Source organism: Streptomyces sp. NPDC060028 (assembly GCF_042736725.1).
Lineage (GTDB): Bacteria > Actinomycetota > Actinomycetes > Streptomycetales > Streptomycetaceae > Streptomyces.
In genome coordinates, this window is sequence record NZ_JBHWVJ010000064.1 from 1 (window position 1) to 43,087 (window position 43,087).

Annotated in this window: 44 protein-coding genes and 1 pseudogene; 22 read left to right on the plus strand and 23 right to left on the minus strand. The window is 72.2% G+C overall.

What is annotated here, in order from left to right; translation table 11 throughout:
• Positions 1–51: 51 nt before the first annotated feature.
• The 9 genes from ACFWBF_RS26765 to ACFWBF_RS26805 form a co-directional block, all read right to left on the minus strand.
• Positions 52–201 (minus strand): hypothetical protein, encoded by a 150-nt coding sequence (locus tag ACFWBF_RS26765; RefSeq protein ID WP_385606356.1) that lies wholly within the window; start codon positions 199–201, stop codon positions 52–54.
• 233 nt (positions 202–434) lie between these two features.
• A complete protein-coding gene (locus ACFWBF_RS26770; protein WP_385606358.1) occupies positions 435–929 on the minus strand; it encodes a CorA family divalent cation transporter in 495 nt (164 codons plus the stop codon).
• 632 nt (positions 930–1,561) lie between these two features.
• Entirely contained in the window at positions 1,562–2,695 is a 1,134-nt protein-coding gene (locus ACFWBF_RS26775; protein WP_385606360.1) for a glutamate--cysteine ligase, read from the minus strand.
• A gap of 196 nt (positions 2,696–2,891) precedes the next feature.
• The gene (locus ACFWBF_RS26780; protein ID WP_385606361.1) at positions 2,892–3,725 is read right to left on the minus strand and encodes a class II glutamine amidotransferase; all 834 of its coding nucleotides are present in this window, start codon (positions 3,723–3,725) and stop codon (positions 2,892–2,894) included.
• 130 nt (positions 3,726–3,855) lie between these two features.
• Positions 3,856–4,203, minus strand: a complete 348-nt coding sequence (locus ACFWBF_RS26785) for a DUF3040 domain-containing protein (RefSeq protein WP_385606363.1) — start codon at positions 4,201–4,203, stop codon at positions 3,856–3,858.
• A gap of 41 nt (positions 4,204–4,244) precedes the next feature.
• Positions 4,245–4,991, minus strand: coding sequence for a VOC family protein (locus ACFWBF_RS26790; protein ID WP_385606365.1), 747 nt, complete (start codon positions 4,989–4,991; stop codon positions 4,245–4,247).
• Between the two features lie 192 nt (positions 4,992–5,183).
• Positions 5,184–5,339 (minus strand): DUF6131 family protein, encoded by a 156-nt coding sequence (locus ACFWBF_RS26795; RefSeq protein ID WP_385606366.1) that lies wholly within the window; start codon positions 5,337–5,339, stop codon positions 5,184–5,186.
• A 112-nt stretch (positions 5,340–5,451) separates the two neighbouring features.
• Entirely contained in the window at positions 5,452–5,658 is a 207-nt protein-coding gene (locus ACFWBF_RS26800; protein ID WP_385606368.1) for a hypothetical protein, read from the minus strand.
• A gap of 135 nt (positions 5,659–5,793) precedes the next feature.
• A complete protein-coding gene (locus tag ACFWBF_RS26805; RefSeq protein ID WP_385606370.1) occupies positions 5,794–6,261 on the minus strand; it encodes an STAS domain-containing protein in 468 nt (155 codons plus the stop codon).
• 229 nt (positions 6,262–6,490) lie between these two features.
• On the opposite strand from ACFWBF_RS26805, the gene ACFWBF_RS26810 reads away from it, so the two are divergent.
• A complete protein-coding gene (locus ACFWBF_RS26810) occupies positions 6,491–7,186 on the plus strand; it encodes a phosphoribosyltransferase (RefSeq protein ID WP_385606372.1) in 696 nt (231 codons plus the stop codon).
• Between the two features lie 93 nt (positions 7,187–7,279).
• A pseudogene (locus tag ACFWBF_RS26815) lies at positions 7,280–7,681 on the plus strand (ATP-dependent DNA ligase); the annotation flags it as partial.
• Between the two features lie 50 nt (positions 7,682–7,731).
• Here ACFWBF_RS26815 and ACFWBF_RS26820 read toward each other — a convergent pair.
• The gene (locus tag ACFWBF_RS26820; RefSeq protein ID WP_385606374.1) at positions 7,732–8,340 is read right to left on the minus strand and encodes a DUF6000 family protein; all 609 of its coding nucleotides are present in this window, start codon (positions 8,338–8,340) and stop codon (positions 7,732–7,734) included.
• A gap of 250 nt (positions 8,341–8,590) precedes the next feature.
• On the opposite strand from ACFWBF_RS26820, the gene ACFWBF_RS26825 reads away from it, so the two are divergent.
• Entirely contained in the window at positions 8,591–8,902 is a 312-nt protein-coding gene (locus tag ACFWBF_RS26825) for a hypothetical protein (protein ID WP_385606375.1), read from the plus strand.
• A 167-nt stretch (positions 8,903–9,069) separates the two neighbouring features.
• Positions 9,070–10,938, plus strand: coding sequence for a cellulase family glycosylhydrolase (locus ACFWBF_RS26830; protein WP_385606377.1), 1,869 nt, complete (start codon positions 9,070–9,072; stop codon positions 10,936–10,938).
• Positions 10,939–11,009: 71 nt separating this feature from the next.
• On the opposite strand, the gene ACFWBF_RS26835 is transcribed toward ACFWBF_RS26830, so the two are convergent.
• Entirely contained in the window at positions 11,010–12,716 is a 1,707-nt protein-coding gene (locus ACFWBF_RS26835; protein ID WP_385606379.1) for a SpoIIE family protein phosphatase, read from the minus strand.
• Positions 12,717–12,903: 187 nt separating this feature from the next.
• Between ACFWBF_RS26835 and ACFWBF_RS26840 the strand changes: the two genes are divergently transcribed.
• Positions 12,904–13,704 carry a class I SAM-dependent methyltransferase gene (locus ACFWBF_RS26840; RefSeq protein ID WP_385606380.1) on the plus strand — a complete coding sequence of 267 codons (801 nt, stop codon included), beginning with the start codon at positions 12,904–12,906 and terminating at the stop codon, positions 13,702–13,704.
• A gap of 8 nt (positions 13,705–13,712) precedes the next feature.
• Here the strand turns inward: ACFWBF_RS26840 and ACFWBF_RS26845 are convergent, their stop codons facing one another.
• The 4 genes from ACFWBF_RS26845 to ACFWBF_RS26860 form a co-directional block, all read right to left on the minus strand.
• Positions 13,713–14,606: a hypothetical protein gene (locus ACFWBF_RS26845; RefSeq protein ID WP_385606382.1), complete on the minus strand. Its 894-nt coding sequence runs from the start codon at positions 14,604–14,606 to the stop codon at positions 13,713–13,715.
• Positions 14,603–14,941 (minus strand): PadR family transcriptional regulator, encoded by a 339-nt coding sequence (locus ACFWBF_RS26850; protein WP_385606383.1) that lies wholly within the window; start codon positions 14,939–14,941, stop codon positions 14,603–14,605. Before ACFWBF_RS26850 ends, ACFWBF_RS26845 begins: the two co-directional genes overlap by 4 nt.
• A 14-nt stretch (positions 14,942–14,955) precedes the next feature.
• A complete protein-coding gene (locus tag ACFWBF_RS26855; protein WP_385606385.1) occupies positions 14,956–16,296 on the minus strand; it encodes a cytochrome P450 in 1,341 nt (446 codons plus the stop codon).
• Between the two features lie 77 nt (positions 16,297–16,373).
• A complete protein-coding gene (locus ACFWBF_RS26860) occupies positions 16,374–17,258 on the minus strand; it encodes an MBL fold metallo-hydrolase (protein WP_385606387.1) in 885 nt (294 codons plus the stop codon).
• A gap of 131 nt (positions 17,259–17,389) precedes the next feature.
• On the opposite strand from ACFWBF_RS26860, the gene ACFWBF_RS26865 reads away from it, so the two are divergent.
• Positions 17,390–17,818 carry a MarR family winged helix-turn-helix transcriptional regulator gene (locus ACFWBF_RS26865; protein WP_385606390.1) on the plus strand — a complete coding sequence of 143 codons (429 nt, stop codon included), beginning with the start codon at positions 17,390–17,392 and terminating at the stop codon, positions 17,816–17,818.
• A 27-nt stretch (positions 17,819–17,845) separates the two neighbouring features.
• Here ACFWBF_RS26865 and ACFWBF_RS26870 read toward each other — a convergent pair whose 3' ends face one another.
• Positions 17,846–18,112 (minus strand): DUF4235 domain-containing protein, encoded by a 267-nt coding sequence (locus ACFWBF_RS26870; RefSeq protein WP_385606391.1) that lies wholly within the window; start codon positions 18,110–18,112, stop codon positions 17,846–17,848.
• A 343-nt stretch (positions 18,113–18,455) separates the two neighbouring features.
• On the opposite strand from ACFWBF_RS26870, the gene ACFWBF_RS26875 reads away from it, so the two are divergent.
• From ACFWBF_RS26875 to ACFWBF_RS26885, 3 genes are all read left to right on the plus strand, one after another.
• Complete coding sequence (locus ACFWBF_RS26875) at positions 18,456–18,989, plus strand: DUF5133 domain-containing protein (RefSeq protein WP_385606393.1); 534 nt, start codon at positions 18,456–18,458, stop codon at positions 18,987–18,989.
• A gap of 110 nt (positions 18,990–19,099) precedes the next feature.
• A complete protein-coding gene (locus ACFWBF_RS26880; RefSeq protein WP_385606395.1) occupies positions 19,100–19,342 on the plus strand; it encodes a DUF6480 family protein in 243 nt (80 codons plus the stop codon).
• A gap of 20 nt (positions 19,343–19,362) precedes the next feature.
• The gene (locus tag ACFWBF_RS26885; protein WP_385606397.1) at positions 19,363–19,860 is read left to right on the plus strand and encodes a DUF5709 domain-containing protein; all 498 of its coding nucleotides are present in this window, start codon (positions 19,363–19,365) and stop codon (positions 19,858–19,860) included.
• Positions 19,861–19,951: 91 nt separating this feature from the next.
• Here ACFWBF_RS26885 and ACFWBF_RS26890 read toward each other — a convergent pair whose 3' ends face one another.
• Positions 19,952–20,152: a hypothetical protein gene (locus ACFWBF_RS26890; RefSeq protein ID WP_385606399.1), complete on the minus strand. Its 201-nt coding sequence runs from the start codon at positions 20,150–20,152 to the stop codon at positions 19,952–19,954.
• Between the two features lie 137 nt (positions 20,153–20,289).
• Positions 20,290–20,481 (minus strand): hypothetical protein, encoded by a 192-nt coding sequence (locus tag ACFWBF_RS26895; RefSeq protein WP_385606400.1) that lies wholly within the window; start codon positions 20,479–20,481, stop codon positions 20,290–20,292.
• Between the two features lie 216 nt (positions 20,482–20,697).
• Here ACFWBF_RS26895 and ACFWBF_RS26900 point away from each other — a divergent pair, with 216 nt between their 5' ends.
• The 5 genes from ACFWBF_RS26900 to ACFWBF_RS26920 all read left to right on the plus strand — a co-directional run bounded on the left by ACFWBF_RS26900 (position 20,698) and on the right by ACFWBF_RS26920 (position 25,940).
• Entirely contained in the window at positions 20,698–21,216 is a 519-nt protein-coding gene (locus tag ACFWBF_RS26900) for a SixA phosphatase family protein (protein ID WP_385606429.1), read from the plus strand.
• A 68-nt stretch (positions 21,217–21,284) separates the two neighbouring features.
• Positions 21,285–21,971, plus strand: a complete 687-nt coding sequence (locus ACFWBF_RS26905) for a 2Fe-2S iron-sulfur cluster-binding protein (protein ID WP_385606402.1) — start codon at positions 21,285–21,287, stop codon at positions 21,969–21,971.
• Positions 21,968–22,981, plus strand: coding sequence for an FAD binding domain-containing protein (locus tag ACFWBF_RS26910; RefSeq protein ID WP_385606404.1), 1,014 nt, complete (start codon positions 21,968–21,970; stop codon positions 22,979–22,981). The genes ACFWBF_RS26905 and ACFWBF_RS26910 overlap by 4 nt, the downstream gene beginning before the upstream one ends.
• A 52-nt stretch (positions 22,982–23,033) precedes the next feature.
• Positions 23,034–25,121, plus strand: coding sequence for a xanthine dehydrogenase family protein molybdopterin-binding subunit (locus ACFWBF_RS26915; protein ID WP_385606406.1), 2,088 nt, complete (start codon positions 23,034–23,036; stop codon positions 25,119–25,121).
• Between the two features lie 243 nt (positions 25,122–25,364).
• Positions 25,365–25,940 (plus strand): HPP family protein, encoded by a 576-nt coding sequence (locus ACFWBF_RS26920; protein ID WP_385606408.1) that lies wholly within the window; start codon positions 25,365–25,367, stop codon positions 25,938–25,940.
• Positions 25,941–26,040: 100 nt separating this feature from the next.
• Here the strand turns inward: ACFWBF_RS26920 and ACFWBF_RS26925 are convergent, their stop codons facing one another.
• Positions 26,041–27,228, minus strand: coding sequence for a serine hydrolase domain-containing protein (locus tag ACFWBF_RS26925; RefSeq protein ID WP_385606410.1), 1,188 nt, complete (start codon positions 27,226–27,228; stop codon positions 26,041–26,043).
• Positions 27,229–27,521: 293 nt separating this feature from the next.
• On the opposite strand from ACFWBF_RS26925, the gene ACFWBF_RS26930 reads away from it, so the two are divergent.
• From ACFWBF_RS26930 to ACFWBF_RS26945, 4 genes are read left to right on the plus strand one after another with little or no spacing between them, the layout of a single operon-like run.
• Positions 27,522–28,421 carry an ATP-binding cassette domain-containing protein gene (locus ACFWBF_RS26930; RefSeq protein ID WP_385606431.1) on the plus strand — a complete coding sequence of 300 codons (900 nt, stop codon included), beginning with the start codon at positions 27,522–27,524 and terminating at the stop codon, positions 28,419–28,421.
• Entirely contained in the window at positions 28,418–29,143 is a 726-nt protein-coding gene (locus ACFWBF_RS26935; protein WP_385606412.1) for an ABC transporter permease, read from the plus strand. Before ACFWBF_RS26930 ends, ACFWBF_RS26935 begins: the two co-directional genes overlap by 4 nt.
• Positions 29,144–29,203: 60 nt before the next feature.
• Positions 29,204–30,397, plus strand: coding sequence for a sensor histidine kinase (locus tag ACFWBF_RS26940; protein ID WP_385606413.1), 1,194 nt, complete (start codon positions 29,204–29,206; stop codon positions 30,395–30,397).
• The gene (locus ACFWBF_RS26945) at positions 30,394–30,999 is read left to right on the plus strand and encodes a response regulator (protein ID WP_385225515.1); all 606 of its coding nucleotides are present in this window, start codon (positions 30,394–30,396) and stop codon (positions 30,997–30,999) included. The genes ACFWBF_RS26940 and ACFWBF_RS26945 overlap by 4 nt, the downstream gene beginning before the upstream one ends.
• Before the next feature lie 18 nt (positions 31,000–31,017).
• Here the strand turns inward: ACFWBF_RS26945 and ACFWBF_RS26950 are convergent, their stop codons facing one another.
• Together ACFWBF_RS26950 and ACFWBF_RS26955 are read right to left on the minus strand one after the other, a co-directional pair.
• Entirely contained in the window at positions 31,018–32,937 is a 1,920-nt protein-coding gene (locus ACFWBF_RS26950) for a choice-of-anchor R domain-containing protein (protein WP_385606415.1), read from the minus strand.
• A gap of 206 nt (positions 32,938–33,143) precedes the next feature.
• Complete coding sequence (locus tag ACFWBF_RS26955; protein ID WP_385606417.1) at positions 33,144–34,691, minus strand: DUF6056 family protein; 1,548 nt, start codon at positions 34,689–34,691, stop codon at positions 33,144–33,146.
• Positions 34,692–34,956: 265 nt separating this feature from the next.
• Here ACFWBF_RS26955 and ACFWBF_RS26960 point away from each other — a divergent pair, with 265 nt between their 5' ends.
• Positions 34,957–36,435: a hypothetical protein gene (locus ACFWBF_RS26960; protein WP_385606419.1), complete on the plus strand. Its 1,479-nt coding sequence runs from the start codon at positions 34,957–34,959 to the stop codon at positions 36,433–36,435.
• A gap of 12 nt (positions 36,436–36,447) precedes the next feature.
• Here ACFWBF_RS26960 and ACFWBF_RS26965 read toward each other — a convergent pair whose 3' ends face one another.
• Positions 36,448–36,936, minus strand: coding sequence for a hypothetical protein (locus tag ACFWBF_RS26965; RefSeq protein WP_385606421.1), 489 nt, complete (start codon positions 36,934–36,936; stop codon positions 36,448–36,450).
• A 96-nt stretch (positions 36,937–37,032) separates the two neighbouring features.
• Complete coding sequence (locus ACFWBF_RS26970; RefSeq protein ID WP_385606423.1) at positions 37,033–39,159, minus strand: PIG-L family deacetylase; 2,127 nt, start codon at positions 39,157–39,159, stop codon at positions 37,033–37,035.
• 452 nt (positions 39,160–39,611) lie between these two features.
• On the opposite strand from ACFWBF_RS26970, the gene ACFWBF_RS26975 reads away from it, so the two are divergent.
• From ACFWBF_RS26975 to ACFWBF_RS26985, 3 genes are all read left to right on the plus strand, one after another.
• A complete protein-coding gene (locus ACFWBF_RS26975; RefSeq protein ID WP_385606433.1) occupies positions 39,612–40,706 on the plus strand; it encodes a sugar ABC transporter substrate-binding protein in 1,095 nt (364 codons plus the stop codon).
• Between the two features lie 93 nt (positions 40,707–40,799).
• Positions 40,800–42,032 carry an FAD-dependent oxidoreductase gene (locus ACFWBF_RS26980; RefSeq protein ID WP_385606425.1) on the plus strand — a complete coding sequence of 411 codons (1,233 nt, stop codon included), beginning with the start codon at positions 40,800–40,802 and terminating at the stop codon, positions 42,030–42,032.
• Between the two features lie 263 nt (positions 42,033–42,295).
• Positions 42,296–43,051 carry a dienelactone hydrolase family protein gene (locus ACFWBF_RS26985; RefSeq protein ID WP_385606427.1) on the plus strand — a complete coding sequence of 252 codons (756 nt, stop codon included), beginning with the start codon at positions 42,296–42,298 and terminating at the stop codon, positions 43,049–43,051.
• Positions 43,052–43,087: the final 36 nt, after the last annotated feature.

Genomic DNA, 43,087 nt, shown 5'->3' on the forward strand with positions numbered 1-43,087 from the left:
CGAGGTGCCGTGCCGGGCGCCGCGACGCGGTGAACCTTTCCGGTCACAGCACTAGATGCAGCCCCTGCGCCGTAGGTGGGTGAACATCGCGACGCCCGAACCCGCCACCAGGACGAGGAAGGCCGGCCAGGCCCAAACGAATTTGGTTTCCGGCTGGTAGAAGTTCGCGGCGTAGATCCCGCCCAGCAGTGTGGGAATCATGAACACCACGAGCCACGAAGTCACCCTCCGGGCGACCCTGGTCCCATGGTAAAGCTCCACTGACTTCCCGTGGAGCAGTACCATTTCCTTCCGGTACCGGCGGACTCCCTGGAGAAAGGTGTGCAGTTCTTCATTCGAGCACGCGTCAAGGTCTTTCGGGGTGAGCCCGGCCAAACTGGAGTGCGTGGCATTGTTCGACATGTAAATCGCCCTTCCTCTGCTCGATGGCAGGCCTACAGCCAGCCCTTGCGCTTGACCGCGAAGTAGGTGGCCAGGGCGGTGGATGCCAGCGCGGCGAGGAATATCGGCCAGCCGTACTTGAACTGGAGCTCGGGCATGTGCTCGAAGTTGGAACCGTAGAGCGATGCGAGAGCGCCGGGCACCACGGCGATTGCCGTCCAGGCGCTCACCCTCCGGGTCTCCACGGTGACCTTCAGCTGGTCTTCGGTGATTTCCCGGATATCCTCCATTTCCTTGTTCAGCCCGCGGATCTCCGTGTTGATCTCGCGGAGCAGCTCCACCTTCTGGGTGTGCTCGGCAACCGTTTCGACCGGCATGAGCGTGCTGTCGTGGTTCGTGGGCATCGTGTTGGTCATGGCATTCCTCCTGTCAAGGCACGTCCTGGGCGGCACTCGGTGTGCACCCGTCGCCGCTCGGCGGATCTCGGACGTGCTTCGGCGGTAAACATGTGGTGAATGTGTTCGCTGAGAAAGTTGGGGACGCGGCACGTATCCACAGCCGCGCGGCCCGGTCGCCGGTCGACGTGCCGGGGCACGCCGATACGGCGTCGGGTTCGCATAAGAAAGCGCGCGGAAAACCGGAGACGCGCCGCGGAGGCATGCTGTGGTGCCGTGGCGCGGCGTGGGCCGCTACTGCAGTGCGTCAAGCGGGATCGGCGGCGTATACGCCTTGGGACTACTGCCACTAGGCACGCTGATCACCTCCCGCACATCCAGACGCGGTTTGTCCCGCGCCTCAGACAAGGTAAACGACAAGCAATGTGATTACAAAGTCGGAAAATGGCGCATCGGTCCGATCCGCCCCGGAAAGAGCTGAAACCTGCAGGTGGGACCGCCGGCCCGCCCCCCATGAAGATCTCCACGGTTCGGGCGGTCAATGCCCACACCGCGCGCGGGGCCGGACACGCGGCGACCGACGGCACGGGCACGGTGTTCACGGCCGCGGGACGGACGAAGGCCCCTGGTCCGAAAGGCCGTTGCTCGGCCCGAGCCGCAGTACGGCCCTCCCGTACCGGGTCCGGGCCTGCGCACCGGGCGGGCGCCCTCGACGGGCCGTCAGGGCTGGCTGCACATCCGGACGTGGCCTTCGCGCAGCCGAACCCGTGGGGCCGTACGTCGTCTCAGGCGGCGGCGACGGTTTCCGCGAGGGTGTCCACCACGTCGCTGAGCCGTCCGCGGCGGTGGTGGGCGGCTCTTTGCAGAGCTGCCCCGGTGCCTTCGGCGCGGACGCGGTCGAGCAGCGTGTCGACCAGGGGGAGGTCGCCCGAGGCGGCGAGTCCCGGGGCCGCACGGGCGCGCAGCCGGGCGACGAGGGCCCACGCCGGCACCGGGACCCCGCTGACCGGATCGAGACCGTCGCCCTCCATGCCGTACGCGGCCGCGCGCCGGTGGGCCTCGCGCAGCCTTGCGGACTCCAGGACCGGGGCCGGAAGCCCGTCGGCCGCCTCCGGGCCCAGGGTGGCGGCGAGACCTCGTATGAGCAGCGCGAGGAGTACGACGGTGTCGATCCCGGCGTTCACGTCGGCGACGCGGATCTCCAGGGTCGGAACGTGTTCGGACGGGCGGGCGTACCAGTAGATCATCCGCCGGTCCAGGACCGTTCCGCTCCGGACGAGCGCGTCGGCGACCCGTTTGTACCCCGCTTCGTCGAGGACCGGAGCGGGCCCCACGGTGGGCCAGCGGGCATGCTCCACCGCTCGCCAGCTGGCATGTCCGGTGTCTTCGCCCCGGCTGAAGGGGGAGTTGGCGGCGAGTGCCTGGAGGGAGGGCAGCCACGGGCGCATCCGGTTGGCGATCTCGAGGGCCTCGGCGCGGCAGCTCATCCCGATGTGCACGTGGCATCCGCACACCGCCTGGTCGTAGTCGCCGAGGACCGACGCGAAGCGTGAAGCCATCCTTCGGTAGCGGTCGTCGCGCGTGACCGTCAGGGGAAGCTCCGGCGGTATGACTGGGGTTCCGGCCGCGAGCAGCAGACATTCCTCGGCGGCCGCGGCGCGGATCACCTCGGCCCGTAGCCCGGCCAGTTGGGCTCTGAGCGCGGCGGGGCTCGCCGTGGGGCTGGTGCACACCTCCACCTGGGCGGTGAAGAACTCCTGCTGCACCAGCGGGCCGAGCGTGCGCGAGGCGGCTTCTATGACCCGGGGTCCGCGACCCACCGGGGCCCGGCTGTGACGGTCGACGAGCAGGAACTCCTCCTCGACGCCCATCGTCAGTGCCGCGACCCGGCTCGGGCTGCTCTCAGCCTCAGGTGCCACGGCGGCCGGGCGGGCTGTGCCTGTGCCTGCGCCTGTGCCTCCTGCCTGTCCGGCAGAAGGCTTGGACACGGTCAGTGACATCGGAGCGCCCTCCGTCGGTCGATCGCGCGTGCTCGGCTGCTGGCTGGGCTGCCGGCTGGGCTGCTGATGAAGGGCCCATACCCCTCGAACCGTCACTCAAGCAGGGGCGCGGCCGTCAGCGTTCAGGGATGAAGGGGAGATAGTCCTCCGGCCCGGAAGGGATCACCGCGTAACTGGCCTCGGGAAGCTCGTTCCACACGCCGGGCAGGTCTCCCAGCGGCTCGGAGACGACGATGCGGGTTTCGTCGGAGATCTCGCTGAGGTAGTGCAGTTCCGGGTGGAGGTGGCGGACGGTCTCGGCGCGGCTGCTGTAGAACAGCGACCGCGACGAGCCCCCGCTGGAATAGCGGAAGGCCCAGACCCGTTCCCCGTCGCTGACCGCCACCGTCATCTGGAGCGGTTCCGGCACGCCGTGCTCCTTGCCGAGCCGCTCCACCAACCCCGCCATCCTGGCGACCGCGTCCGGGACGTTCTGGTCGAGGCCGTAGGTGACCGCCAGGTAGAACATCACCTCGGAGTCGGTGGATCCCTCGATGGACGGGAAGAGCGCCGGGTCCACGGCCATGCAAAGGTCCCGCTGCAGCCGCTGGAAGTCCGCGATGGCCCCGTTGTGCATCCACAGCCATCGGCCGTGACGGAACGGGTGGCAATTGGTCTGCTGGACGGCCGAGCCCGTCGAGGCCCGCACGTGCGCGAAGAACAGCGGCGAGCGGACGTGCGCCGCGAGCTCGCGCAGGTTGCGGTTGTTCCAGGCCGGTGCGGTGTCCCGGAAGACAGCCGGTGTGCCGTCACCGTCCGTGCTGTACCAGCCGATGCCGAAGCCGTCGCCGTTGGTCGCTTCGACACCCATACGCGCACGGAGGCTCTGGTTGATCAGCGAGTGCTCCGGACGGTAGAGCACGGCGTCCAGCAGCATGGGCGAACCCGAGTAGGCGAGCCAGCGGCACATGCGCACCATTCCTTTCGCGGCCTGCTCCGAGCGTAACTCCGCGACCGCCGCCCCTCGCGCCGTGACGGGGCGACGCGACGCCGCGGGCAGGCGCCGGCACCCACATGCGTGCACGAGTCGTACGCGGCTCTCACCGCCGCCCGCGCATCGCGTCACGTGCCGCCGTCCTGCGGCACCAGCGGATCACGAGCCGGAGCAGGACGGTGAGGGTCAGGGCCCAGACGGCGGCGAAGGCCCAGATCAGCGCCGCAGCGGAGGTCGAGACGGCGCATACGAGCAGGGCCGCGCACGCTGCGCCGAGCAGGCAGGTGCACAGTCCGGCCCCGTGGCGGCGGGCCCAGTTCCCGGGGGACGCCCAAGGCCTGATGCCGCGGCGCAGCGTACGCAGCCTGCGGTCCAGGAGCTGATCGGCGCACAGGTCCTGCTCGATGTCGTTGAGGATCATCCGCTCATGCCGAGAGAGCTCAGGACCGTCCATACGTAGCCCCTCTCCTTCTGCGTCTGCCCTTGCCTTGTTCCTCAGGACGGGCCGGGGCCGGCCGGGCCCGCGATGCCGAACAGGGCGCCGTCGGGGTCCCGCAGGGTGATCTCGCGGGTGAGGGGTTCGGGCTCCGGGCCGGGGAGGTGGCTTCCGCCCAGGGTGGTGGCCGTCTTCACCGCGGTTTCGAGGTCGGGGACCCGGAAGTGGACGTTCCAGCTCGGCCGGACCTGCGGGTCGGGGGCCTCGGCCAAGGCCCCGCCGCGCAGGCGGGCCACCGTCCGGCGGCCGTGGCGCAGCAGGATGCGGTCGTCCTCCTCGTCGTACGCGACTTCGCAGCAGCCGGCGTGGTCACAGGCCCACTCCAGCACTTCCGCGTAGAAGATGGCGGCGTCGAAGGCGTTCCTGGTGCGGAGCTCCAGCCAGGCAGGGGCGGCCTCGCCGCCGATACCCCAGTCGGGGATGGCGCCTCCCTGCCAGATCCCGAACGCCGCCCCGTCGCGGTCGGCGGCGAGCGCCGCCCGGCCGGTGCCGAAGGACAGGGGGCCGACGGCGACGGTCCCGCTGCGCTCGAGAATCCGTGCGGCCGTGACGTCGGCGTCGTCCACGGCGAAGTACGGCGTCCAGGCCACGGGGATCGAGAGCGCCCGGGCGAGGGTGCCGAGGCCGGCCACCGGGACCCCGTCGAGGAAGCCGACGGAGAAGCCTTCGCCGAGGCGGCCGGGCCGGAAATCCCAGCCGAGAACCGCGCCGTAGAACTCTTGAGCCGCGCCGAGGTCGCGGGTCATGAGGGTGACCCAGCAGGGTGCACCGAATGTCTCGTGACTTGATGTCGACACGCCACCAACCCCATCCGCCTCATGGGACCCGGACCCCTCCCACATTACTCGCAGGCCGACCACGATGAGTGACGGAGCGATAGCGGGAGGGTGCGGCCGAGGCGGTCGTCCGGGCGCTCGGCGAGTCGCGGGGCGGTGCGCCTACCAGTAATGCCGGCGTCCTCCGACCGCGTGTCCGACGGAGCCGAGGATCCACAAGACGGCGCCGATGACGAGCAGGATGATCCCGATGGTCCACAGGATCGAAATTCCGAAGATGAAGCCGAGGATCAACAGGATGATGCCAAGTACGATCATGACGTTCTCCGATCTCGCAAATCCCTTATGCCCTATTTCGGCGGCGGAATGCGCAACCGGCGATCCTGCTTGCCGGAGCCGTAGGGCGAGGGTGAGAGGTGAGGGTGCCCGTCTACGAGGAGCGGTCGGCCGACGCCGACGCCGTCGCGCCCGCGTTGCCCGCCGGATACGGAACGGCGGTCTCGGGCCCGCCGCCGACGGAGTCCGCGGAAAGCTCCAGCAGACGGTCCATCGCTCGCAGGACCTGCTGGAAGTGCTGCCAGGGGTCTTCTGGTTCCCCGGACCCCCTGCGGCTCGTCGGCTGCCCGGTACGGTTCATGGTCTGCTCCGATCCGACCTCGGACGTGTGGGAAGGCGTCTGCCCACCGGAGGCGCCGGTACGCCTGCGGGCCGGTACGGAAAACGCGGGGTTCCCCGCTGTCACCGCGAAGGCGCGCAGTCCCCGAACACGTCGTCACCGTGCCGCTGGTGGGGGACCCGGGTCGTGGCGGCGCTCGGCGCCCACGAACGGGGACGTGTCGTCGTGGGCGGCGTCGATTCCGGGCGTGAGCCGGGCTTCGGGCTTTTCGCGCAGGAGGTCGAGCAGGGCCCGCAGCCCGGTCTCGTCGCAGGGTTCGAGGCCGTCCAGGAGGTGGAGCAGCCGCAGGGGCTGTGGCTGCCAGTTGTACGCGAGCACGGTGATGCCGTACTCGCGGGCCTGTTCTTGCAGACCGAGGAGGCAACGCAGGCCGGAGACGTCCATGAAGCGCACGTGGTGGAGGTCGCAGGCGACGACGTCGACCCCGTCGCGGAAAGCGGCGGCGCGCACACGCGCGAGCGCGGCGTCGGCTTCGTGGTCGAGTTCCCCGGCCAGGGTCAGGTGCACGGTCGGTCCGTAGCGCCGGAGGGTGATCTGGAGGGCGCCGCTGTCGATGGTGTCCATGGCGTCTTTTTCGCCTCGCCAGGAAGGGGATCCGTTCATGAAGGCCTACCCCGGATCCACCCGGGGTACCGGGCGTGGCCCCCGCGGATCCAGTGGGCGTGATCATGCTCGTCCGGGGCAGCCGCCACGTGACCCCCGGGGGACCCGGAGTGGAATGTGCGCGGAGGAGGCGAGCAGCCGGCGTACCGGAACGTGACGAGCCGCAGGCGAAGGGTGAGGAGGGATCGCGATGCGCTTCCAGAACCGCCAACAGGCCGGCCGGCAGCTCGCGGCCACGCTGGAGGAACTGTGGGCGACCCGGAGCTGGCCCGAACCGGTCGTGTTGGGCCTTCCGCGCGGGGGAGTCCCCGTCGCGGCCGAAGTCGCCCGGACACTCGACGCTCCGCTGGACGTCCTCGTCGCCCGCAAGATCGGTGTCCCCGGCCGGCCGGAGGTGGGAATCGGCGCCATCGTGGGCGACGACCCGCCCCTGTTCGACCGGCGCGCTCTGCGCATGCTCGGCCTCACCCCCCGGGAACTCACCCCCGACGTGGCCCGGGAACGGGCCGAACTGCACCGTCGCGACGCCCTCTACCGCCACGGTCGCCCCGCCCCTGCCCTGCGCGGTCGCCCGGTGATCCTGGTCGACGACGGGCTGGCCACGGGGGTCACCGCCCGCGCGGCTCTGCGCAGGATCCGCGCCGAGGGCCCGGCCGTCCTCGTCCTCGCCGTACCGGTGTGCGCCGCGGGGGCCGCGGAGGAGCTGAGCCGGGACGCCGACCGGGTCGTCTGCCTCCGGCCCCACCGCGACCTGGTGGCCGTCGGGGCCTGGTACGACGACTTCCGCCAAGTCACCGACCAGGAGGTGATCGACATCCTGGAGCACCAGGAAACGACGAGGCGCCGCGCGAGACCCACCGCACCTCGGCACCGAACAGGAGCGTGAGAGCTGCGCTGGGGGCCGCACGGGGCCCGTCGAGACCGTCGAGCCGAGCCCGCGAGCCCCTCAGGAGGGCGCGATGACCACCGCCAAAGCCATCCGGGTGAGCGTCCCGACTGGACCCACCGGGCGGAGCTGCCCAAGGAGGGCGGCACCGTCACGTACGCCGTCTGTGACGACACCGCCACCCTGCTCTACCTCGCCGGTCAGGCATGCGTCACCCCGCTGCCGTCCCTCGTGATGACCACCGGTTCGCGCGGGCTGCACGTACTCGTGGCCCTGGAGCGTGGGGCGCCCTTCGAGGACGTACGGGGCTTCGCGCGCGCCGTCGCCGAACTGCTCGCCTCCCGCCGCCCCGACGAGCTCACCACCGAGCCGAGGAAGAAGGCCCGCCGGGGCCGGCTCTACCTCGACATGCAGCGCAACGCCTACGCCCAGACCACCGTCGCGCCCTACGCCGTCCGCGCCCGCCGCTGGACCATCCTCTCCGGTCCGTCTTCTGTGACGGCGCGGGCCCTGGGCGAGTTCGTTGAGGATGACGTTTCGCTCGGTCATGACTGCCGGCGCCCGTGGTTCAACGGGGCGAGGGTCTCAACGGTCTCGTCGACGAAAGCACAGAGTCGCTGTATGCCCTGCCGGCAGCCGTGTGGGTCGAGGGCCGCTGCGACCCGGGATTCGAGCCACCGGTCCCAGGGGCCTCCCGGGGCAATGAACCCCGATGCGGAGTCGGAGCCGAGCACCCCGTCCAGGTACAGGAGTGTCCCGAGGACGGTTGGCTGGTCGTAGTCGAGGTCGGGACGCGACAAGTAGTGATCAAGGTAGGCGTCGAGCAGTTCGGCATCCGCCGCAGTGCCGAACTTCGCGAGGGCGACGCAGTACGCCGTACCCGCGTACGGCCCCCCGCTGGCGAGCAGGAGCCGACCGATGAGGTCGCGGAACTCGGTCCTGTGGGCCACAGCGACCAGCCAGGCTGCAGTTTTGCACTCGCGCCAACCACCCTCGAAGAGGACGCCGAGCTCCGCGGGAGTGATCTCGTAGGCAGCCTGAGCAAGATCCCGCACAAATGCGGAGCGCTCGACCGCGCTCAGCCGGTGGAGGCTCCCGCCCAACCGAAGGTATCGCCGATCAGGCGTGACGAACCGCCGAACCAGCTCCTGCAACCTCGCGCGGGGTTGCCGAGGAGTGGAGATTCGTGTGGATCGGAGCGGGCAGGCGGACCCCCGCAGCCGGGGCCGCTGCCGGGACCGTGCCGGCCCCGGAGACGGTCACCTGAGGCTGGTTCTCGTGCTTCATTGAACACGTTCAAACTCTCTGACAGTATTGCGGTGGGGAGCCCGCCGGAATTGCGGGGGGTGTGGATCCGCATGCCTTCGGGGCGGGTTGCCGTGAGATCTGGGGAGTCGGCGCGACATGATCTTGATCATTCTTTTCTTCCTGCTTCTGGGCCTGGCGGTGGGTATCACACCGGGCGCGATCCTCGGGTACTTCTTCGTCGCGGTCAGCAGCAGGCTGCCGCGCGGGGTCAGGATCCTGTCGCTGCTGGTCCTGGCGGCGGTTTCGGCAACGACGTGGCTGTTCGTGCCGGGAGTTGACCACATCTGGCGGGCGCCCCTCGTCGTGCTGTCGTTCGCCGCGACACTCGCCTCCGGAGCTACGTTCCTCGGCCGCGAAGCCAGTCGGCGCCGTGCCTCCCGGCTCTCGGCCGTGGGGTGGCCTGGCTGATGTCCCCCCAGCTGACCCGAGGTGATGGGGGGATCAGGCGCCCTCCGGCTCGGCGACCTCGATGACATCAGGAAGCCGCGGCGTGCCGTACTCGACCATGGCCGGTTGTGTACGGCGTGCCTGCTCCAGTTGTTGACGATTCATCAGATGAGGATGACAGTACGGCCATGACGACCCAGGTGATGCGTGAGCCGCATGGTTCCGGCCGATGCGCGTGGGGTGCGGTACTCGTTGTCCTCGCCGCGTCCTCCTTGTACGCCGGAGCGCCGGCGAGCGCCGCCGCCGGGACCGTCCCGTACGACGCGCGGGCAGCCGAAGTGACCGTCAGCGGCACGCACTTCGTCGACGGTTACGGGCGCGAGGTCGTCCTGCGCGGCTTCAACGTCTCGGGCGAGACCAAGCTGGCCGAGTACGGCGGCCTGCCCTTCGCCGGCGTCGAGGACGCGCGGAAGTCGGCGCGGGCCCTGCGCGAGTTGGGCGGAGCGAACTCCGTGCGGTTCCTCCTGTCGTGGGCGGCTGCCGAGCCCGTGCGCGGGCAGGTCGACGAGGTCTACCTGAGCCGGGCGACCGCGCAGATGCGGGAGTTCCTGGCCGTCGGACTGCGCGTGTACCCCGATTTCCACCAGGACCTCTTCTCGCGTCACGTCTTCGACAAGGACAGCTGGTACTCGGGCGACGGCGCACCGCGCTGGGTGGTCCAGGCGGGCGGCTACCCGCGCGAGTCCTGCGGGATCTGCGTCCACTGGGGCCAGAACATCACCCAGAACCAGACGGTCAAGAGCGCCATGCGCGATTTCTGGGTCAACCGGAACGGCGTCCAGGACGCCTTCCTCGACACCGCCCAGGCGACGATGACGTACCTCGCGGGTCACCTGGACGCGACGGAGTTCGCGGGGATCGCCGGGTTCGACCCGTACAACGAGCCCTATGCGGGCCAGTACGCGAGCGGCGAGGACGGCGCCGGCTGGGAGCAGGGCCGGCTCTGGCCGTTCTACGAGAAGTTCCGGGCGCGCATGGACGCGGCGGGCTGGCAGGGCAAGCCCGCCCTCGTCGAGCCGAACATGTTCTGGAACTCCAACCTCTCCTTCATGAAGCAGCCCGGCGGCCTCGGCGGCGTGGGAACCCTGGGGCCGCGGTACGTGTTCAACACCCACTTCTACGACCAGGCGCGGATGTCCGGCTTCTTCAACTTGTCCAAGGCGAAGGACGGCGAGTACGCCGCGGACTTCAACTCCGTACGCAACCGGTCCACCGCGCTGGGCGCCCCCGCGCTCGTCAGCGAGTTCGGCCACCCGCTGACCGGCACGTCGTCCGACAAGGCCCCGTCCGTGGTCAAGGGCCAGTACCAGGCGCTCGACAGTGGACTCGGCGGCCGTGCCTGGTGGCAGACCCCGGCCGCCGCCGGACCCGTGCTGTCCGCGACCCAGTGGCAGTGGGACATCTACAGCGGCCGCCATCACGAGGCGATGAACGACAACCCGGGCAAGATCCGCACCGTGGGCGATGCCTGGAACGACGAGGACCTGTCCGCCGTGCGCCTCGACGACGGCGGCACCCCGGTCCTGCGCCAGGACGCGCGGCTCCTGGACCGGCTGTACCCGAGTGCGGTCGCCGGGCATACGCTCGCGTTCCTCTACGAGGACCGCTCGCGCGACGCGGGCTCGATGTCGACCTGGAGTCAGATCCCCAGTGGCATGCCGGAGTTGAGCGGTCTGGTCGGCACGGAACTGCCGTACGGAGTGCTGGTCTGGCGTGGCGCCGCCGGCGCGAGCGCGCCGACCGAACTGCACCTGCCCGCCGGCTTCGACGCCGCCCGGACCACGGTCGTCTCGGACCTCGGCGCGGTCACCGGACCCGGCACCACGGGGGCGATCGCCCTCGTCCCCGAGCCCGGCGGCACGAACGCCCGCCGGATCCTCCTGTCCGGCGCCCCGGAAGGACTGCACTTCGCGCTGGTCAGCGCCGCCCCGGCGACGGCCGAGCAGCGCGCGGCCGTACAGCGGGAACTGGCCCGATGGGCGGCGGGCGCGTTCTGAGGCACCGCGGCACCGGCGGCCAGCGGTCCGGCGCCAGCGGTCCGGCGGCCAGCCGCTCGGCGGTTTGGCGGTCAGGTGCGACGGACACGGGCGACGAGGACGGCGGTGTCGTCCTCGACGGGGCCCGTCGCGAGCCGGAGCAGCACGGTGTCGAGTACTTCCTCGAGCGGTGCTCCGGTCGGCAGGGCGAGGTCGGCGAGGCGCCGGAGCGAGGTGTTGATGTCCTCGTCGCGGCGCTCCAGGAGCCCGTCGGTGTACAGCAGCAGCACCGCGCCGGGCTGGAGGGTCCGGGACACGGACCGGTAGCCGCTGAAGCCGGTGCCCAGCGGAGGGCCGGGGGGAACCGGGAGCAACAGGGTGCCGCCGGTGGTCCGGATCAGGGCGGGAGGGAGATGGCCGGCGCTGGCGTACGTGCACGTGTTCTGTGACGTGTCCACGAGGGCGAGCAGGCAGGTGGCGACGCGTTCGAACCCGAACATCGTGATCATGTGGTCGGCCTGGTCCAGGATCTCCTCGGGAGCCAGCCCGGTGGTGGCCAGGGTGCGCAGCATGGACCGGTAGTGGCTCATGGCGACGGCCGCCTCGACCCCGTGGCCCATCACGTCGCCCATGACCAGCAGGGTGCGGCCGCCCGGCAGGGCGATGGTGTCGAACCAGTCGCCGCCGACCAGCGCGCCGGTGCCCGAGGGCAGATAGCGGGAGGCGACCTCCAGGTCCCGATGCGGCAGCGTCGGCTCGGAGAGGAGCGCGCGCTGCAGCTCCAGGGCCATGGTGTGCTCTCGGGTGTAGTGCCGGGCGTTGGCCAGGCTCACGGCGGCCCGTTCGGCCAGGGCCTGGGCCGCCTTGATGTCCTCGTGCGTGAACGTGGGCGAGTCGCCGGCCCGCGCCAGGGAGACGGTGCCGATGGCCTGACCCGAGGCGAGGAGGGGGACGACGAGGGCGGAGTGGATGCCGAGCTCCCGGTATGCGGCGACCCGCTCGGGCTGGGGTGCGGCGGCACGGAAGGCCTCGTCGGAGGCGAGGTTGTCGTAGATCGGCTGCCCGGTCTCCAGGCAGCGGGGGATCGCCGAGCCGGGCTGGTAGTCGATGTACGCGCCGGGCCTGCCGAAGGCCCGCACCCGTTCCAGCAGCTCGGGCGCGGCCGCCATCGCCGCCCGGCGCAGCCTCAGTACCCCCTTGAGCGGCCTGGCGCGACCCGCCCCTTCCTCGGCGAGCACCTCGATGGTGACCACGTCGGCGAGGCCGGGCACCAGGAAGTCGGCCAGCTCGGCGCAGGTGGTGTCGAGGTCCGGGGTGCTCCCGATCCGGGCCGCTGCCGCGTCCACCAGCGTGAGCCGGCGGTGTGCGCTCTCCAGGGTGCGCAGGTAGTGGCGGGGGGCGCTGACCTCCAGGCCGACACCGATCAGCCCGAACACCCGGCCGTCCTCCTCCCAGCGGTGGTACGTGCTGCGCCACTCCCGTCTCTCGAAGGCGGACGCGGCACGGGTACGGCCGCTGAGGACCAGCTCCCGGGGTTGTCCGTCGAGCAGCACCTGGCGTAGTACGCCCTCGGACCGGTGGACGTGGGGGGAGAGCTCGGCGAGCGTGTGGCCGATGAGGTCCTCGGCGGGGATCCCGTTCCAGCGCGCCATGCGCGGGTTGACATAGAGGTACCGCAGCCGGGTGTCGAGGACGGCCACGCCGGCGTTCGTGCCGTTCACGATGTGCCGCAGCATCCGGTACTCGCGGGCTGCCGCGGAGTCCAGGACGTCCACCGCTCCATCGTGATCCGTGCTCACGGCGCCCGCATCCCGGGGCGCGCGGGCCGGGCCCGCGCAGGCGGACGAGGGAGGTCATCCGCCCACAGTCAAGTGGTTTGTATATGTCGGCGACCGACGTATGGTGAGACCTGAAGATCCTTCCCGTCGGCGGCGCCCCTGCCCGTCGTCGGGAAGCTCGCCCTGCGACGACGAAGACGGAGTGCTCGTGGCCACCACGAAGAACCTGACCGCCAACCGGGAGTCCCTCGCCCACAAGGTCCGCCATGCCGCGAGCCACCCGAACCGCATAGCCCCCTATCTGAAGCGGGCCGCCCGCGACCGGTGGCTGGCCTTCAAACACCCCGACCACGTGAGCTACTACCGGGCCGTGATGGCCTCGGACACGCGACGCGGCTCCGAGGCCGCCGTCGGCAGCCAGACCCACGAACGCTGGCTCGCGCTGGGGCGGATGCAGTTCGACTACCTTCTCGGGCACGGGCTGATGCCGGGGGCGCGGATGCTGGACATCGGCTGCGGCAACCTCCGCGCCGGCTGGCGTTTCATCGACTACCTCTACGAGGGCCACTACTACGGCGTCGACATCTCACCCGACATCCTCATGGAAGCGAAGCGCACCCTGACCGGCCGAGGGCTTCAGGCCAAGGTCCCGCACCTGACCATCACCAAGAACCTGACGCTGGACTTCCTCCCCGACGGCCACTTCGACGTGGTCCACGCCCACAGCGTGTTCTCGCACTCACCGATCGACGTCATCGACGAGTGCCTCGCCCACGTGGGCCGCGTCCTGGCGCCCGGGGGCTACTTCGACTTCACCTTCGACCGCACCACCGGCACCGAACACCAGGTGCTGCGCGAGGACTTCTACTACCGCACCCAGACCCTCGTCGACCTCGCCGCCGGGCACGGGCTGGCGGCACGCTTCATGGAGGACTGGGAGGAGCTCGGCCACGGCCAGTCCAAGATCCGCGTCAGTGCCGACCCGGCCGGCCCGACGGGTCCCGCCTGAGACGCGGCTCAGGCGCGGCCCGCCGTGCCGGAACGCTTGCGGCGCCACAGGCGCACGGCCAGGGCGGTGCATGCGAGCATCCCGAGGCACGGAAGCGCGGTGTCCTCGCCCACCGCCCCGGCGAAGTAGCCCGTGACGAGCAAGGGTGCGGCGGCCAAGGCGAATTGGCCGACGGTGCGCACGCCGGACAGGGCCGTCCGGCCGAGCAGGACCAGCGCGGCGGCCAAGGGCACGGCGAAGCGCCACAGCCGGGCCGTGCCGAACCCGTCGACATCGAGCAGGGCGAGGAACGCCACGGACAGCAGCGCCCAGATCATCAGCGCCACGAGCCCTGCGCGGCTCATGACCCGGCAGGGCGGGCGCAGGTCCGGCGGGCAGACCAGCGGGATGGCCGCGATCGCCAGGGGCGGCACCAGGTAGGCGGCGTGCACGAGCGGCATGTCGAGGGCCCCGGGCAGTACCGCGGCGAGGAGGCAGGCCGCGGTACCCGCCGCGCCGGCGAACGCACACCGCGAGCCGGCCGCGAAGCGACCGCTCAGCGCCAAGACGGTGCCGATGAAGATCAGCAGGGAGCAGCCGTTGACCGCGTAGCCGAGCGGGCCGACGGAGTCGGGGTGGCCGGTGACGTAGACGTAGTCGAGGCTCGACGTGAGGAGGGAAGCGGCGTACGCGCCCGTCGCGGCCAGCGCGAAGGGCGTGGCGGCGGCGAAGAGGCGGCCGCCACGGTGTGCGGACCCCACCCTCATACGGAGGCGCAGCGCGTGCGCCACGATGTCGCCGGCCTCCCGCAGGCGGGTGAGCCGGCCCGCGCCCTCGGTCGCTTCGCGGTAGGCCTCGGCGATCTCGTCGCCGAAGGCGCGGCGGAAACCGGCGGGGTACAGGCGCAGCAGGCGACGGCTCATGCCGTGGCCGTTCCTCCGGCGACGCCCAGTCGGCGGGCGGCTTCGCGGGCGGTGGCGGCGATCCTCTGCGCTTCGGCGGCCAGGCTCTGCCGGCCGGAGGCGGTGAGGCTGTAGGTGCGGCGCAGCCGACTGTCGACGATCTGCTCCTCGTGGACTTCGATCAGCCCCTGACCCAGGAGGCGTTCCAAGGCCCCGTACAGGGTGCCGGTCCGCATCTTGACGCGCCCGCCCGAGATGAGCTCGACCTCGCGCGCGATGGCGTAACCGTGGCGGGGCTCGTCGGCGAGCGCGGTCAGGAGGAGGAGGGTCGGTTCCTGCATCGCGCGATCACTCATGGCTGCATGGTAGGTCACCCACCGGCATATATCGGCCGGCCTCCGGCGCCATCCGTTCCACCTGTTCCGCCCGCACCGGCCGCGTCCGCCGACTGCTGTCCGGTCTCGATGACGAAGCCGCTGCGTGGCCGGGTCGGGATCCGGTTCAGCGGGATGGACAGGTCCTGCTGCGGTACGGCGAAGTCCAGGCCGGCCAGCGCGGGACCCAGCGCGGCGAGCAGGGAGAGCGTGATGTCCTCGCCGGGGCAGCGATGGCCGGTGCGTGCGTCGCCTCCGCCCTGCGGGATCAGCTCGTTGCGGCCCGGCTCGCGGCCGAGGAAGCGCCCGGGGTCGAAGTGGTACGGCCTCTCCCACAGCTCGGGGTCGTGGTGGTGCCCGTACACGTCGAGGAGCAGCAGGGTCCCGGCCGGGACCTGGTCCCCGGCGAAGGTGAAGTCGTCGGCGGCGCGAGCTCCGAGGAAAGGCACGAACGGGTAGAAGCGGCGGACCTCGTGGGCGAACGCGCGGGCCTGGGCGGGGCCGCCGGCACGGAGCTGGTCACGCCGGCCGGGATGGCGGTGGAGGGCGTGGGCGGCGAAGACGGCGAACCAGGCGATGGCGACGGTCGGGCGGATGAGGTTCAGCAGCTCGACGGCCGCTGTGTGCGGATCGAGCAGTGTGCCGTCCGGCTCACGGTGCAGGGCGACCGTCTCCAGCGGGCTCCCGGCCACGGACGCGTGCCGGGACGCGGAGAAGATGCCGTCCGGGTGCGGTCCGTGCCCGCGGAGGTCGGTGACCGCGGCCGCGAGGGCCTGCTCTTGGCGGTGCCGGGCGCGCCGGGCCCGTACGTGCCGGGGCCCGGCGGTGGCGAAGCCGTCCACCATGGCGACGCAGTCCTCGGCGATCTCCCGGGCCGCGTCGTCCGGGACCGGCAGGCCGACCCAGTCGCAGACGGCCCGGGTGAGCAGTGTGGCCACCTCGTCGAAGAGCACCACCCTGCGGCCTTCCCAGGCGGGCACGGCATCGCGCCAGCCGGCTCCGACGCTTTCGGTCAGGGCCTTCACGGCGTCCGGCGCCATCAGCAGGGAGACGAACAGCTCCTTGCGCACCCGGTGGGGTTCCCCGTCCAGGGTGTGCACCGCGCCCCGGCCGAAAAGGGCGTCGAGCACCGGAGCCGGGAGGGCCCCGTGGCGCCGGACGTGGCCCTCGTCGTAGAAGAGGGCCACGGCCTCGGGGCCGTGCAGCAGCACTGCGGGACGGCCCAGCAGCCGGGTGTGGACCAGGGCTGCGCCGTCATGGGCCCGGCGCAGGTCCGGGGCCCACCCGTAGCCGTGGGCCACCAGGGACAAGGTGGCGTCGGTCAGCAGAGCGGACATGATCTGCGGCTACCCGGATCGGGGGGCCGCAATCACGTGGGCTTCACGGCGCCCGGATGCGACCCGGCCCCGGAGGGTCAGGCGTCCAGGGTGTGCCAGGCCGGGCCGTGGCCATCCTGCCGGACGTGGCCGAACACCACGTCGGCGAAGTGGACGCCGAAGCCGATCGTGCCGGGCTCCGCCAGCTCGGCGACGAGGCGGCGGCGGTGGTCGGCGGTCTGGGCGCGGTCGTGGTCGAAGGCCGCGGACCAGTCGGGGTGGTCCACCTGGATCGGCGAGTGCATGGCGTCGCCGAAGGCGATCAGGCGCCGCCCGCCCCCGGTGATGACGTACTCGGCGTGCCCCACGGTGTGGCCGGGGGTGATCCGTACGCGCACGCCGGGGAAGATCTCCTGCCCGTCCGTGACCGTACGCACCCGCGGTGCCAGGGCCGCGACCTGCTCGGTCATGCCCTGGGCTTCCAGGAGGTCGCGCCGGTCCCACTCCGGCTCGGAGATCAGGTACTCGGCGTGGGCGAACACGGGCCGGTCGCCGCCGGGGGCGGGGTGGCAGGCCCAGCCGAGGTGGTCGGCGTGGAGGTGGGTGAAGGCCACCGCTTCGATGCCCTCGGGGGCGTGACCGAGTTCGGCCAGGTTCTGCACGAGCGCACCCCCGTGGATCGCGTGGACGGGGCCGTCCGGCGACTCGTGCGTCTGCGGGCCGAAGCCCGCGTCGATCAGCAGCGCGCGGTCCCCGTGCTCCACCAGCAGGGCGCCGACGCTGCCCATGAGGTGGCCCGCGGCGTCCAGGTACTCCGGGTGCGCGGCCCACACCTCGTCGGTGGTGTCCTGGAGCAGCTGCAGCGGCCGGAGCCGCACATCGCCGTCCGGAACGTACGACACCTTGGTGTCGCCCAGCCATATCGAGCGGATTCCCGCCGGCCGGCGCAGTCGTACGTCCTGGTCCACCGTCAAGTCGGGCATGAGTTCTCTCCTGTGCGTTGTCATCAGGTCGTCGCGGCATTTCCCGCGGCGACGACGCTCACCATAAGCATCAAGTTCGAATCATTCAAGCTAGAAATGTTTCGTCTTGACGGACTTGCTAAGGTGGTGGCATGACGACGCCCCCCGAGCAGCAGGCCATCGCCGAGCGACAGCTGTGCGGTCTGGTGAACGGGCTGGCCCAGCGGATCGCGGACCACGTACGGGAGCGCGCCGCCACCCTGGGCCTCACCGCACCCCAGGCGACCGCGCTGCGGGAGATGAGCGGGCCGATGACCATGCGGGAGCTCGCCGAACGCATGAGCTGCGAGCCCTCCAACACCACCTTCGTCGTCGACAAGCTCGAAAAGCAGAGCCTGGTCGAGCGCCACCCCCACCCCACCGACCGCCGCGCCAAGCACCTCGTCCTCACCGCCGAGGGCGCCGCACTACGGGCGCGTCTCCTCGCACTCCTCGCCGTGGACTCCCCGCTGTCCGGCCTCGGCCCGCAGGAACAGCGCGTCCTTCACGGCCTGCTGGAGCAGGCCGTCACCTCTCCGTGAGCCGCCGCCGGCGCGAAGTCGGCGGGGTCAGACGGGCCACGTGCCGGTGACTCGCCTGGTGGCCACTGCGCCACTGCGGTCGATCAAGGCCTTCACGACTGCGAAGACGGCACCCTGTATCGCCGCGGCGATGAGGATCTCCCGCCACGACCGGTGCTCGTCGGTGGCCTTCGGTGCGTCGTTCTCGTGACCGAGCCGCTTCCAGACCTGTCTGAACGCGGCGCCGGCCAGCGCGCCCCCGGTGGCGCCGAGGGCCAGTCCCACCGGTTTGTAAGCGATCTTCGAGGCTTTCACCGGGGCCTCCGTCCGGTGGCCTGCCGCGCCACCAGCCATACGGGGCACGCGGCGCCCACGGTCAGCAGCCACCGGTCGCGCCCGCCCGCCCGAGTCCTGGTCATCGATGCTCCCTTTCGTCCTTCGTCTTCGGGGCGACTGCCCGGTCCGGCGCGCGGCCAACCCCGACGCCCCGGCTGCGCATAAGTCGTTCGCCCGCGGGAAGGCGTGCGGGGCGGTCGCCGGCGCGTTCGCGGTACCGGGCACGTGACCTGGCCACGGCGCGGCATGGCCCCGGACGACCCATACTGCTCGTACTGCTTGCTCTCACGGACACCGTCCGGAGCGGAGGGATGGCACCGTCGTGGTTCCTGCTGCGTCCGAACCCTCGAACCCCGTCGTCGAGGAGCCCACCGTGGCGTGGGCGGTCGGGGTGCTGATGGCGCTCACCCCGTGCACGGCCCCCACCGCCAGGAGGATTCTGGCCGTGGCGGCGAGCACGGCCGGGATCACGGTCCGGGAGGTGGCCGGAGCACTGGCGGAGTACTCGCGGGGCGTCCCGGTGCCCAGGCGGGTGGAGCGGGCGCTGCGGATGGCGGTGCGGGCCTCGCGCACCCCGGCCGATGAACTCCCCGGTGGACTGCTGCCGGGCCGCAGCCGGGCCGAGGAGGTGCTGGGTCGCTTCCGTGCCTGTCGGGACCGTGTCCGGGCCACGCCGGGGGACGCCGACGCCCGGCAAGCCCTGGACGACGTCGCGTACACCCTGTGCGTGCTCATGGGCCGACGCAACCCGCACCAGGCGGTACGAGCGGCTGAGGAATACCTGGTAACGACGCCGGGGCCCGAGGAGCCCGAGGGCTCACAGGCCGCACCCCGGTCGGCCGGCCACGGGCCATGACGACGTCGCCGCCCGCTGGCCGCCGCCTCGCGGCTGATTTCGGCGGGGCTGGGGCTCATCCGATCTGCCCGGGCGTGCATGACGGCGCCGATCGTGGGGAGCCGCCAGGTATGGCCAAAGACATCCCGGAAAGCAATCCGGACCCCGATCCACGTCTGACAACAGGGCTCGAACCGGGCGGGGGAGTTCCGCCCGGGGAGACTCCGCCCGGTGAGGCCAGTACGGCTACCGGCGCCGGTCCCTACCGGCCACCGAAGCGCGGATGGGCCCGCGGACCGCTCGTCGTCATCTTGGCGCTCGCGCTGCTCTGCGCCCTCTTCTTCCTCGCCTACGCCATCGTGCTGGCCCTGTGATCAAGGGAGAGGCACAGACCATGAGCAGCCCCACACCGCACGGCGACGACGTCTACCAGTCGGCCGACCCGGACGACCCGGCCGAGGCCCAACCCGACATGGACAACGCCCTGGACGAACCGGGTCTCGACGAGAACCTCGACACGGGGTACTCGCCGCCCGAGAGGGCCTTGGCGGTCAACGACCACGGCACCACGGCGGAGGAAGGACACACCGGGGAGAGCCTCGACCGGCGTCTCGCCCGCGAGGTTCCCGAGGCCGACGCCGATGCCGACGAGCAGACCTGGGGGGAATCTGCCGACGGGGCCGGCAAACCCGCCCAGTCCGGTCCGGTACGAGCGGGACGACTGGCCCCGTCCGAGGAGGCCGGTCCCGGACACCAGTTCTCCGTCCGGGCCCGCGACGTGGGCGTCAACGGGGGAGCCGCCTCAGCGGAGGAGGCTGCCGTACACCTCATCGAGGAAGAGGACGAGGGTGAGGGCGAGGGCGAGGAAGAGGACTTTGGGCGGAGCGCGTAACGGCGCCCTCCCCGCCGCAGGCGCGTCATCACCGGTGGCGACGCCGGCATCGGCCGTGCGGTGGCCCTCGCCTTCGCGCGCGAGGGGGCTCTCAGCGCAGGGCGTCGGCGAGCAGGCGGATCGCGAGGGTGGAAGCGGCCAGAGCCGCAGGGTGGTCGCCGTGCTGCAGGGCCTGTCGGGCAGTGTCGAGGGCGGCGTGCACCCCGTCGGATACGTCGAGGGGGAAGACGTTCGAATTCAGCGAGACCTCCGCCCGTCTGATGTTCGCCAAGGCCGCATCGCCATCGGACATGGAACGGGCGTCCCTCTGCACCGGTGGCTCCCTTCCGTCGTCCTGTCCGCTCTTCTCTTCGCGAGCGCCTATGCGCCACGGCACGGCGGCGAGTCCGGACGGGCGTTCCCGGGCCCTCGCCGCCGCTACGCCGCAGGCTAGCGCTTGTCGTCGCGTCGGCCGCGCTCCTCGGCCGGCAGGTCTCCCTCGCGCCTGATCTCCTCGGGGCTCTTCCCGCGGGCCCGCATGCCGGACTCGGGGTGTACCGGGTCCTGGCCGGGCTGCTGCCGGGGTCCGGGCTCCTCGCGGCCCTTGCCCGACTCCGGGCGCTTGTCCTGCTGACGACTCATGACGGCAACTCCTTTGTGACGCGCGGATCGCTGATCCCCCCGGCCTCACGCTGACACGAAGAGCGACGACCCGCACGGCGCCGGTCACGATGCGCAGCGCACGGGTGACACCCCGTCGGCCGCACCGGCCGACTGAGGGGGCCCGATACGGGTAGGCGTGTCGACGTACGTTCCGCAGCCGATCGCGTGAGCGTGGAAAAGGAGAAAGAGCAGATGGTGACTGCACCGGGCGAACGCCGGATCGTGCTCGTACGGCATGCCAAAGCCGTCCCCAAAGGCACCATCGACGACTTCGACCGCCCGCTGGCCGACCGGGGCCGACGGGAGGCGCCGAAGGCGGGCCAGTGGCTCGCGGAGTCCGGTCGCCCCCTCGGCCTCGCACTGTGCTCGTCGGCGCTGCGGACCCGGGAGACGTGGCAGCTGATGGTGTCCCGGCTGACCGAACCGCCCCCAGCCGTGTACGAGGACCGGCTGTACAACGCCGACACCGACACCCTGATGGCCGTACTGGCCGAGACGGGCGAGGCCGTCACCGACCTGCTGATGGTGGGTCACAACCCCGGCATCCACGAGCTGGCCGTCGCCTTGTGCGGGACGGGGCCCACGAACCTGGTGCGCCGGATCCACGACGGATTCCCCACCGCGGCGGTCGTGGCCCTGGCCCTGCCCGGGACCTGGCAGGACGTCGCTCCCGGCGCCGGACGGCCGTCGGCGTTCTGGGCTCCGGGCGACTGACGGCCGCTTCCCCGTCGGCCCGGCCACAGCACTAGCCACCGGATGCTGCGGATGCCGGAGCGCCCGCGATGGACCAGGCTGTGCGAGAGGTGGCGAGCACCTGTGACCTACACGGATCGGAGGCGGAGGCGGCGGTGACGAGCGGCAGCGACCCCCGGCACAGCGACCCCGCAGGCGGCGGCGGGCCCGGTACGGCCGACGGCGTGGCGCCCACCGCCCTGGATTCCCGCGTCACGCTGCGCGTCAACGGCACCGACCACGACCTCCGGCTCGACCACCGCGTCACCCTGCTCGACGCCCTGCGCGGGCACCTCGCCCTGACCGGGCCGAAGCGGGGCTGCGACCACGGGCAGTGCGGAGCCTGCACCGTCCTGGTCGACGGACGGCGCGTCAACAGCTGCCTGCTCCTCGCCGTGGCCCAGGACGGCGCCGCCGTCACCACCGTGGAAGGTCTGGCCGCCGCGGACGGCGCCCTGCACCCGCTCCAGGAGGCGTTCCTGCGGCGCGACGCCTTCCAGTGCGGCTTCTGCACACCGGGCCAGCTCTGCTCCGCCCTCGGAGCGATCGACGAAGCCGCGTCCGGCCATCCCTCGCACGTCACCCCCGACGGCGTCCTCGCCGAGCCAGGCGCGGTCCCGCTGACCGCGCCGGAGATCCGGGAGCGAATGAGCGGAAATCTGTGCCGCTGTGGCGCCTACCCCCGCATCGTCGACGCAGTGAAGGACGTGACGGACGTGACGGACGTGATCGAGTGAAGCCCTTCGCGTACCTGCGGGCCACCGGCCTCCAGGAAGCCGTCGCCGCCCACGCCCGCCTCCCGGGCGCCCGCTACCTCGGCGGCGGCACCAACCTCGTCGACCTCATGAAGCTGGGTGTCGAGACACCGGCAGCCCTCATCGACATCACCCGGCTCCCGCTGCACGAGGTACGCGAGCTGCCCGACGGAGGCCTGCGCATCGGCTCCACGGCCCGCAACAGCGACCTCGCCGCCCACCCGCTCGTACGCGCCCGCTACCCCGTCCTCACGCAGGCGCTGCTGGCGGGAGCCTCCGGACAACTGCGCAACGTGGCCACCACCGGCGGGAACCTGCTCCAGCGCACCCGGTGCCCGTACTTCCAGGACGTGTCCAAGCCCTGCAACAAACGCCGGCCCGGCAGCGGGTGCGCCGCCCGCGACGGGATCCACCGGGACCATGCCGTCCTCGGCCACTCGGCCGCATGCATCGCCACCCACCCCTCCGACATGGCCGTCGCCCTGGCAGCCCTCGACGCCGACGTCGAGCTGTACGGCCCGGACGGGGAGCGCACGGTGCCGATGACGGCCTTCCACCGGCTGCCCGGAGACCACCCCGAACAGGACACCGTGCTGCGTGACGGAGAGATCGTCACCGCCGTCGCCCTGCCGGCCAACCCGCCCGGCGCGGTTTCCCTTTACCGCAAGGCCCGCGACCGTGCCTCGTACGCCTTCGCACTGGCATCCGTCGCCGCCGTCCTCGAACTCGACGACGGCGGCGGCCGTATCCGAAGGGTCCGTCTCGTCTTCGGAAGCCTCGCCCACCGCCCCTGGCGCGCGACCACCGCCGAGGCCCGGCTGAACGGCGCCGAACCGACGGCCGCCAACCTGCGGGAGGCCGTCGAGGAGGAGCTGGCCCAGGCCCGCCCCCTGCGGGACAACGCCTACAAGGTGCCGCTCGCCCGCAACCTGGCCTGCGACGTCCTCACGACGCTCGCCCGCCGGGCACAAGGCGCTCCCCGCAACCCGTAGCACCTCGCAGCACCCCGTGGCAGACGGGGCCGAACCCCTACGAGGAGCCGCAATGCGCCCCACCGCACTCGGTACCCCCGCCGAACGGGCGGAAGGCCGGCAGAAGATCACGGGCACCGCCCGGTACGCCGCCGACCACGCCCCCGAGGGCGGCGCCCACGCCCGCGCGGTACCCGCGACCATCGTCAGTGGCCGCGTCAGCGCCATCGACACCGAGGCCGCACGGGCGCTGCCCGGGGTGATCGACATCCTCACGCCCTACGACGCCCCGCGCCTGGGCCCGTCGGACGATCCCACGCTCCAAGTGCTCCAGGACACCGCGGTCCCGCACCGCGGCTGGTACGTGGCGCTGGTGATCGCGCGGTCCCCGGAAGCCGCCCGTGCCGCCGCGGCCGCGGTCCGGGTCACCTACGAGACCGCGCACCACGACGTCGTACTGCGGGCCGACCACCCCGACCTCTACACGCCCGAGACCGTCAACGGCGGATACCCCGCCCACCGGGAGCACGGGGATCCGGAGGCGGCCCTCACCGCGGCGCCGGTCCGGGTCGACTGCTCGTACGAGGTTCCGCCGCTGCACAACCACCCCATGGAGCCGCACGCGGCCACCGCCGTCTGGGACGCCGGACGCGAGCACCTCACCGTGTACGACTCGAGCCAGGGGGCCGGCCTGGTGCGTTCCGCGCTGGCCTCCCTCCTGCGCCTGCCCGAGGAGCGCGTCACGGTCGTCTCGGAACACGTCGGCGGAGGTTTCGGCTGCAAGGGAACTCCTCGCCCGCACGTCGTCCTGGCCGCCATGGCCGCCCGCCACACGGGCCTCGCCGTCACCCTCGCCCTGCCCCGGCGTCAGCTGCCCGCGACGGTCGGCCACCGCGCTCCGACCCTGCACCGGGTCCGCCTGGGCGCCCGCCCGGACGGAACCCTGACCGCGTTCGCGCACGAGGTCACCACCCATACCTCCCGCGTCCGGGAATTCGTGGAGCAGGCCGCGGTCCCCGGCCGCGTCATGTACGCCGCCGCCGACCGCCTCACCACACACCGGGCCGTCGCCCTGGACGTCCCCACCCCGTCCTGGATGCGCGCCCCCGGGGAAACGCCGGGCATGTACGCGCTGGAGTCGGCCATGGACGAGCTGGCCGACGCGCTCGGCATCGACCCGGTCGAACTGCGCATCCGCAACGAGCCCGCGAACGAACCGGACAGCGGCCGCCCCTTCAGCAGCCGGCACCTCGTGGAGTGCCTGCGGGAGGGCGCCGAACGATTCGGCTGGACCCACCCGCGTGCCGCCCGCACGGACGGGCCCCACCTCGTGGGCCGGGGGGTGGCGGCCGCCACCTACCCGTACTTCGTGACCCCGTCCACCGCCCGGGCCCACGCCAGGCCCGACGGCACCTACGTCGTCGAGGTCAACGCCACCGACATCGGCACCGGTGCCCGTACCGTCCTGACCCAGGTGGCCGCCGACGCCCTCGGGGTCCCGGTGCGCTCGGTGACCGTGGCCATCGGGCACACCGGCCTGCCGCAGGCCACCGGCGCGGGAGGCTCCGCCGGCACCGCCTCCTGGGGCTGGGCGGTGCACGACGCCTGCACCGCCCTGCTGGCCCGTACGGAACGCCACCACGGGCCCCTGCCCGCCGCGGGACTCTCCGCGTCGGCCGACACGGCCCAATCGGCGGGGCAGAAGTCCCCTTACGCCCGCCACGCGTTCGGTGCGCACTTCGCCGAAGTCCAGGTGGACACGGTCACCGGGGAGGTACGTGTACGCCGCATGCTCGGTGTCTTCGCCGCCGGCCGCATCCTCAGCCCCGTGCTGGCACGCTCGCAGTTCGTGGGCGGCATGGCCATGGGCATCGGCATGGCGCTGACCGAGAACAGCACGCTCGACCCTGTCCACGGGGACTTCGTGGAGAGCGATCTCGCCGCCTACCACGTACCGGTCCATGCCGACGTGCCCGACATCGAAGCCCACTGGATCGACGAGCACGACAAGCACCTCAATCCCATGGGCAGCAAGGGAATCGGCGAGATCGGCATCGTCGGCGCCGCCGCCGCGATCGGCAACGCCGTGAGCAACGCCACGGGACGACGCCTGCGGACCCTGCCCCTGACCCCCGACCGGGTCCTGGCAGCGCTCGGCTGACCCGGCCCCGGCAGCCGCTTGCACCGTTCGGCGGCGTCCGGGGGACCTGGCTGCCGCACGGTTTGTCGGGCTTCGTATGATCCAAGGGAGTACACGGCTGCCCCGACACCGGGCCTCCGCAGTGTCCCCGGCCCTGCCGATCGCAGGGGCCGTCACAGCGGTACAAGCCGAAGCCGCTCCCGCCCCTGCCGATCACCGCCGTCGGACCCGTGTCCGTCTGCCCTCCTCGAAGACGCCATTCTCTTGAGCACCGACCGGACCACCACACTCCAACCGCCGCCGCTGTCCCCGCAGCCCGCGCCCGACCGGCCGCCCGCCCGGGTGCTGCCCCGCCTCGCGGGTCGCGCCCCCGCCCCGCCGGCGCCGGGCGCCGCCCTGCACAGCGTCAGCGCTGCCACCGCCGTCATGCTGGCCCTGGTCGCCATCGGCGCCGTGGTCCACGAACCCGTCCTCATACCGCCGCTGGCCGCGTCCGCCGCGATCGTCCACAGCGTGCCCGGCCTGCCGCTGGCCCAGCCCCGCAGCGTGATCGCCGGCCACCTGCTCTGCGCCGCCGTCGGATACGGAGCTCTGGCCGCCCTGGGCAGCGCCCCCTGGGTGGCGGCCGTCGCGGCCGGCCTCGGCCTGGCCCTGATGACGGTGACCCGCACCCCGCACTCCCCGGCCTGCGCGACGGCCGTCGTCATCGTCCTGAGAACACCCGACCCCAGGACCTTCGTGCCGCTCCTCGCCGGATCGGTGGTCCTCCTCGTCCTCGCGGGCTGCGCCCTTTCGCGCGCCCGCTCCGGCAGCCCCCGCTACCCCGTGTACTGGTGGTGACCTGGCCGGAAGGGGTGGAGCGGGCCCGCCACCACCGGGTCAGCGCAGGCCAACGGCTCACCTCACGGGGCGCGGCCGATTTCCGTACCCACGCTGCGGTTCAGCGGCACAGGGCCGTTTCCACGACATGGTCGACACGCTTCCTGGCGGCCTCGCCGGCCAGCTGAACGGTCACCGCGACGTGGGCCGCGCGGCCGTCGTCGGTCACCCCGCCCCGCGTCTCGTACCCCGGGAAGCTACCGCCGTGGCCCCAGTAGACGCCGCCGCCGCACGACAGTGGCAGCGGCTTGCTCACGAGCCCCAGTCCGTAGCGGGCGCCGGGGCCGAAGGTGGTTTCGGTCCTTTCGGTGCGGACGGTGGTGCGCATCTCGGCGAGCTGGGCCGCCGGGAGGAGACGGCCGGCCAGGAGCGCGGAGAAGAAACGGTCGAGGTCGGAGTTGGTGGAGATCATCTGACCTGCTGCCCAGCCCCAGGAGGGATCCATTTCCGTGACGTCGAGCAGAGGCGCGCCTGCCGAGTCCTGGTAGTAGCCCTTGGGATGGGGTTCTCGGATGGTCGCGTCACCGGGGGCGGGGAAGTAGGTGTGGCGCAGCCCGATGCGCTTGATGACGCGTCGGTCGATCTCCTCGGCGAGGGGTCGTTTCGTGACCTCCTGGACGATCAGGCCGGCCAGTACGTAGTTCGTGTTGCTGTACTTCCAATCCTTCCCGGGGGCGAAGTCGGCCTCGTGCCGGAGCGCGATGTCGAGGAGCTCGCGCGGTTCGAAGTACCGGACGTCGTCGCCGAGGTAACTGGTGTAGTTGGGAAGGCCGCTGGTGTGCTGCAGGAGCTGACGGACGGTGATCGCGCTGCCGTCGATCCCCTTCCCGCGGACGAGGCCCGGCAGATAGGTGTCGACCGTGGCATCGAGGCCGATCTTCCCTTCACCGACCAGTTGCAGTACGACCACCGCGGTGAACACCTTGGTGTTGCTGCCGATCCGCACCTGTCCGTCCATGGGCACCTTCGAGCGGGTGGCCAGGTCGCCCACCCCCGCGGTGTAGGTACGGGCGCGGCCCTCACGGTCCTTGACGCTCGCCAGCGCACCGGGCAGGCCATCGGAGCGCACCAGCGTGCTCAGGCCCTGCTGGACGGTGTCCGGCCGGGTGGCGGCGAAGGCCGCGGGCGGCGCCAGGACACCCACCGTCATGACGCCCACGGCGACTACGGCCGCGGACGCCGCAGCGCTGCGCCGACCGTTCCGCTGTCGTCCGGACGGACGAAACCTCTGCCATGCCTGCTCACGCATGAGTCAACTCCTACGGAATCATCGGGAAACCCAGTGGTATCTGCCGGCCCCAGCATGTCCGGATGCGACTGCCCGGGACGACCCTGCTACCCGCCCGGCTCCGGGTAGGGCTAACCCCCGGTGAGCAACGCCGATGCCAGGTCCGTGACATTTGTACCGCCGGGGTCCGTACATGCGCATCTGCCGGGGAAACCGCCCCGTTCCCTAGCGTGGTGGACATGACGCAGACGACGAAGACACCGCGTACGGCGGCGGCCACACCGGCCGACACAGCGGGGGGTGCGCAGACCGCGATCCAATTCCGGGGCGCCGCCAAATCCTTCGGTCCCGTCCAGGCCGTCGAGAACATCGACCTCGATGTCCGGCGCGGTGAGACGGTCGCCCTGCTGGGCCGCAACGGCGCCGGGAAGTCCACCCTCATCAGCCTGCTGCTCGGCCTGAACGAGCCCGACGCGGGCAGCGTGTGCCTCTTGGGCGAGATCCCCGAACAGGCGGTACGGACCGGGCGGGTGGGTGCGATGCTCCAGGAGGGGCGCGCCGTCCCGCGGATCACCGTACGGGAGCTCGTCGCCTTCGTGGCCCGCACCTACCCGGCGCCGCTGCCCGTCGCGGAGGCGCTGGAACTCGCCGGCCTCACCGCCCTCGCCGGCCGACGCGTCGACCGGCTCTCCGGCGGCCAGGCCCAGCGCGTCCGCTTCGCCGTGGCCCTCGCGGGCAACCCGGAACTGATCGTGCTCGACGAGCCGACCGCCGCCCTCGACGTGGAGGCCCGCCGCGCCTTCTGGGAATCCATGCGGGGCTACGCCCGGCGGGGCAACACCGTCCTGTTCTCCACCCATTACCTGGAGGAGGCCGACGCCCACGCCGACCGCATCGTGGTCGTCGACCGCGGCCGGATCGTCGCCGACGGCACGGGGGAGCACCTGCGCCGCGCCGCGGCCTGCGGTTCGCTGGTCTCCTTGGACCTGGCCGGCCGCTCCTCCGGCTTCCTCGGCCAACTGCCCGGGGTGAGCGCCGTGGAGATACGGGGAGACCGTGCCCGGCTCCGCACGCAGGACCCGGACGCCACCGTCACCGCCCTCGCCGCACTCGACGCGGTACGGGGCATCGAGGTCACCGCGCCCTCGCTGGACGACGTCTTCCTCGCCCTCACCGGCGCCACCACCACCGCTTCCGAGGGGAACGCCCGATGATCACCGCCTACGTCCGCCTGGAGGTCCGGCGCACGCTGCGCGACACCCCCTTCGTCGTCTTCGGCATCGGCATGCCGGTGCTGATGTACCTGCTCTTCACCAACCTGGGCACCAACGACACCGAGTGGAAGACCGCGGCCATGGTGGCCATGGCCGCCTACGGGGCCCTCGGCGCGGCCCTGTCGACCGGGACCGGCGTCGCCGAGGACAAGGGCGTGGGCTGGCTGCGCCAGTTGCGGGTCACCCCGATGTCCCCGCGCCAGGTGGTGGCCGGCCGGGCCCTGACGGGATCGGTGATCGTGCTGCCGGCCATCGCCGCGGTGCTCGCCGCGGGCGCGCTCGTCAACGGGGTCCGGCTGGACGCCTGGCAGTGGGCCGCCGTCTCCCTCGCGCTCTGGCTCGGCGCGCTGCCCTTCACCCTGCTCGGCATCGGCATCGGCAACGGCTACCGGCTCACCGCCCAGACCACGGGTCTGGTCAACGTCGGCTGCAGCCTCGCGCTCTCCGTGGCCGGCGGCCTCTGGTTCCCGGTCGAGCTGTTCCCCCAATGGATGCGCTCCCTGTCCGCACTCACCCCGACCCGCCGCTTCGCCGAGATCGGCCAGACCCTCGCCACCGGCGCGGCCCCCGGCCTGGCCGCCGTCGCGGTGGTCGCCGGGTGGGCCCTGCTGTTCGGCTCGTACGCCGTCCTCTCATACCGTCGGTCCGCGAGGACGGCATAGGCCATGGACGGTGAACGGGGAGCGGACATGCGGAGCAAGCGGGGAATCGGGTGGGAACGGATGCCGAACTGGCCGGCCCGCAAGGCCGAACGGTGCGCCGCCGGGCAACCGCGCACGGCGGGCGGCGAGGCGCCCCACGACGACCGCGGCCCGATCGGGCCGCCCAACGCCTTCACCCTGCTGCCCTGGCTGCTCCTGGGGATGGGCGCCATCTCCAACATCATCCACGGGGAGACCCCGAACCCCTGGATCGGCGGCCTGGGCCTGCTGGTCTTCAACTCCCTCTACATCACCCTGGTGTTCCGCGCCTTCCACAAGCCCGCGCGGGAGGCGCCCGGCACCCGCTGGTGCCTGGCCGCGCTGGTGCTCGTCACCTGCACCCTCGCCCTCGTCTACGGGCACAACTGGCTGCTGTTCTTCCCGCTGGCGGGCCTCGCCACCGGGGCGGTGGTCCGGGGCCGGCGCCTCGGCCCGGTGATGTTCGGCGTCACGGCCCTGGCCGGTGTGATCTCGGGGCTGCAGCAGGGCTGGGACGCCTTCGGGATCGTCTACGGAACCTTCCTGTCCGGCATGGTCACCGCGGCCATCCTGGCCTTGTCCGAGACGGTGCGGGAACTGCGCGACACCCGGCAGGAACTGGCCCGGGCCGCCGTGGACCAGGAGCGGCTGCGCTTCTCCCGCGATCTGCACGACCTGCTCGGCCACACCCTGTCGGTGATCGTGGTGAAGTCGGAGGCGGCCCGCCGGATCGCCCCCCGCGACATGGAGGCGGCCCTCGACCAGGTCCGCGACATCGAGTCGGTGGGCCGCCAGGCGCTCGTCGAGATCCGGGAGGCCGTCACCGGGTACCGCGAGGCGAGCCTGGCGGCCGAACTCGACCGGGCCCGCGGCGCGCTGACCGCTGCCGGCATCGAGCCCGTCGTACGGCAGTCCGGCGCCCCGCTGCCGCCGCAGGCGGCGGCGCTGCTGGGCTGGGTGGTCCGCGAGGCCGTCACCAACGCCGTCCGGCACAGTGGCGCCGCCACCTGCGAGATCGAGCTGCGCAGCACCGCGGAACGAGCCAGCCTGGTGATCACGGACGACGGCGGCGGCGTAGGCTCGACCCCGCCGGGCAGCGGACTGACGGGCCTCACCGAACGCCTCGCCGCGGCGGGCGGCACCCTGCGCAGCGGCCCGGCCCCCGGCCGGGGCTTCCGGGTCACCGCCGAACTCCCGGTGGAGTCGGCCGCGGAAGAGAACGAGGAGAGCCGATGATCAGAGTCCTGCTGGCGGAGGACCAGGGCATGATGCGCAGCGCCCTGGCCCTGCTGCTCGGGCTGGAGGAGGACATCGAGGTCGTGGCGCAGGTCGCCGCCGGGAACGCGATCGTGCCCGCCGCGCTGGAAACCCGGCCCGACGTGGCCCTGCTCGACATCGAACTCCCGGGCCGCAGCGGCCTCGACGCGGCCGCCGAACTGCGCACGGCGTGCCCGGGGTGCCGGGTGCTGATCCTGACCACCTTCGGCCGCCCCGGCTACCTGCGCCGGGCGATGGAGGCCGGAGCCGCGGGATTCCTGGTGAAGGACGGGCCGGTGGAGGAACTGGCCGCCGCCATACGCCGGGTGCTCGCCGGGGAGACCGTGATCGACCCCTCGCTCGCGGCCGCCGCGCTCAGCGCCGGGCCCAGCCCGCTGACCCCGCGCGAAGTCGACGTACTGAACGCCGCGGTCGACGGCGCGACCGTCGCCGACATCGCGGCGAAGGTGTACCTGTCGGAGTCGACGGTGCGCAACTACCTCTCCGCGGCCATCGGCAAGACCGGTACCCGCAACCGCATGGAGGCCGTGCGCGCGGCCCGCCGCCAGGGCTGGCTCTGACGGCCGTGAACAGTCGGCCTACGGCGTTGCCGTCGGCGGGGCGGGCTGCGGGGAGCCCTGGAGGGAGAGCGCGGTGAGCAACACCAGCGAATCGGTCCAGCCCAGGGGTGCGACCGAGGACGGCAGGCCGACGCCGTTGACGGTTTCGGGGAGCTCACCCAGTCCGTTCCGCTTGGACAGCACCCATTCCAGAGCCTCGGCCGCCTTCGTCTGCTCGCCCGTGCCGGACCAGGCGAGGGCGAAGAACGTGGTGCTGGCCGTCCAGGCGTACGATCCCCAGCTGAAATCGGGGTCGTTGCCGGGGGAGACCCCGCCGTTGGGCAGCAGCAGCGCCCGGTAGGTGGAGTCCAGCGCCTCGCCGAGATCGGGCGGAGAGGAGTTGAACGGGGGCGCCATGAACGCCACCGCGCTGTCCCTGCCGTGCCTGCCGTCGACGGTCCGCTGGTAGCCGAGCGGGGCGAAGCCGGTGGCGATGCCGGCGGACAGCCGCCGGGCCGCGGCGCCCCAGCGCTCCGCGTCCCCGCTCATGCCCAGCCGGGCGGCCAGGTCGGCCGAGGCGTTGAGCCCGGCCAGCAGGGGAGCGGCGGTACCGATGTTGGTGGTCGCGGTGTCCAGCTCCCAGTAGTCCGGGGACGCCGGCGGCAGCCCGTCCGACCCCAGGGACCGTGCGGCGTAGTCGGCTGCCCGGCGCACCATCGGGTAGAGCGCGCGCAGTCGTTCGTCCCGCCCGCCCGCGGGCGCGGCCCGGTACCACTGCCAGGCGGCCCAGGGCACCCAGCCGTTGCCGTCGAGCTGCCACTTGCGCGCGTCCGGAGGTCCGCTGCCGTCCAGCCTGGTACGGGCCTCCCAGGTCCCGTCGCCCCGCTGGGTGAGGGCGTCGTAGCGCAGGATCCGGTACGCCTCCTCGTCGTGCCCGGTGGCAGCGAAGGCAGCCGCCGCGAAAGCGCCGTCCCGGGGCCAGGAGTACTCCCAGGCCGGTGACCATCCCGCGGCGAACGCCCCGTTGGGCTTCAGCAGCGCCCGCATCGACAGCAGGGCGCGCTGCGCGGCGGCCCGCTGCGCGGTGGTGGCTCCCGGCACTTGGCCGGCGGCCAGCCAGGCCCGGCTCTCGTCGACCTGCGCGAGGGCGTCCGGGTCGTTCGCCGCGACCACGGTGGAGGCCGACGAGCCGGCGGGCAGGTAGCGCCACCGGCCGGACGGCAGGCGCAGCACGTTGCTGCCGTCGATGAAGGAGGCGCCGACGGCGAAGGAGGGCAGGACGGCCTCGGTGGTCACCAGGTTGGTCAGCAGCCCCGCGGTGCGGGCCGCGAGGGCCGAGGCCGGCACGTAGCAGGGCTCGCTCTCCCCGCAGCGCTCGCCGCCGGTGGGATTGACGTGGAAAGCCAGGCGGGAGGTGTCTTCGTGCCAGCCGCCCCAGTACGCCGCGTCGTAGTTCCAACTGGTCAGCGAGCCGGGCACCGACTGCCGGGTGCCGTGCCAGGCGATCGGTCCGTCCTGCGTGGTGGTCGCCTGGAGGAACAGGTGGTACGTGGTGCCCGCGGTGACGGGGGCGTCGACCGGGAACTCGACCCAGCCCGCTCCGGCGCCTCCCAGGGCCGCGAGGTCCAGGGCCTTCGAGGCGAGCGCCGACCCCGCGTCGCCGCGGACCCGGCGGACCTGGACGGTGACCGTCCCGGTGGAAGCTCCGCTGCTCAGGTAGACGCTCACCCGGGAGAGCCGTGTGCCGTCCGCCGTGAAGGCCTGGGCCGCGGCGTTGTTGGTGGACTTCACACTGAAGAGGGCGGTCTCGTGGCGGGTCTGCCCGTCATAGGCGACGGCGGCCGCGGCGGCCGCGGTGTCCGCGGTGTCCGCGGTGTCCGCGGCGGCGCCGGTGTCCGCGAGGGCGCCCGTCAGTGCCAGGGAGAGCAGGGCGGGCAGCAAAGCCCTCGCAAATGCCATCGGCTGCACGGCCTTCCGCTGGTGGACGGGCGCGCGGGGGCGCAGGGTGCCCGGGCGCCTGAAGCTGGACCCACCATGCACGCATCCGGTCCGGGGGAAGGGGGAGTCGCCACGTGTTCCCCCGGATTGGCACGCAGCGACATCCGATCGTGTGACAGCGGATGCGGACACGCGTCCGGCTCGCCGCGGACGACGCGGATCGTGCCTCAGCGGCGGTGGATCCGGTCGACGCCGTACCACTTCGACACGCAGGCGGCGACCCAGTCCCGTTCGTAGCTCCCCGTGAAGAAGGGCTCGGCGAGACTGCCGATGTACAGGGGCCGGTAGCCCACGTCCGTGGCGCCCCGGGCGGTCTCGGCCCGGATACGGGAGTTCTGGGCGTCCCAGGCCACGGAACGGGTGACGGTGGTGGTCGTGAGCTCCTTGACGTCCGGTACGAGCGCGCCCACCGAGGCCAGCGCCAGGCAGCCCGCCACCGCGGCGCCGGTCACGAGGACGGCGTCGGCGGTGCGCCGGCCCGAGAGCCACCGGCCGCCCCACGCCCCGAGCAGTGCGCCGTAGCCGCAGAGCGCCAGTTCCATCGGTACGAGATAGCTCGTCCAGGTACGGGCGTACGTCCACCCGGTCGGGCCGTAGCCGCTGCGCAGGCCCACCACCACCGCGAACGACCCCAGCACGACCACGGGCACCGGGAGCAGCAGCAAGGCGACCAGCACCTTGCGCGGGATGGTCCGGCGCGGGTCCCGCCTCCCGGGAGCGGGCTTCGCGGACCCGCGGAGCCCGCTCGCCAGGCCCAGGAGGACACCGACGGCGGCGGCTCCGAGGTAGGCCCACTGCCCGGTGACGGAGTCCCACATGCGCAGCCAGTCCTCGAAGGTGCCCCGGAGTTCGCCCGCGGAGAGCAGGGACTCCTTCTCCGGCTGCTGGGCCCGGCGCCACCGGGCGCCCGGGGAGGTGTACAGCACGACCAGACCGCAGACGAGGCCGGAGCACCAGGCCAGGCACCAGGTGAAGGGATGCACGTTTCGCGCCAGGCCGAGGCGGGGCAGGCAGAGCAGCCCGACCGCGGCGGCGAGCAGCCCGCTGACGAGCGCGAACGGCTCGCTCAGGGTGCCGAGCGCGAAGCCGATGAGGAAGGCCGAGGCGAAACCGGCCACGCGGACGGCGGCACGGGGATGGCTGACGGTCCGGATCGCCAGCAGGAGCGCCCACAGGCCGATGACGCTCGGAACGGTGTGGGAGATGGTGGCGGGGGCCCACAGCAGCACCTGATAGCTGCGGGTGCCCCCGAAGTAGAGCAGTGCCTGGACGACCAGGGCGCAGGCGGTCAGCACCAGCGGCCGGGGCCTGCCGCCGAGGAACCGGACGAAGTCACGCCCCAGCAGGACCAGTCCGGCGGTGAAGGAGACGGCGATGACCGTCGGCAGTACCTTCGTCCCGGCCAGACCGTCGCCATAGACGACACCGCTCAGGAAGGCGTTGGCGATCCTGCCGTTCTGGGTCGTGTAGAAATCGGACGTGATGCCGAAGACTCCCAGATCCCGGGCCTTCCACGCGGCGCACCAGTCGTCGGAGGTGGGCCGCAGGTAGAGACCGAGGAAACACCCGACGGCGATCAGCGCTCCGGCAGCCGCGACGAGCATCGCCCCGGCCGCCGGGAGGAGCCCGCGCAGCAGGGGGTGGCGGCCCGTTCCCCGGCCCACCGCGGAGGAAGGGCTCCGGACGTCCTCGCCCTCGACCGCAGCAGTGCTCATTCACCACCCCTTCGCAGCGGGGCCCGGCCGCAGAGAGGGCCGATGCGCCCGCCGACTGCGGTGACCGCACGGCCCGAGAACACCCATGATGTGCACGGTTCGCCGCCACCGGCATCCCGGGTGCGCCAGGGCGGCTACGCCCCGCGCGGCCCCTCGGCAGGCTTCGCTCACCCGGGTGGCGGGTGTTCCGTGGCAGCCTCCGCACGGCTCTTCCAGGATGGGGACTCCGGGTCGGCGCGTACGCGGGCCCGGCGGAGGGAGTGACATGCCCGGTGTCCCGCTCGGCCGTTGGGCGGTCGTCACGGTGGCCCTGGCGGGCATCGCCGTTCCCGTGTGCGCCGCCGGCCGCCATGCCGGGCGCCACACCGGCGCGGCGCGGCCCGTGCTCGTGGGGCCCGCGGGCCACCAGAGCCGTGGCGAGGCCGAGGGCAGTTACGCGCCTCGGTCGATGCTCGCCGCCCCCACCGTGGGTCTCCTGTCCAACGCGACCGCCGTCGAAGGCGTTCCGCCGTTCGTCGCCGCGGGCGCGCGGTACGTCGAGGGCAGCAACGTCCTGCGGTTGGCGTCCGGCCGGTGGAAGTACCTTCCCCCCGCCGGCAGGGCGTCGGTCGTGGTCGCCCCCGGCCATCCGGCGGCGTGGCAGCAGATCGCGCAGAGCCGCGCCTGGCTGGCCTCCGGCCGGGTCCCTGGCCGGTCGCCGGCGCAGCGCGCGGCCGCCGAGCGCGCCCTCCTGGCCGTACGCGCCCTGCTCCAGCCCAACGGCGCCCTGGCGGCGGGGTGGAGTCCGGGCTGGAAGTACTCCTGGCCGCGCGACTCCGGCTTCGCCTCCGCCGCGTTCGCGCACACCGGCCATGACACCGAGGCCTACCGCATCCTGCGCTACAGCGCCGCGACCCAGCGCAAGGACGGCACCTGGGAAGCGCGTACGAAGCTCGACGGATCCGGGCCGCCCGACGGCAGGCGGTGGCAGCTCGACGCCAACGGCTGGGTCCCCTGGGCCACCTGGCAGTGGTACCGGACGGCCCCCCGGGCCACCCGCCACGCCCGGCTGGTCACCCTCTACCCGATGATCCGAAAGGCGGCCGACCACGCGGCGGGCTCCCTGCGGGCGGACGGGCTGCCCCCGGCCTCCCCCGACTACTGGGAGCTGATGACGACCACCGCGAACATCGGTACGGCCGCGCCGCTGCTCGCCGGGCTCAACGCCTCCGCCGACCTCGCCCGGGAGGCGGACCGTCCGGACGACGCGGCCCGCTGGGCCCGGGCCGCGCGCCGGCTCTCCTCCGGGATCACCGCGCGGTTCCTGCCCCTGGGGTACCAGCGCACCGTCGACGGACGGCACGGGCTCGACAGTGCGGTGGCGTTCATGGCGCCGCCCTTCAACACGGCCCCCGCCGGTCTGCCCGGCGCGCTGGACGTCACGTACCGGGCGCTGCTCCTGCCCAACGGGGGGCTGACCCCCGGGAACGACCCCACGGCGCCCTGGGGCGGGAACGCCTGGACACCCAGTACGGCGTTGTTCGCGCTCGCCTGGGCCACGACGGGCAGGCAGCAGAAAGCCGGTCAGGTCATGGACTGGATCCTCTCCAAGAGGAACACGCTCGGCGAGCTGCCGGAGAAGGTGGACAAGGAGGGCAGGCCCTCCTCCGTGGCCCCCCTCGCGTGGACGGGCTCGATCGCCGTCCTGTCCCTCGTGGCGCTCGACGGCACGGCGCTCCCCGCTCCGCCCCTGCCGGGCCCCTGAGGGGACAGGGGGTCAGACCGGCGCCGTCCCGTCTCCGGGAGGGGGAGCGGTGCGGACCCGCTCCAGCGCGGCCAGGAGGTGCCGGTAGGCGAGCCGTTCGGCCGCCACCGCCCGCCCGAAGGGGAGGTGGTGCGGATCACGGTGCGACCGGGCCTGCGCCGCGGCGGCGAGGCGCAGCTCCCTCGCCCGGTCCACCTCGCTTTTGGCTTCGACGTACGCGGCGTCGAGCAGCCGGTGGTCGAGGACCTCGGCGAAGGCACGCTCCGCCAGGACGCCGAGCCGGTCGAGGTCGTCGGCGCAGCTCGCGGGGGCCGCCTCGGGACAGCCCTTTTCCAGGGCCCGGGACAGCGATCCCAGGGTCGCCCCGAGCTCCGGGTACCCCCAGGCCGGCGCGGCGTCGTTCCTGCACCCGGTGGCGAGGACCACCAGCACGGCGACGGAGGCCAGGGCGCGGACCGCACCCGATCCCGCGCGCCCGCGTGCGGTGGGGAAAGCGGCCATGGCAGCCCCGATCGCCGGTGGTCAGGTGTCAGCTGGTCGGGAGCCGGCCTCTGCCGGGCCCCGATGTGGTCCGGCCGCCATCCTCGCCCGCACCGGTCAGCGCTGCCACCCGGAGCCCGCGCCCCCGGCCTGCGCGATCGTCGAGGGCTGGAGTGCCCGGTGCCACGGGGAGGAGGGCGGGCGGCTGCCGAGCGGCTCGGATCCGGCCGGGGGAACCGTCGTGATGTGCAGACCCGCGTCCAGGCCGAGGGCCGCGGCGACGGCCGTGCCGTCCGGCTCGGCCACGGCCGCCGGCGCGCCCGTGTAGAGCATCTGGGACTCGTACCAGGACGGCGCACTGCCCGGGCCCGACACGCCGACCGTGCCCGTGCCCGCGCGGCCCGCGAGCAGGGGGCCCGCGACGCCGACGGCGCCGTAGCCGCCCTCGCCGCCCGCCTCGGTGACCGGGGAGAAGGTCGGCGCGGGCCCGCCCGCGGTGGCCAGGCTCGTACCGACGGTGCCCGTGCCGGGGCGGCGGAAGTACAGGCGGACCGAGTCGCCCTGCGGGCTCGCCGAGAGCGGGCCGGTGGTCGCCGGCAGCCCGGTCGGGACGGGGCCGCCGAGCGGGGCGTCCGGGGTCGGCTCCACCCAGGCCAGCACGGTCTGGGCCGTGGCCGCGTACACGTGGCGCCGCCCCGTCCCGTCGGTCGTGGCGACCGGGTCACCCAGCAGAGCGGCGCCGCCCAGGGCCTGCCACGCGCCGAAGGCGCCGTCCGGAGTCGCCTGCGCGCGGGCGCGCAGGGTGCGCCGCGAATCGCGTACGTACACGGTGACCCGGCCCTCGCGGTCCACGGCGACGGCCGGTGCACTGATCGCCGAGGTGCCGGATATGTCGCCTGTGTCCGGAGTGCCGAGTGACTGCCACGGGCCGAAGGCGCCGTCGGGCGCGTCCTGGACGGCGTACACGAGGTCACGCCCGTACTCCTCGGGTGTGGCGCCCAGGGTGGTGCGGGTGCCGAAGACCGCGATCCTGCCGTCGGGGAGGCGGGCCGCCGTCGCGCCCGCGTCGATCCCGGAGCCGGAGAGGAACCCGGGACCCTGCCAGGGAGCCCTGGGGCCGCTGCGCGACCAGTACGCCATCCGGCCGTCCAGCACGGCGAAGGCCCACAGGCGACCGGAGACGCCCTCGGTCATCCAGGACGTGCCGTCGCCCCGGCTGTAGCGGATGGTCTGGCTCCATCCGGCGCCGGCGGGCCGGGTCGCCGTCTTGCGGTCGCCGCAGCCGGCGGGGCTGCCGCACCAGTCCTGGTGGTCCGTCCAGGCGTAGGTCTTGAGGTAGCCGAGCTTCTCCTCGGCCGCCTGCGGGTCGAGGGTCGGGGGCAGGGAGCTGTTGGGGTAGCTCACATAGTTCTGGACCGAGAAGTGCGGCCGGTCCGTGGACCTCGCATAGCGTTCGGCCGCGGCCTGCACGAAGCGGGCGCCGTACATGTGGTCCTGGTGGTCGAGGAAGGCGCCGCCGCCCTGCACCCGGCCTGGCGTCGGGTCCTGGGTCCGTATGGTGGTCGGCCGGTACATCGCGAAGACTCCCGCGATGGCCTCCACGGCCTGCTCCTTGGTGTACGAGAACGCGGGCTTGACCGGCGTCCCGGAGGTCAGCTGGGCGCCCAGGGCGGGAACCCTGCCGTTCCACAGGCCGCGGAGGCTGTCCGGATTGTCGCCGGAGATGCTGCGGGCCTCACGCAGCTGCATCCACACCAGGTTGACCTCGGGCCTGGCGACCAGGACGTCCATCTCGGCGCTGCCCCCGCCGGCGGTGGGTATGGACTTGCGCTGCCAGGCGCTGGTGCGTTCGCCGGTGGCCATCTGCGCGTAGGCGGCCCGGATGCCGTTCTGCCGGGCCTCCGCGTAGGCGGCGCGGTCGGCGGGGCGCGCGGGGTCCTCCAGGTGCGGGCTGTGGGCCTCGTTCCTGCCGTCGGACTCGCCGGAGGTCAGGTAGACGGTGGCGACCTTGACGCCCGTCGATATGGAGCGGCTCAGGTCGGGGTTCATGAAGAAGAGGTCGTCGTCGGGATGCGCGACGACCTGGAGGACCGTGCCCTCGGTCACACTCGGCCGGAACGTCGCCTCGGAGGCCGCCGGCTCCTGCGCGTTCCCGTATCCGTAGGCCCAGGTCGTCACCCCGGCGGCGCCGACGGTGAACGCGGCGAGCAGGGCCGCGAGGCGGGTGCGGCTGGCCAGGGACATCGAGAACGCCTTGAGGATCGGTCCGGTGCGGAATTCCGCCGAGGGGGGAGTCGGTGCCCCGATGGCTCCATCACTTCCGGAGACGACCGGGCCCGATTATGCATCGGACCTCTGCGACTGACACACCATCAAGTGGCATATGAAGGCATATCTAGTTCAATGCGAGATATGGGAGATGTGTCCGATATGTCACCACTTGGGTGGTGGTCGTCACGGGCGGGCCGTAGCCCGGGCGGCTGCTGTGAATTTCATGAGTTGAAGTCAGATGGCCCAGGGTTTTTGGTCTCTATGCGGTGGAAAATGCCGTATTTCTGTGTGGGATTGGGGAAGGTGATGTTGCTGTTTCGTTAATAGTTCACTTCTTGACCGCAGTGGTTATGCCGAGTTGACTGCCCCTACCTCGGCCGTCTGAACACGGCCTCGTCAGGGAGGTTCACAACGTGAAGGCACATCTGGTTCGTGCTTCCGTCGCAGTCGTCGCTTCTGCGGCCACTCTCTCGCTCGCCGCGTGCGGTGGTGCGGAGCAGGGTGGCGCCGGACCGGAGGGTTCTGTCAAAGGCGGCGCGATCAAAGTCGGGCTCCTGCTGCCGGAGAATCAGGCCGCGCGTTACGAAAAATTCGACAAGCCTCTGATCGAGAAGGAGATCGCCCTCCTCACGCGAGGAAAGGCCAAGGTGGTCTACGCCAATGCCAAGCAGGACGCGACCACGCAGAACGCCCAGGTCGACGCGATGATCGCCAATAAGGTGAATGTCCTGATCGTCGACGCGGTGGACTCCAAGGCCATCGCCGGCTCGGTCAAGAAGGCCAAGGACGCCGGTATTCCGGTCGTCGCCTACGACCGTCTGGCCGAGGGCCCGATCGACGCCTACACCTCCTTCGACAACGAAGACGTAGGCAAGGTCCAGGGCAAGGCGCTCCTGGAGGCCCTGGGCGACAAGGCCAAGGACGGCCGGATCGTCATGATGAACGGCTCCGTCACCGACCCGAACGCCAAGCTCTTCAAGCAGGGCGCGCACTCCCTCCTCGACGGCAAGGTGAACATCGGCAAGGAGTACGACACCGTCGACTGGAAGCCCGAGAACGCCAACACCAACATGGCGGCCGCGATCTCCGCGTTCGGCAAGGACAAGATCATCGGCGTCTACTCGGCCAACGACGGCATGGCCGGCGGCATCATCGCCGCCCTCAAGGCGGCCGGCCTCTCCACCCTGCCCCCGGTCACCGGCCAGGACGCGGAACTCGCCGGTGTGCAGCGGATCGTGGCGGGCGAGCAGTTCATGACCGTCTACAAGCCGTACGCTCCCGTGGCCGAGGCCGCCGCCACGATGGCCGTCGCGCTGGCCAAGGGCGAGAAGATCGACGACCTCATCAATCAGGTGGTCGACAGCCCGACCACCAAGCGGGTCCCGGCGGTGCTCCTGCCGAGCATCTCCCTCACCAAGGACAACGTGAAGACGACCGTGGTCAAGGACGACGTCTACACGGTGGCCGAGATCTGCACCGACAAGTACAAGGCCGCCTGCGAAGCCATCGGCCTGAACTAGTGCTGTGACCGGCTGGGTTCACCGGTCCCGACTCCCCCGGTGCGGTATACGTCCCATGGGGCCCGCCCGGTCCCCGCGAAGGGAGTGGTTGCCGTGGAGCGCACGACGTGCTGCGTGGTGGGAGGCGGCCCGGCCGGAATGGTGCTGGCGCTGCTGCTGGCCCGGGCCGGTGTGGACGTGACGGTGCTGGAGAAACACGGCGACTTCCTGCGCGACTTCCGCGGTGACACCGTGCACCCCTCGACCCTGTCGCTGCTGGAAGACATCGGCCTCGCCGAACGGTTCGCCCGGCTGCCGCAGCGCCGGGTGACCTCGGTGCAGCTGCCCATCGGGCCGGACCGGTCCCTGGTCACGGTCGGGAACATCGGCGCGCTGCACGGGAAGTACAACTACATCGCGATGGTGCCCCAGTGGGACCTGCTCGACCTCCTCGCCGACGAAGCGGGCCGCGAACCCTCCTTCCGCCTGCGCATGAACACCGAGGCGACCTCCTACCTCGTCGAGCGCGGCCGGGTCACCGGCGTGCGCTACCGCACCGCGGACGGCAGCACCGGCGAGCTCAGAGCCACCCTGACCGTGGCCTGCGACGGCCGCGGCTCACTGGCCAGAGCACTGCCCGAACTCGGCCTGGAACACTTCCCGTGCCCCATGGACGCCTGGTGGTTCCGCCTGCCGCGCCGCGAGGACGACCCCAGCGGACTCGTGGGGGCCCTGGGCGACAGGTTCTTCACCGCGCTCATCGACCGCGGCGACTACTGGCAGTGCGCCGCGCTCATCCCCAAAGGCACCGACGCCGGGCGCCGCGCCGAGGGCCTGGAGCGCTTCATGACCCGCTTCACGGCCGCGGCCCCGTGGCTGGCCGACCGAAGCGGCGCCGTCACCTCCTGGGACGAGGTGAAACTGCTCGACGTACGGCTCGAGCGCCTGCGCCGCTGGCACCGCCCCGGGCTGCTGTGCATCGGCGACGCCGCCCACGCGATGTCACCTGTGTTCGGCATCGGCATCAACCTCGCCGTGCAGGACGCGGTGGCCGCGGCCCGCCACCTCGTACGGCCGCTGCGCGAGGGCACCGTAGGCCTCCGCGACGTGCGCCGCGTCCAACACCGTCGCTGGCCCACCACCGTGGCCACCCAAAGCCTCCAGCGCATCGCCCACACCCAGGTCATCGAACCGCTGCTGGCCGGCCGCACCGCGTTCGGCGATCCTCGACGGGCCAAGCGGATGACGGAGCTCGTCACCGAATCACGGTGGCTGAACCGGATCCCGGCCTACTTCCTCGCGTACGGAGCCCTGCGCGAGCGCCCCCCGAGGGAATCGCTCCGCTGACGGTACGGCCCGGTGACGGCTCGGCGATCACGGTCCGTTCGGCCGAGCCCGCCGCGCGCCCGCCCCGGGCGCTGCGACCGGGCGAAAAGGCTTGGGCGGGACGACGGCCGGCTGCTAGCGTCTCGGTCAGGCCGTGACGTCACTTGAGGAGGTGGGACCCATGAACGCTGTACGCATTGGGTGCTCCCCCTCTCCACGGTCAGGCGATTGACGTAGATGTCGCCGGGAGCGCCTCCAGAAGGCAATCCCGAGAGGCAACAACCATGCGCTTCACCACGGAGACGTCGTCGAACGGCGTCATCGAACGTGCTTTCACGCTGGGTGACATCACCGGCGTGCTCTGGTCGCCCGCATCCGGCTCCGACCGCGCACCCCTGGTACTGATGGCTCACGGCGGCGGCCAGCACAAGAAGGCGCCGGGAATCCTGGGCCGTGCGCACCGCTTCGTGACCGACTGCGGTTTCCACGTCGCCGCCATCGACGCGCCCGGACACGGCGACCGCCCCCGCACGGCGGCGGACGACCGGCACATCGCCGCCCTACGGCAGGCGCAGGCGGCGGGCGAGCCGCTCGGCCCGGTCGTCGTGGGGATCCACATCGACCTGGCGGCGCGTGCCGTGCCGGAATGGCGGGCGACCCTGGACGCCCTCCAGGAACTGCCGGAGATCGGCGCCGAGGGGCCGGTCGGTTTCTGGGGAATCATGCAGGGCACCGGGATCGGGGTGCCGTTGGCGGCGGCCGAACCCAGGATCACCGCGGCGGTCTTCGGTTGTCTCGGGCATGAATCCCTGACCGAGGAGGCGGCGCGCATCACCGTCCCGGTCGAGTTCCTGCTCCAGTGGGACGACGAGCACATCGACCGCCAGTCCGCTCTCGCGTTGTTCGACGCCTTCGCTTCGAAGGAGAAGACGTTGCACGCCAACGCCGGCGGACACGCGGAGATGCCCAGGTTCGAGGTCGACAGCGCGACCCGCTTCTTCGCCCGGCATCTCGGCCGGGCCGGCACGTCACCCGCCTGACGCGAGGGGGTGTCGGCGTCCGGCGCACCCGCCGGC

Bases quoted from the DNA above. Each gene is read 5' to 3' on its own strand.
- ACFWBF_RS26765 (WP_385606356.1), bottom strand. From the start codon at position 201: ATGATTCCCACACTGCTGGGCGGGATCTACGCCGCGAACTTCTACCAG.
- ACFWBF_RS26780 (WP_385606361.1), bottom strand. From the start codon at position 3,725: ATGTGCCGCTGGCTCGCCTACTCGGGTTCGCCCATGCTGCTGGACGCC.
- ACFWBF_RS26785 (WP_385606363.1), bottom strand. From the start codon at position 4,203: ATGGACGGTCCTGAGCTCTCTCGGCATGAGCGGATGATCCTCAACGAC.
- ACFWBF_RS26790 (WP_385606365.1), bottom strand. From the start codon at position 4,991: ATGACCCGCGACCTCGGCGCGGCTCAAGAGTTCTACGGCGCGGTTCTC.
- ACFWBF_RS26795 (WP_385606366.1), bottom strand. From the start codon at position 5,339: ATGATCGTACTTGGCATCATCCTGTTGATCCTCGGCTTCATCTTCGGA.
- ACFWBF_RS26800 (WP_385606368.1), bottom strand. From the start codon at position 5,658: ATGAACCGTACCGGGCAGCCGACGAGCCGCAGGGGGTCCGGGGAACCA.
- ACFWBF_RS26805 (WP_385606370.1), bottom strand. From the start codon at position 6,261: ATGGACACCATCGACAGCGGCGCCCTCCAGATCACCCTCCGGCGCTAC.
- ACFWBF_RS26810 (WP_385606372.1), top strand. From the start codon at position 6,491: ATGCGCTTCCAGAACCGCCAACAGGCCGGCCGGCAGCTCGCGGCCACG.
- ACFWBF_RS26825 (WP_385606375.1), top strand. From the start codon at position 8,591: ATGATCTTGATCATTCTTTTCTTCCTGCTTCTGGGCCTGGCGGTGGGT.
- ACFWBF_RS26830 (WP_385606377.1), top strand. From the start codon at position 9,070: ATGACGACCCAGGTGATGCGTGAGCCGCATGGTTCCGGCCGATGCGCG.
- ACFWBF_RS26845 (WP_385606382.1), bottom strand. From the start codon at position 14,606: ATGAGCCGTCGCCTGCTGCGCCTGTACCCCGCCGGTTTCCGCCGCGCC.
- ACFWBF_RS26850 (WP_385606383.1), bottom strand. From the start codon at position 14,941: ATGAGTGATCGCGCGATGCAGGAACCGACCCTCCTCCTCCTGACCGCG.
- ACFWBF_RS26855 (WP_385606385.1), bottom strand. From the start codon at position 16,296: ATGTCCGCTCTGCTGACCGACGCCACCTTGTCCCTGGTGGCCCACGGC.
- ACFWBF_RS26860 (WP_385606387.1), bottom strand. From the start codon at position 17,258: ATGCCCGACTTGACGGTGGACCAGGACGTACGACTGCGCCGGCCGGCG.
- ACFWBF_RS26865 (WP_385606390.1), top strand. From the start codon at position 17,390: ATGACGACGCCCCCCGAGCAGCAGGCCATCGCCGAGCGACAGCTGTGC.
- ACFWBF_RS26880 (WP_385606395.1), top strand. From the start codon at position 19,100: ATGGCCAAAGACATCCCGGAAAGCAATCCGGACCCCGATCCACGTCTG.
- ACFWBF_RS26885 (WP_385606397.1), top strand. From the start codon at position 19,363: ATGAGCAGCCCCACACCGCACGGCGACGACGTCTACCAGTCGGCCGAC.
- ACFWBF_RS26890 (WP_385606399.1), bottom strand. From the start codon at position 20,152: ATGTCCGATGGCGATGCGGCCTTGGCGAACATCAGACGGGCGGAGGTC.
- ACFWBF_RS26895 (WP_385606400.1), bottom strand. From the start codon at position 20,481: ATGAGTCGTCAGCAGGACAAGCGCCCGGAGTCGGGCAAGGGCCGCGAG.
- ACFWBF_RS26905 (WP_385606402.1), top strand. From the start codon at position 21,285: ATGGACCAGGCTGTGCGAGAGGTGGCGAGCACCTGTGACCTACACGGA.
- ACFWBF_RS26915 (WP_385606406.1), top strand. From the start codon at position 23,034: ATGCGCCCCACCGCACTCGGTACCCCCGCCGAACGGGCGGAAGGCCGG.
- ACFWBF_RS26925 (WP_385606410.1), bottom strand. From the start codon at position 27,228: ATGCGTGAGCAGGCATGGCAGAGGTTTCGTCCGTCCGGACGACAGCGG.
- ACFWBF_RS26935 (WP_385606412.1), top strand. From the start codon at position 28,418: ATGATCACCGCCTACGTCCGCCTGGAGGTCCGGCGCACGCTGCGCGAC.
- ACFWBF_RS26940 (WP_385606413.1), top strand. From the start codon at position 29,204: ATGCCGAACTGGCCGGCCCGCAAGGCCGAACGGTGCGCCGCCGGGCAA.
- ACFWBF_RS26945 (WP_385225515.1), top strand. From the start codon at position 30,394: ATGATCAGAGTCCTGCTGGCGGAGGACCAGGGCATGATGCGCAGCGCC.
- ACFWBF_RS26950 (WP_385606415.1), bottom strand. From the start codon at position 32,937: ATGGCATTTGCGAGGGCTTTGCTGCCCGCCCTGCTCTCCCTGGCACTG.
- ACFWBF_RS26955 (WP_385606417.1), bottom strand. From the start codon at position 34,691: ATGAGCACTGCTGCGGTCGAGGGCGAGGACGTCCGGAGCCCTTCCTCC.
- ACFWBF_RS26960 (WP_385606419.1), top strand. From the start codon at position 34,957: ATGCCCGGTGTCCCGCTCGGCCGTTGGGCGGTCGTCACGGTGGCCCTG.
- ACFWBF_RS26965 (WP_385606421.1), bottom strand. From the start codon at position 36,936: ATGGCCGCTTTCCCCACCGCACGCGGGCGCGCGGGATCGGGTGCGGTC.
- ACFWBF_RS26970 (WP_385606423.1), bottom strand. From the start codon at position 39,159: ATGTCCCTGGCCAGCCGCACCCGCCTCGCGGCCCTGCTCGCCGCGTTC.
- ACFWBF_RS26985 (WP_385606427.1), top strand. From the start codon at position 42,296: ATGCGCTTCACCACGGAGACGTCGTCGAACGGCGTCATCGAACGTGCT.